This window comes from Rathayibacter sp. AY1A2 (assembly GCF_002930935.1).
Classification (GTDB): Bacteria; Actinomycetota; Actinomycetes; order Actinomycetales; family Microbacteriaceae; genus Rathayibacter.
This window is the reverse complement of the sequence record NZ_PSTP01000013.1, coordinates 1-54562: the sequence shown is the minus strand read 5'-3', so window position 1 is coordinate 54562 and position 54562 is coordinate 1. Positions and strand designations below refer to the sequence as shown.

Genomic DNA, 54562 nt, shown 5'->3' with positions numbered 1-54562 from the left:
CTCCGGCATCGCCGCGTTCGTCCTCGCGCTCAGCCGGGTGCGGCCGCTCGGGGCGGCGCACGCGTCGGAGTGGCGGGGCCCGCTGGCGCGGCTCCGCGAGCTCGTCAGCCGGGGACGACGGCGAACGGCTCGAGCGCCGTCTGCGCGAGGGTGACCAGCTCGTCGTCGCTGAGGTCCTGCAGCGAGAGGGCCTGATCCGCTCCGACCAGCCCGACGAGCACCGCCTCGCCGGTCGACGGCTGGAGGTTGAGCCACTCGGTGATGCCCGCCTCGGAGCCGACGAGCGACCAGCGCGCGGGGGCGTCGGCCTCCCAGAACGCCTCGTCGAAGCGCAGCCACAGCGTCTCGACGACGCCGGAGCCGAGGGCCGCGACGGCCGCGCGCTGCGCGAACGGGAGCGGCGGGTCGAAGGCGATCGCGTCCGTCTGGAGCACCCCGATCGGCACGGTGACCAGCACCCGGTCGGCTGTGAACGACTCGCCGGTGCCCAGGCGGATGCTGACGCCGGTGTCCGTGTAGCCGATGCCGCTCACCACGGCGCGCAGCGAGACCTCGACGTCGGCGAGCAGCGTGTCGACCAGCGGCGCGAGCCCGTCGGTCAGCAGCGCGTCGCCCGAGTCGTCGCTCAGCTCCTCCGCGGTCGTGGCGGCGGAGGCGTCGCCCAGTCCGTACCAGGAGGAGAGCTCCTCGGGAGCGGCGCCGGTGCGCAGTGCGGTCGTCCCGGCGAGGTGCGCCGCCACGCGGGCGGCGTCGCCGTCGCCGGAGCCCGGCTCGGCCTCGGCGGGGTCGGGCGCTCCGGAGCCGGCGAACGACTCGGCGAGCGCCAGGTCCTCCGGCTGCTCCGCTCCCCACTCGAGAGCACGGGTCAGGGCGTCGGCACCCGTGGTGCCGGTGTCGAGAGCCGCGCCGTCGGCGTCGCTCGAGCGGACGTCGGCGAGGTCGACCGCGGTCGTGACCACGCCCGCGTCCGCGATGCTCTCGCGCAGGGCGGCTCCCGCGCCGGTGAGGGCCCAGGCTCCGGTCTCGACGGCGATCGGCCAGCCGTCCGGAGTCGCGGTGGCGATGCGGCCGCCGGTGCGCTCGCGCGCCTCGACCACGGTGACGTCGAAGCCCGCGTCGGACAGGCGCCGCGCGGCGACCGCTCCGGCGAGACCGGCCCCGACGATCGCGATCCGCTCGCCCTCGTCGGCGACGGCGCTGATCTCGGCGGCCGCGCGGACCCCGGAGCTCCAGGCGCCCTGGAGCGTGCCGGGCGCCTCCGTGTCGGTGGCCTCGCCCGCGAGGAAGACGCGGTCGAGGACCGCGGTGCCCAGGTCGGTGCGGTGCTGCGGCGTCGCGCCGACGGGCAGGTAGGAGACGGAGCCGAGCGCGTACGGATCCTCGGCCCAGGCGGAGCGCACGAAGGCGGCCGGCGCGGGGACGGCGGTGGTGCTCGGCGTGGGCACGGGGGCCTTCGTGACCGAGCGGGTCGGCGTCGGACGCGACGGCGTGCAGCCCGCGAGGGCCAGGAGCCCGACTCCCGTGGCGGCTCCCGAGAGGAAGAGGCGGCGTCCGATCGTCATCCCGGACATCCTACGTTCTCGGCGTTCGGCCGGGGCGGCGCGGTGCTGACCCCACCCGGGCACGCGGCCCACTTCGAGGTGCTGGGTGACGGCGGGACGGCGAGCGGATAGCGTCGGGGCAGCGCGGACCGGACCGCGGCGACGGGGGACGCGGCATGGACACGACACGGACGCGGACCTCGACGACGACGGCCGGGGCCCCTCCCCGCAGTCACCTCCACGCGGTGCTGCTCGGCGCGCTGGGCATGATCGTGGTCCCGCTGCTCATCGTCCTCGCGACCACGGCCTGGTCCTCCCCCGGTCCCGAGGAGTACGTCCGCATGGCGCTCGGCTCGGTGGTCGCGGCGTGCGTCTCGGTGGTCGGCGCCTGGTGGCTCGCCTTCGAGCGGCGCAGCGCCGGGGCACCCGGTCGCACCTGGTTCTGGGGCGTCGCCTGCCTCGTCACGGTCAACGCGGTCTCGACCGTCGGAGCCGCCGCCGACCGCCTCACCGGCCTGATCATGGGCTGAGCGGGTGGACGTCCAGGCGCGGTCACCGCGCTCGCCTCACTCCTCGGCGACCGCCCCGATGGTCCCGAATCCCTCCTCGAGTGAGCGGCAGCACCATCGGCGCCGGTGATCGCCCCGACGAGACGACCGAGCGGCTCCGGCTGTTCCGTCCCGCCGAGAGCGATCTGGACGAGCTGTGGCGGCTGTACTCCGACGAGCGGATCGCGGCGGGCGACCCCCTCCTCCGGCACGACTCCGTCGAGCAGACCCGGGCGGTGCTCGCCCGCCGGACGGCGCAGTGGGCACGGGACGACCTCAGCAGCTGGGTCGTCCGGCTGCGGAGTCCCGAGGGCGGCGCGGACGGCGCGATCGGGATCGGCGGATGCAGCCTCCTCGCCGACACGGCCTGGAACGTCGCGTTCACCGTCCATCCGGACCACTGGGGCAGGGGGTACGCCCAGGAGGTCGCCTCCGCAGGCATCGCGCGGGCGCGGCGGCTCCGGCCGGAGCTCCCCGTGACCGCGGTCGTCGCGGAACGGAACGAGCGATCGCACCGCACGGTCGCTCGACTCGGTCTCGAACAGAGGTGGGCGGGCCCGGACGCGCACAGACCCGACCCCGCGGCTCGCATCGTGCTCTACTCCGACCGCCTCCTCTCCGAGGACGAGATCGGCCGCCTCACGAGCTGAAGGAGCCGCGTGGGCGCGGATGGCCGCCGGCAGCAGCGGAGCCGAGACGCCTGTGCGAGACCGCGACGTCTCGTTCCGGTGCGCCTCCTGGCCTCATCTTTCTCCCCGGCGGGCGGCGCTGCGCGCGAGTGGGTGGGTGGGCGGCGCGGCACTCGCGCTGACCCCTCTCGCGATCGCGCTCGGCTGGCGAGTCGGGGCAGGAAGGGCGCGGAGGTACTCGCCGGACCGGGCATCCGAAGCCGGTCACCGCGAGGGGCGTTAGCGTCGTCGGATGGCGAGCATCACGTACCCCGCGCCCCTTCGCGTCGGAGGCCGGGTGGAGGTGCCCGCGCCCTCGATGGGAGTCCCCGCGCACCTGCACGACCGGCTGCAGGACGCCGCGCGCCGACTCGGCTCGGCGGGATACGACGTCCGGGTCCGGCCGCACGCCCTCCTCGGCGGACTCGCTCCGGCGTCCGCCGCGGATCGGGCGGCCGACCTGCACGACGCCTTCCGGAGCGGGGACGCGGTCCTTCCTCCATGGGGCGGCGAGCTCGCCGTCGAGCTGCTGGAGAGGCTCGACTGGCACGCCCTCGCGGAGGCCCGGCCCTGGTTCGTCGGCTGGTCGGACGTCTCGACGCTGCTCCTGCCCCTGACGACGACGACCGGGCTCGCGACGATCCACGGCGCCAATCTGATGGACGAGCCGTGGGAGCTGCCGGTCGGGTTCCACCGCTGGACGGAGGTCGCCGGCCTCGAGCCCGGAGCCGCGTTCACGCAGCACGCCGCGCCGCGACGCCGGAGCCGTCCGTGGGGTGCGTGGGCGGACGAGCCGCTCGACCGCGATCGGGCCTACGAGGAGCCGACCCGCTGGCGCTCGCTCGACGGGTCAGCGGACGCGGCGATGTCCGGCCGCTTGATCGGCGGATGCCTCGAGACGGTGTCCCTGCTCGCGGGCACGCCCTACGGCGACGTGCCGGGCTTCGCTCGCCGGCACGCGCCCGAGGGGACTGTCGTCTACCTGGAGGCGGCCGAGTCCGACTCCGTCTCGGTGCTCCGGATGCTCACATCCCTCCGCCTCGCGGGCTGGTTCGAGCAGGCGACCGGCGTCCTGATCGGCCGGACCGAGGGCGCGTCCCTGCCCGAGCTGAGCCAGGAGGACGCGGTGCAGCGCGCTCTCGGCGATCTCGGCGTGCCGGTGATCCTCGACGTCGACATCGGGCACCAGCCGCCGCAGATGCCCCTGGTCAACGGCGCGCTCGCCGAGATCGCGCTGAGCGGGCCGACGGCCTCGATCACGCAGCAGCTCGTGCCCTGACGGCGCGTGCGGAGAGCTCCCGTCGAGCAGTGCCACCTCGCGGCACGGCCGCCGCCGCTCCCGGCCCTCCTCCGCCCGCCGAGCGCAAGGCCGAGCGGCGGGGAGGCGCCGAGTGGTAGACCTGGGGGCATGAGCAACGACATCCGCGCACTCGCCGAGGGCGAGAGCTACCTCGCCTTCTTCCAGGGCGGGCCGTTCGACGGCCAGACCGAGAACCGCGTCAGCACCGAGGGGGGCTACGAGAAGGAGGTCGACGTCTACGCCGCCGTCGACGGCCAGGAGACGCACCTCGTGTACAACGCCGTCTCCGCGAAGGAGGTCGGCGAGGCGGTCCACGTGACCTACTCGATCGACACTCCCGACTCCGACCCGATCGAGGACCCGGAGGACCGTGGCGGCGGATTCCAGTAGTCCGCACCACCCTTCGGATGCCGCTCCGGCGTCGCGCTCAGCGCGGCCGGGGCGGCATCGGCATGTGAGGACGCGCCACTCCGGGACGACGCCTCCCGCCGCTCCTAGGATGATGGTTCCTCACTGTCTCGGCCGATTCAGGTCCGCGTTCCTCGGGAGCCGCCGTGTCCGATCCGCTGATCCGCCCGATGCCCCTCCGCGGCGACTCCGCCCGGTACTGGCTGCGGGCCCGCCACGCCGAGGCCGGGCCCGACCCCGCCTTCGCCGTCACCGGTCAGGAGGCCGCCGCCGAGGGCGTGCTCCTCCGGCGGATCTGGCACACGGCCGGCACGATCGACTTCCGCCCGAGCCCCCGCGCCGACCCGGGGTCGGTGGTGCTCCTGCTCCCGCTCGAGGACGCGTTCACCGTCACCAGTCGGGAGGAGCGCGAGTTCGTCGGCCGCGGCACCCTCGCGGTGCTGCCCGCCCGATCGGGAGCGACGATCAGCACGAGCGCTCCCAGCTCCCGGCTCGTCCTGGTCGTGCGGCCCTCGGGCGACGCGGATCCGCCCGCCGGCCTCACCGTGGTCTCCTCCCCCGCGGCACCGGTGCTGGTCGCCGCCGCGAACGCCGTGCTCGACGCCGGGCTGCCCATGAGCCCCGGGCTGCACACCGCGCTGCGGGGCCTCGCCGCGGCCGTCGTCGCGGAGTGACGGGAGCTGTCAACCCTCCCCGCCCCGGCCATCCGCTCGCAGGGACGTCCTCGAACATCAAGTGACGCCGATCGTCGGCGCCGGAAGGAGCACTCGCCATGGCCGAGATCACCGCCCACCACGGACTCTTCAAGGACACGGACCTGCACGTCGACGACACCGGCGGATCGGGCCGCCCCGTGGTCCTCATCCACGGCTGGCCCCTCTCGGGCGAGTCGTGGAAGGAGCAGGTCCCCGCGTTCGCCGAGGCCGGCTACCGCGTCGTCACCTACGACCGCCGCGGCTTCGGGCGCAGCGACAAGCCGCTCACCGGCTACAGCTACGACACGCTCACCGAGGACCTGCACACCCTCCTCACCGAGCTCGACCTGCAGGACGTCACCCTGGTCGGCTTCTCGATGGGAGGCGGCGAGGTCGCCCGCTACTTCACGAAGTACGGCGCCGATCGCCTGCACAGCGTCGTCTTCGCCTCGGCCGTCCCGCCGTACCTGATGAAGACGGACGACAACCCGGACGGCCCGCTCGAGAAGGCGCAGGCCGCGCAGATGACCGCGGGCCTCACGAAGAGCGAGGACGACTTCTACGACCGGTTCACCACCGACTTCTTCTCGGTCGACGGCGTGCGGAAGGTGACGGAGGAGCAGCGCCAGGAGGCGATCGCTCTGGCGAAGCAGTCGGCCAAGCACGCGGCCCTCGCCTGCATGACGGCGTTCGCGACCACCGACTTCCGCGAGGACCTGCCGAACGTCTCCGTGCCCGCGCTCGTCATCCACGGCGACGGCGACGGCACCGTCCCGTTCGAGGGCTCGGGCGCCCGCACGCACGCGGCGATCCCCGGCTCCGAGCTGCACGTCGTCCACGGCGCCCCGCACGGAGTCACCGTGAGCCACCCGGAGGAGTGGAACCGCGTCGTCCTGGAGTTCCTCGCGAAGTAGCGGCGGCACTCCCGCATGCTGGTCGAGCAGCCCCGCAGGCGCGTATCGAGATCCGCTGCACACAAGCGGATCTCGATACGCGCGCTGCGCGCGCTGCTCGATCAGCGTGAGCGGCCTCTGCCGGTCGAGCAGCCCAAGAGGGCGTCGGGGCGCGGCGAGGTCCGGCGAACGGCCTGCCCAGGTCCGGCGGTAGGAGCGCGTCAGCCGAGGATCGTGTCCATGAGCCGGGTCGTCCGATCGATGAACGCGTCTCGATGCTCTCCTCCGGGGCTCCAGAACGCATCGCCGTGCAGCGTGCGGAAGGAGTTCGCCTCGTAGAGCGCCCGAGCGGCCGATCGCCCCGCCTCGGGGTCGGCGGTCGGGAGCACCTGCGCCACCCGGTCCGCGAAGCGGCGGGACTCCTGGGCGCCCCGCTCGAGCAGTGCGCGATCGCTCGACGAGGCGACCATCACCGCACGGAGGAAGGCCCGGTGCCTGTCGAAGACCGCGGTGACGGCGTCCACGACCGCACGAGCGGATCCGTCGACGGCTCGCAGCCGCTCGTCCTCCGACCGCGCCACGCCCGTCATGCCGTGCTCGTAGACGGCGTGGAACAGGCCGCTCCGTCCGTCGACGCGCGCGTAGAGCGAGGGAGGCGAGATCTGTGCGCGCCGGCACACTGCAGCGACGGTGAGGGCGTCCGCGCCGTCCTCCTCGAGGAGTGCGAGGCCCGCGTCGAGGACTCGGGCCCAGCTCGCGCGGCTGCGGTCCTGCAGCGGCGGCCGGACCGCACTCGGAGTCCCGGTCATGCCCGCGACAGGATGCCGCCGCCCATCTCCTCCAGTTGCGCCATGATCTCGCGCGGATTGCGCTCGCCGACCTGCTTCTGCAGGAACGGCGTGTGGTCCAGCAGGAAGTCGCGGATCGGCCGCAGCGGCGCCGGCGCGTGATGGAAGAGCCTGCCGAGCATGTACGCCGACTGCACCTGCTCCCTCGTGTGCGGGATCCGCTTGCGGTCGTACTCGCTGAGAGCGCCGCCGACCGCCGCGCTGTCGGACAGGTCGACGCCGGCGAGCAGCTGCCCGAGGAAGTACCCGTCGCAGATGGACATGCCCGCGCCGTACGCCGCGTAGGGGGAGGTCGCGTGGGCGGCGTCGCCGGCGAGGGTGATGCGTCCCTTCGACCACTGCGCCGGCGGCTCGATGTCGCGGATCGGCCACCGCTGGAGGTTCTCGCCGGGCGTGGCGGCGACGAGCTGCGCCAGCGGACCGGAGAACCCTGCCGCGAGGGCGGCGGCGTGAGCGCGCAGATCGGCGGGCGCCGCCTGGTCGTCGCCCCAGGCCTCCAGGACCCACCACTGGTATCCCGAGCGACCACGGCTGCGGATCGAGGTGTACGTCCCCTGCACCGTCCGGTTGTGGCTCAGCACCACTTCGTTCGGCTCGGCCTCCACGGAGTCCGCGAAGGTGAACCCTCCGATGATGTGCAGGTCGTGGGGGCGCTTCGGAGTCGCTCCCCACAGCCCGCGCCGGACCATCGAGTCGATGCCGTCCGCGCCGATGAGAAGGGGCGTCTCGACGCGGACTCCGTCCGAGAAGGTGATGGTCACCCCGTCCCCGTGGTCGTCGATCCTGTCGGCCTGACGGTCGAACTCGATGGTGTCCGCCGGCATCGCGGCGAGCATCCGCTCGTAGAGGTCGGGGCGGAGCATCCCGATGAATCCGCCTCCGTACTGGTCCACGACGTGCGCGGGCAGATCGACGTCGGCGCGCACCCGGCCCTTCGCGTTGCGGAAGGTCGTGTGGCACGGTGCGCCGAGATCCACGGTGTCCACGCCCATGTCCTGGAGCGCCTTGATGGGCGGCGGCCAGAGATTGAGGATGTTGCCCGCCGGACGGGCGCGCCGGTAGCGCTCGTAGACGACCACCTCGTGGCCCGCCTTCCTCAGCCCGAGCGCCGCGGCCATGCCGGCGGGGCCCGCGCCGAGGACGGCGATCGGATTCGTGCTCGTGCTGCTCGTCATGCTCTCCTCCTCGAGTGCTGAGGAAACTGTACGGGCATGACAGTTCGCAGCCGATCGCTGTTCGTGATGCCGCGCATCAGCCTCGGCGAGGGCGCTCCGACTGCCCGATCAGGACGCCGGCCCCTGCCGGTCGAGAGCCGAACGCGCGGCTCATCGGGACCCCGCGCCGAGCACCCCGCGTCAGCCCTTCTCCGCGCCCTCGGTCGTGTTCATGATCCGCCGCTGGAAGACGAAGAACAGCACGGCCACCGGGATCGACATCAGCACCGCGGCCGCGAGCTGCAGCGGGTACTGGTTGCCGGTGCCCAGCTGCTGCCCGCTCTGGAGGCGGCGCTGCGCTGGCTCCGCGACGACGGCGACCCGGACGGCGACGGGTTCCTCGAGTACGTCGACACCACGGGGCACGGGCTCGCCAACCAGGGCTGGAAGGACTCGGGCGACTCGATCCAGTGGCGCGACGGCACGCTCGCCGAGGGTCCGATCGCGCTCTGCGAGGTGCAGGCCTACGCCCACGAGGCCATGGCAGGCGGAGCGGCGCTGCTCGAGCACCTCGGCCGCGACGGCTCGGAGTGGCGCGAGGCGGCGTCGACGCTGAAGGCGCGCTTCGCGGAGGCGTTCTGGATCGACGACGCCGACGGCGGCTACCCGGCGATCGCGCTCGACGCGGCCGGGCGCCCGGTCGACACGATCACCAGCAACCTCGGCCACCTCCTCGGCACCGGCATCCTCTCCCCCGAGCACGCCGCCCGGGTCGCCGAGCTGCTGGTCTCCCCCGGGCTCGACTCGGGCTTCGGCCTGCGCACCCTGGACACCGGCTCGGGCGGCTACTGGCCGCTGTCGTACCACGGCGGCTCCGTCTGGGCCCACGACACCGCGATCGCCGTCACCGGGCTCGCCCGGGAGGGCTTCGGGGCGGAGGCGACGACCCTCTCGCGCGGACTGATCGCCGCGGCCGAGAGCTTCGGCTACCGGATGCCCGAGCTGCACTCGGGCGACCCCGCCGCCGAGGTGCACGCGCCGGTGCCGTACCCGGCGGCCTGCCGACCGCAGGCCTGGTCGGCGGCCGCCTCCGTCGCCGTGCTGTCGGTGGCGCTGGGGCTCGCTCCCGGAGGCGACACCCTGGTCGTCGCGCCGCTCTCGCCCGCGCTCGCCGGGCGGATCCGCGTGGACGGGATCCGCTACCGCGGCTCGGTAGTGCCGGTGGACTGGGACGGCAGGATCTGAGGCGCCGCGCCGCTCAGGGCGGACCGGCTCAGATCAGGCCGGCTCAGGGCAGGCGCGCTCAGGGCAGACGCGCCACGACCGCGCGCGCGATGCGCCGGCCCGAGCGGTTCGCCCCGATGGTGGAGGCCGTCGGGCCGTAGCCGGCGAAGAAGACGCGCGGATCCGTCAGCGAGGCGCCGTCGGCGACCGCGATGCCGCCCTCGCGCTCGCGCAGCCCGAGTGGAGCGAGGTGGCGCAGCTCCGGCCGGAAGCCCGTCGCCCAGATGATCGCGTCGGCGCGCGTGAAGGAGCCGTCCGGCCAGCGCACGCCCTCCTCCTCGATCGACGAGAACATCCCCCGCTCGTGCAGGAGCCCGCGCTCGATCCCGGCGACCACCCGGCGGGTGCGCTGCACGCCCGTGCCGCCGACGATGCTCGGGAGGGGCAGCCCGGCGCGGGCGGCGCGGTCCTGCTCGGCCACCGCCTCCACCGCCGACTCCATCGCCAGCTGCTCGCCGTCGTGGTAGACCACCGGTCGCCGCGTCGCCCACGTCAGCGAGCGCGCCACCCGCTCGAGCTCCAGCAGGAAGCCGATCGCCGAGGTGCCGCCGCCGACCACGAGCACCTGCTTCCCGGCGAAGTCCTCGGCGCGGACGTACTCGGTCGGGTCGATCTGCACGCCGCGGAAGCGGTCGCGCCCGGGGTAGTGCGGGACGAAGGGCGATCCCCAGGTGCCGGTCGCGTTGACGAGCAGGCTCGCGCGCTCGACCGCGCGGTCGGACTCGACGACGAGCGGCGACCCCGTGTCGTGCGGCGTCGCACTCGTGACGCGCCGCACCGACTCCGGACGGCGGATCTCGAGACCGAGCTCCTCCTCGTAGCGACCGTAGTACTCGCGGACCACGTCCCGTGCCGGTCGCCGGTGATCGGCCGTGCGGAACGAGAACCCCATCCGCTCCATGCCCGGGAGATCGTGCACGCGGTGCGCGGAGCCGAGCCGCAGGGCCTCCCAGCGGAACTGCCAGGCCCCGCCGGGCTCCGGACCGCGGTCGAGGACGATCAGGTCGCGCCCGGGGACGAGGCCGAGACGGCGCAGGTAGTAGGCCACGGACAGACCCGCCTGGCCCGCGCCGATCACCACGACGGGACGCGGTGGGGCGACGCTGTCCACGGTGCTCCTGACGCGGTCGAGGATGGGCGGCCGTCCGGCAGATCGAGGCCCGGGGTGGCGTGTCCCCCGTCTGCTAAACTACCGCGTAGATTTCAACTTTCCCTGTCTGCTCTTTTCCCCAGCCGGCTCACTGCCCGTCTGGCCTGTCATCGTGAGGGGGTCACCCATGGGGCGCGGCCGTCAGAAGGCGAAGAACACCAAGATCGCCCGTGAGCTGAAGTCGTTCAGCCCGGCGGTCGATTACAGCGCGCTCGAGCGCGAGCTCAGCCACCCGGACGAGCCGGACTACTCGAAGTGGATCGACGCCGAGGACGACGGCGACGACACGGACCTCGTCGAGGAGCCGCACCAGAAGCGTGCGTGACTCCTCCCGTGAATCGGGGCCGCTCCCTCGGGGCGGCCCCGTTTCGCGTGCGGACGGGATCCGGCGGGTGAGGAACCCGACCTGGAGTGCAGGTCGCTCGGCTGAACACGTTCTCCCGCTTTCCGCCACTGAGTGCAGAATGTCGGTGCCCCCTGGGACACTGACCGGATGAGCACTTCCCCGCCCGCACGGCTGCCCGTGTGGCAGTCGGAGCGTCGCGGGAACGACCTCGACGAGGCGCGCGACTTCTACGCCGGCTCGTACAACGGCTCCGGCTTCCGGGCCGAGCGCTCGGTCGTGCCGTTCGCGTTCCGCTACACGACGACCGGGCCCGGGCCCGTGAGCCTCCACTCCGCCTCCTTCCTCGGCCGGGTGCGCGGCACGGTGGCCCCGAGCGACGTCTACGTCGCCCTCTGGCTGACCGCGGGGCGCGCCTCCCTCGACCTGGGGCGCGACGAGCACCGCCTCGTCGTCGGACGCCCGGCCATGTTCCCGAGCGGCCGGCCCTTCGGCTTCGAGGCCCTCGAGTACCGCGACGCGCTCGTGCACTTCGAGGCCGCCCACCTCGAGGCGATCGCCGCCGAGCTGCACGGCACCGAGCCCGGCCCGCTGCGGTTCGCCCCCGTGGCGCGCGACACGACCGCCTGGTGGGCCGCGATCCGGCTCCTGCGCGACACCCTCGCCTCCCCGCACACGCCCACCGTGCTGCAGCGCGACGGCGTCGCCCGCATCGCCGCGCTCGCCGCCCTGCAGACCTTCGCCCACCGCATCGCCCCGCTGCCGGCCGTGCCGCCCTCGGTCAGCGCGCGGCGCCTCCGCCGGGCCGTGGAGTTCGTGCAGGCCAACGCCGACCTGCCCCTCGGAGTGGCCGACATCGCCGACGCGGCCGGGCTCACGGTCCGCGGCGTGCAGCTGGCGTTCCAGCGCGCCTTCGGCGAGACCCCGCGGCACTACCTGCGCGACGTCCGCCTCGAGCGCGCGCACGAGGAGCTCTCGGCCGGATCGATCGGCTCGCTGGTGGTCGGCGACGTCGCCGCACGCTGGGGGTTCATCAGCGGCGGCCGCTTCGCCCAGCACTACGCGACGCGGTTCGGCGAGCTCCCGAGCGAGACCCTCCGGCGCTAGTCCCGCCGATCCCCGACGGCGGTTCCGCCGAGGGGCGTTCGGGCGTACTGTCCGAGGACCGCCCGCTGCCCCGCGGGCCGCGTCGATGGAGCCGCGAATGTTCGAACCCGGAGGATCCGCGCGGCCTGTCGCGCGGGTCGGCTACGTCACCGCCGCCCTGCTGGTCGGCGCGATCCTGGTGGGCGGCGCGGTCGGCGCCGCCGTCGCCCTGGTCCTCTACCTGCCCGGCGTCCTCGCCGCCGACGGACCGCCCGGGCTGGTGAGCTTCGGCCTGCTCATGGGAGCGGCCTCCGGCGCGGGCATCGGAGTCGTCGGAGGCGCGGGAGCGGTCGCCGGCATGGTCGCGGTGCGCGTCGCGAGCCGCCGCGACGGCCCGTTCGTGCTCGGCACCAGCGCGGGCGCCGGCCTCGGCGTGCTGGTCGCCTCCGCGAACCTGCTCGTCAGCCGCGACGCCCCGACCTGGGCGACCGCCCTGCTCGCCACCGCGGCCGCCTGCGCGCTCTGCGCGGCGGGCTCGTGGCTGCTGACCCGGCACGAGCACTCCTGGGAGCGCGCGCACGCCGTACCGCGCTGATCCGCGGCGCCTCCGGGGATCAGCCCGCGTAGGACCCGACCAGGCGGACCGCTCCGCCGTCGACGCCCTTCGCGCCCTGCTCGAAGCCCTCGAACCCGCGCGCGGCCGTCGAGACGCGGCCCGCGACCCACGACGGGACGCCCGAGCGCTCGAGGCGCGCGATCATGCCGTCGGCCGCCTCCGCCGCGACCACGGCGAACATGCCGATGCCGAGGTTCCAGGTGCCCTCGGTGCTCTCGAGCGTCGCGCCGGACATCCCGGCGAGCGCGCGGAACACGTCGGACGGGCTCCAGCTCGCCCGCTCGACCTCGACCCAGGAGCCGCGCGGCAGCACCCGGGCGAGGTTCGCCGCGATCCCGCCGCCGGTGACGTGGCTGATGGAGTGGACGGCCGGGCCGAGCTCGGCGTCGTCGAGCAGGTCGAGGAGGGGCCGGGTGTAGAGGCGGGTCGGCTCCAGCAGCACCTCGCCGACCACGCCGCCCAGCTCCTCGGAGCGGTCGGTGAAGCCGATGCCGCGCTCGGCGAGGATGTGGCGCACGAGCGAGTAGCCGTTCGAGTGCAGTCCGGAGGAGGCCATCGCCACCACGACGTCGCCGTCGCGCACGCGGTCGGCGCCGCGCACCTGGTCCGCCTCGATCGCGCCGACCGCCGCGCCCGCCACGTCGTAGTCGTCGGGTCCGAGCAGGCCCGGGTGCTCGGCCGTCTCGCCGCCGACGAGCGCGGTGCCCGTCTCGGAGCAGGCGCGCGCGATGCCGGCGACGATGTCGGCGATGCGGGCCGGGACCACCTTGCCGCACGCGATGTAGTCGGTCATGAAGAACGGGCGGGCGCCGACCACGACGATGTCGTCGACGACCATGCCGACGAGGTCCTGCCCGATGGTGTCGTGCTTGTCGATCGCCTGGGCGAGCGCGACCTTGGTGCCGACGCCGTCGGTCGAGGTGGCAAGGAGGGGGGCACGGAAGTCGCGGAGGAAGGAGACGTCGTACAGGCCCGCGAAGCCGCCGACCCCGCCGAGGACCCGGCTGTCGTGCGTCGCCGACACCGCCGACTTCATCAGCTCGACGGCGAGGTCCCCCGCCGCCGTGTCGACTCCTGCGCGGGCGTAGCTGCTCGTCTCATCACTCACGCGACGACCCTACCGACTGCCCTCTCCCGCCGCGGCGCGGATCCGGGTCCGCCTCGCCGGCAGCTCCCGCTCCGCGCCCGCGGTCACGCGTCCCAGGCCACGTAGTGCAGCTCGGCGCGGTCGCGGCTGCGGTGGAGGTCGAGGTAGGACCGGGCGATGACCTCGGCCGCCGCGTCCGGGTGGCCGCCGTCGATGAGGGCGGTGATCGCCACGTGGGCGGCGTAGACGCCCCGGGGCTCGAGCGCGGAGTGGAGGTTGAGGACCCAGTTCCGCAGGCCCGCGGCGGCGATGTTGATGTTCGCCAGCGCCGCGTGCGGGGAGACGGAGCCGCCGCCGGTGGTGACGAGGATCGTCCCGCTGCCGGCGGCGATCATGTCCGGAACCACCTCGCCGACGGCGCGGAGCGCGCCGCCGAGGTAGAAGTCGATCTGCGGCTGCAGGTTCTCGGGCGTGACGTCCAGGACGCCGACCGGGGTGAGAGCGGAGTCGGCGGGGGAGAACTCGAGGACGTCGATCGGACCGAGGTCGGCACGGATCGCCCGCAGCGCGGCGGTCAGGGTCTCGGGCTGCGCGATGTCGGCGGCGAACCCCGTCGCCTCGATGCCCTCCTCGGCGAGGCGGGCGGCCAGGCCGTCCAGCTTCTCCTGGTTCCGCGAGACGAGGGCGACGGTGAAGCCGGCCCGGCCGAAGACGCGGGCGATCTCGAGGCCGAGGCCGGGGCCCGCGCCGATGACGGTGAGAAGGGGCATGGGAGGTCCTGTCGTCGTGCGCCCCGGGGCGCGATGAGCGGGGCTGCTAAGTTGAGGTCAGCCTCAAGACTCATTGGACCATAAGTTGAGTGGCACCTCAAGATCATCGGGAGGATCGCGTGGACGAGCAGAAGGTCCTGCGCCGGGACGCGCAGCGGAACGTCGAGAAGCTGCACGCCGCCGCCCTCGAGGTCTTCGGCTCCCGCGGCCTCGCCGCCCCCCTCGAGGACATCGCCCGTCACGCCGGCGTGAGCATCGGCACCCTCTACAACCGCGTCGGCTCCCGTGAGGAGCTCATCGACGCCGTCGTCCCGGCCGTCGCCGGCGAGAAGCTGAAGGGCCTGACCGAGCGCGCTCTCGCCGAGCGGTCCTCCCGCGGACGCCTGGAGCGCTTCGTCTCCGGGATGATCGACCTCCAGCTGGAGGACCCCGCCCTCAACGACGCGATGCTGCGCCGCTTCCCCGACGCAGTCGCCCTCATCGAGGCCTGCGACCGCTCGATCGAGCTCGGCCGGGATCTCGTCGAGGCCGCCCACCGCGACGGATCCCTCTCCCCCGACTTCACCCACGACGACCTGATGGCCCTGCTCTGGATGGCGGGCACGACCAGCCGCGAGTCCGCGGCTCCGCAGGGCTGGCGCCGCGTCCTGGACCGCAGCCTCGCCGGAGCCTGGACGGCTCCGAGCAGCTGAGCGGCCGCGCGGCTCCCCGACCGACCGCCCGGCCGATCCGCCGGTCGACGCCGCCCTGAGCACCCCCACGACCACGGATCCGCCCACGGCGAACCATTAGGGGATGAGTCCCCCGCGTGCCAGGATGGACCGTCAAACCCCCCTGCTATCCCCTTGGGAGCCCCTCCGGCATGTGCGGAATCGTTGGGATCGTGTCCTCCGGACCGGTCAACCAGTCCATCTACGACAGCCTCTCCCTCCTGCAGCACCGCGGCCAGGACTCGACCGGCATCGCGACCGCCGACGGCAGCACCCTGCACATCAAGAAGGCCGCGGGACAGGTCCGCGAGGCGTTCCGCACCCGCGACATGCGCTCGCTGCTCGGATCCATGGGCCTCGGCCACGTGCGCTACGCGACGAAGGGCAACGCCGAGCGCGAGGAGGAGGCCCAGCCGTTCTACGTGAACGCGCCGTACGGCATCATCCTCGTTCACAACGGCAACCTCACGAACACGCGCGAGCTCACCGAGGAGCTCTTCCGCATCGACCGCCGCCACCTCAACACCACCTCCGACACGGAGCTGCTGGTCAACGTGCTGGCGAACGAGCTGCAGGCCTCGATGTCGGGCCGCGACCTCGACGCCGACGAGGTGTTCGACGCCGTCGCCCGCGTGCACGAGCGCGTCGAGGGCTCCTACGCCACCATCGCGCTGATCGCCGGCGTCGGGCTGCTGGCCTTCCGCGACCCCTTCGGCATCCGCCCGCTCATCGTCGGCCGCCGCAGCAACACCGGCGCGCCGGACGACTGGGTCGTCGCCTCCGAGTCGCTCGTGCTCGAGGCGCAGGGCTTCGAGATCGTCCGCGACGTCGCTCCCGGCGAGGCGGTCTTCATCACCCCCGACGGCCGGATGGCCAGCCGCCAGTGCGCGAAGGATCCGCGACTCATCCCGTGCTCGTTCGAGTACGTCTACCTCGCCCGCCCCGACTCCGTGATGTCCGGCATCTCGGTCTACGAGGCGCGCCTGCGCCTGGGCGACCGGCTCGCCGACACGATCGCGCAGTACACCCCGGGCGGAGCTATCGACGTCGTCATGCCGATCCCCGACTCCTCCCGCCCCGCCGCGATGCAGGTCGCGCAGAAGCTCGGGATCGAGTACCGCGAGGGCTTCTACAAGAACCGCTACGTCGGCCGGACGTTCATCATGCCCGGGCAGGCGGTCCGCAAGAAGTCGGTGCGTCAGAAGCTCAACGCGATGTCGAGCGAGTTCACGGGCAAGAACGTCCTGATCGTCGACGACTCGATCGTCCGCGGCACCACCTCCAAGGAGATCGTCGACATGGCCCGCGCGGCCGGCGCGAACACGGTCACCTTCGCGTCCGCCGCGCCTCCCGTGCGCTACCCGCACGTGTACGGGATCAACATGCCCTCGCGCCAGGAGCTCGTGGCCCACAACCGCCGCATCCCCGAGATCTCGGAGGCGATCGGCGCCGACCAGCTGATCTACCAGGAGGTCGCCGACATGAAGGCGGCGATCCTCGAGGGCTCGGACGTCACCGACCTCGAGACCAGCTGCTTCACCGGCGAGTACGTCACGGGCACCGTCACCCCGGAGTACCTCGACTGGGTGGAGCGCACGCAGCTGAGCTGAGCTCTGCACAGCGCCGGGCGCGGCGCAACGGGTGCCGCGGATCCGTGCGCCGCTCCATGATCGGAGGGTGCGCGGCCCCGCGCGCATGCACCCGAGGAGTCCCCCGTGATCTACCGAATCCTTCCGTTCCTGCTCACCTTCGTGGCCAAGAAGATCTCGAAGTCGCAGAAGGCCAAGCGCGCCGCCGCCAAGCGCCCGACGTCCAGCGCGAGCAGCAGCCGCCGCTCCTCGTCGCGCCGGGGACGCTGACGCCGCGGTCCCGTCCGCGAGCGCGAGCCGCGGGCGGGACCCTCAGCGCAGGGCGGAGTGCAGCGGCCGCAGGGCGGCCCGCCTCCGCCGGCTAGACCCGGTCGGACCCCGTCTGCGGGTGGTCCTCGTCGGACGTCGTCCGCGCGTCGGGCAGGGCCTCCTCGGCCACGGGCTCCTCGGCCGCGTCCTCGCGCTCGACGATCCGCTCGGCGGTGGTCCGGACGACCTTCCGGCCGACGACCCGGTCGAGCAGCACCACGACGAGCCCCGCGAGAGCGCCGAACAGCGTCACGAAGAGCAGCAGGCTGAAGCCGAAGACCTGCCCGCGGGAGAAGCCCTGCGTCTCGGGCAGCGCGAAGGTCAGCACGAAGGCCGCGATCGCTCCGAGCCCGACGCCGAGGGTCAGGATGCGCCAGACGCGCGGGGAGCGGCGGACGTCGACCTCTTCGCGGGTGACCTCGGGGCGGGCGGGATCGCTCATGCCTCCATTCTCCCCCGTGCGGGCGAGGGCACGGCACCGTGATCGCTCAGAGCGCGTGCACCAGCCGGCCCGCCTGCGCGCGCAGCTCGCGGACGACGGTGCGGACCGAGAGCCGCTCCGCCCGGTCCGGCCGCATCAGCGCGACGATGTGCCGCACGGAGCTCACCCCGCGGAGCGGCTTCACCACCACTCCCGCGCCGCCCGCCGTGTAACGCGGGAGCACCGCGATGCCCAGGCCCGCCGCGACGAACGCCTCCGTCACGCGGGTCGACGCGAAGCGCTGCTCCACCCGCACCGCCTCGCCGGACGCGGTCTCGATGTCCTGCATCACGCGCTCGAACGGGAACCCGTCCGGGACGCCGATCCAGGTCTCGCCGACCAGATCCGCCGCCGAGACCGTCGCCCGGTCCGCGAGGCGGTGCCCGGCCGGCAGGCCGATGTCGAGAGGCTCGATCATCAGCTCCGCCATCGCGAGGCCGCGGCCGGCCCAGGCGCTTCTGCCGGTGGGCGAGTGGGCGAGCACGATGTCGAAGTCGGCGGTCAGGTCGGCGAACTCGTCGGTGCCGGGGTCCGCGTCCTCGCACTGCACGACGAGTCCTTCGACGCTGCGGAGCGCGACCAGCGCGTTCGGGAGGAGCATCTGGCCCGCAGTGGGGAAGGTCGCGATGGTGACCTCGCCGATCGGGTTGTTCTTGAACGTCTGCCAGACGGCGTCGGCCCGCTCGAGCGCGATCGCGATCTCGGTGGCGCTCCGGGCGAGCTCGCGTCCCGCCGCCGTGAGCACCACGCCGCGGCCGGAGCGCTCGATCAGCGGCACGCCGGCCTCGCGCTCGAGCACCTTGAGCTGCTGCGAGACCGCGGAGGGCGTGCGGTGCGTCGCCTCCGCCACGGCCGTGATCGAGCGGCGCATCGAGAGCTCGCGGAGCAGTTCCAGCCGTCGCACGTCCATGTAGAGAAACTACACGTCAGGGCAAGAACAGTTCGATTGTCCTACGGAACACGGGGCCGGACACTGGACGTTGTACACAGCATCCCGGCGGATGGATCAGAAGCCGCCGCAACGAAAGGCAGAACACTCATGAGCATCGCAATCCTCGTCGTCCTCAGTGGCCTCGCCGCGTGGGGCACGGTGTCGACGGTGCTCGTCGCCAGCCGCGACGGCTACCGTCAGGTCCCCGCGCAGCACTGAGCCCCGCCGCTCCGCGACAGCACCTCATCGCGTTCCGACGCCGTCTCCCGACCGGGAGGCGGCGTTCTCGCGTCTCCGGGGGCTGCTGCCGCTCCTCGGGGAGCGCCCCCCCGCCACGGCTCCCGGGGGTCGACCATCGGCTCGCCCGCACACGACGACGGGCCCCCGACCGGAGTCGAGGGCCCGTCGTGCGCGCGGTGCGGCTACTTCGCGGCGGTGCGGCGGCGCAGGCGCGCGACCGTCATGCCCAGACCGAGCAGCAGAGCGGCGATCCCGGCGGCGAACGCGGGGGTCGCGTCCACTCCGGTCTCGGCGAGGTGGTGCGAGCCGGCGACCGGAGCAGTGGTCGGCGTCGGCGCGGGGCCCGTGGTGGGCGGCGTGGTCGGCTCCGTGGTCGGTCCGGGAGTCGGGGTGCCCGCTCCGGCGCCGGCCGCGACGGCGAAGCCGACGCTGATCTCGGTGCCGGTGGTGTCGAGCACGAACGTCGCGGTGTGCGCGCCGCCCGCCAGACTCTCGTCGATCGGGACCGAGAACGAGGCGCGACCGGTCGAGTCGTCGGTGACGGCCCGGGTCGGGTCGATCGTCGCGGTGCCGACGACGGTGCCGTCGACGCTCGCGGTCACGGTGGTGTCGGCCGCGGCTCCGGTGCTGAACAGGAGCGAGGAGAGGTCGACGGTCATCGTGTCGCCGACCGCGTACTCGCCCGAGTCCGGGACGTTGTCGGTCAGGCCGATCGTGCGCTGCACGGGGTCGGGGCTGACGGTGCCGAGGTCCTGGATGTAGCCGACGAAGGCGTCCAGGTCGATGCGGCCGGAGTCGGCCGTGCCGGTGCCCTCGGTGAAGGTGCTGAAGCCGTCGCCGCCGCTCGCGAGGAAGCTGCTGGTCACGACGGTGAAGGTCGCGGCCGGGTCGATCGGCTCGTTCTGGAAGAACACCTGCGAGATGCGCGAGCCCTCGGGCGCCGTGGCGTCGAAGACGTAGGTGAGGTCCTTCGAGGTGGAGAGGTTCAGCTGCGGGTGGCTGGAGCTGCCCACCCACTGCTCCTCGAGCAGGTCGGAGATCTGCTCGCCGGTCAGCTGCAGGGTAACCAGGGTGTTCGCGAAGGGCTGGGCGTCGGAGGCCTCGGCGTAGGTGACCACGCCGTCCGCGTCGCCGGGCTGGTCCGGAGTCGCGGTGTAGGAGAGGTCGTCGCGCAGGCCGCCCGCGTTCGAGAAGGCGATCTGCGTGCCGAGCTCACGGGTGGCCCACAGCTGGGCGTCCGAGACGAGGTTGCCGAGGGTCGACTCCGAGCCGCGGTTGGTCGTGGTGCCGTCCGGGCGGTAGGCGCGCGAGATGTCCTCGGTGATGGTGCCGACCTTCACGCTGCCCTCGCGGACGGCGACGGCCTGGGCGTCGGCGACGATGGTCTCGACCTCGGGGTCGGGCTCGAAGGCGCCGACGACGATCGTCTTGGCCGGGTCGTCGGAGGTCGGGTCGTCGACGACCTTCGTCAGCGGCACGACCTCGCTGGTGAGCGACGTGAGCTGCTTGGTCGCCGGGTCGACGGTCAGGGACATGCGGCCGATGTTCTCGGCGTAGCTGCCGGTCTGCGACACGACGGTCGGGAAGGCCCGGCCCGCGTCGATGCCCGCGTCGTACTCCTGGTGGCTGTGGCCCGAGACGATCGCGTCGACGTTCGGGGCGACCGCGTCGACGATCGCGCCGAACTTGGGGTCCGCCTCCGGAGTGTTCAGCTCGGCCGCGTCGGCGTCGGCTCCCTCGTGCAGGAGCAGGACGACCACGTCGGCCTCGTCGTTGGCGGCGTCGCCGTCCTGGAGCTGCGCGGCGACCTCGTTGACGTTCTCGGCGATCGGCTCGACGGAGAGCGTCGAGATCGTGGCGGGGCTGACGAGCTTGCCGAGGTCCTCGGTGATCGCGCCGATGAAGGCGACGGAGACGCCGTCCTGCTCGGTGATCACGTACGGGGAGTAGGCGCGCTCGCCGGTCGCGGTGTCGTAGAGGTTCGCGTTCACGTAGGGGAACGCCGAGGCGTCCACGACGCGGCCGTCGACATCGGCGCGGCCCTGGTCGAACTCGTGGTTGCCCAGCGTGCTGACGTCGAGGCCCATCGCGTTGAGCGAGTCGAGCGTGGGGATGTCGCCCTGCACCTTCGACACGAAGGTCGAGGCGCCGATGTTGTCGCCGGCCGAGACGAACAGCGTGTTCGGGTTGGCGGCGCGGTAGGAGTCGACGGCACCGGCGAGCACTGCGGCTCCGGCGACGGCGCGGTCGGCGGCGAGCCGCCCGTGGAAGTCGTTGATCGAGAGGATGTCGATGGCGACATCGCCCTCGGCCGCCGCGGCGGGCGTGGCGCCGAGGAGGGCCGCTCCGGCGACGGCGCCGACGGCGGTCGCGGAGAGGAGTCGGGTGAGGCCGCGTCGGCCCGGGGAAGTACTGCGCATCGTGAAGGGGACTCCAAGCATCGAGCGGTGGATCCGGAGAGGATTCATGCCGCGTGAGGGGGTTATTCCCAGACAACCCGACGGCGGAGCCCAGGTCAAACGTTCTGACGACGGCTCGCCGCCGCGTTTACGAGAAGTTAACTCGCCGACGCTCAGCCGACGCGCAGGATGGGGAGGAACGGCGTGAGGTCCGCGCGCACTCCGGAGGCGTGGATCCGCCCGCTCGCGAGGCCCTCGCTCCACGGCAGGGAGCCGGTCGCGAGCGGCAGCCAGGTCGCCGCGTCCATCTCGATCACGTTCGGCGGAGTCCCGCGGGTGTGGCCCGGGCCCTCGACGCACTGGGCCGCGCCGAACGGCGGAACGCGCACCTCGACGCTGCGTCCGGGGACGTTCGTCTCGATGATCTGCAGGAGGAACCGCACCGCCGTCGCCGTCGTGTTCCGGTCCGCTCCTCCGGCGAGCGCCGCCCGCACCGCGGACTGCCCGCTCGCCTCGTCGATCCTGCCCTTGGCCATCCACCCATCCTGCCGCCGCCGCTCGCTCCCGGAGGCCTCCGCGGGGCTCCGCCCGGCGTGTCGGCGTCCGCAGCGCCGCCCTGCGGAGGAGGACGTCACAGGGACCAGCCCCGGCGCGGGGCGCCCTATCCTGTCAGGGTGAAGATCCTCGTCCTCGGTTCGGGTGCCCGTGAGCACGCCATCATCACGGCTCTCCTCGCGGAGGAGGAGCACCACGAGATCATCGCGGCGCCCGGCAACGCCGGCATCGCGCGCGACGTCGAGGTCATCCACTTCGACACGAACAGCCCCCGGCTGGTCAGCGACTTCGCGGTGGAGCAGGGCATCGAGCTCGTCGTCATCGGCCCCGAGGCGCCCCTGGTCGCCGGAGTCGCCGACGCGCTGCGCAAGCGCCGCATCCCCACCTTCGGCCCCGACCGGGCCGCCGCCGCACTCGAGGGCTCGAAGACCTTCGCGAAGCGCGTGATGGACATGGCCCGCGTGCCCACCGGCCGCGCGACCCGCGTCTCCACCCTGGTCGACGCCACCCGCGCCATCGACGAGTACGGACTCCCCTCGGTCGTCAAGGCCGACGGCCTCGCCGCGGGCAAGGGCGTCCTGGTGACGGAGTCGCGCAGCGCCGCGATCGCGCACGCCGAGTTCTGGCTGCAGTCCGGCGACGTCCTCATCGAGGAGTTCCTCGCCGGCCAGGAGGTCTCCCTCTTCCTCCTCTCCGACGGCCACGACGTCGTCCCCCTCTCCCCCGCGCAGGACTTCAAGCGCCTGAGCGACGGCGACGAGGGGCCGAACACCGGCGGCATGGGCGCCTACTCCCCGCTCCCCTGGCTCGCCGACCGCTGGGAGAGCGAGCGCGCCTTCGTCGACGAGGTGATCGACACGGTCGCCATCCCGACCATCCGCCAGCTCGAGCGCGAGCGCACCCCCTTCGTCGGACTCCTCTACTGCGGCCTCATCGTGACCGACGCGGGCCTGCGCGTGATCGAGTTCAACGCCCGCTTCGGAGACCCCGAGACCCAGGTCGTCCTCCCCCGCCTCGCCTCCCCGCTGTCCGCGCTGCTGCACGCGGCGGCCACCGGCGCGCTCGCCTCCGTCCCGTGGCCCGCGTTCACGGACGAGGTCGCCGTCACCGTCGTCCTCGCGAGCGAGGGCTACCCCGAGAACGCCGTCACCGGACGGACCATCACCGGACTCGACGCGGCAGCGGACGTCCCCGGCGTCACCATCGCCCACGCGGCGACCCAGCTGGTCGACGGGAGCTTCGTCGCCACCGGCGGCCGCGTGCTCAACGTCGTCGCGCGCGGCGCCGACTTCGCCGAGGCGCGGGAGCGGGCGTACCGCGCGCTCGACCTGATCCACCTCGACGGCGGGCTGTATCGGAGCGACATCGCGGCGAAGGTCGCGCAGTAGCGCGACCTCAGCGTGATGTCGGCCACGCCGCTCCCCGCGCGGCGTGGCGCAGTCGGCTGGGAGAGTGGCCGGGTCTCGGGGAGCGATCGGCGCGTCCGACACGCTCGGCACGCGTTCCGGTCGACGCCTCGAGGGTGGCCGGGGGTGGAGTGGACCCGCGCTCGGACTCGGACCTCCGCGACACGGGCTCGCGGCGGAGGTCGGTCGCCTCGCGGGGGGCGGGTCAGGCCAGGGTGCGGAGGGCCTCGGCGAGGTGGGGGTGCGCGAAGGTGAAGCCGGCGTCCTCGAGGCGGGCGGGCACGACCCAGCGGGACTTGAGCAGGAGCTCGGATTCGGTGCGGAGCAGGAGCGTCGCGGGCTCGAGGACGAAGCGCGGAGCCGGCACGCCGATCCGGCGGCCGACGGCGGCACGGAGCAGCCGGGAGAGCTCGGTGTTGTCGCTCGGATTCGGCGACGCGAGGTTCACCGGCCCGTCGAGGGTCGACTCCTCGAGGAAGCGGATCGACCGGTGGACGTCCTCCACGTGGATCCAGCTGAAGTGCTGACGGCCGCGGGTGCGCCGGTGCTCGTGGTGCACACCGGCCTCGCGGCGCGCGCGCGTCGAGGGCCACGGCCCGTCGAACTGCGGACCGCCGAGGCCGAGCCGCGCCAGCCGCAGCAGGATCGCCGTCGCCGGACCGTCTCCGAGCACGATGGACATCCGCAGCGCCACGCGCCGCACGCCGGGCGTCTCCCCGGCGATGAACTCCGACTCCCACGCCCGCGCCACGTCGACCGAGAAGCCCTCGCCGAGCACGCCCTCGTCCTCGGTGTTCGCCCGCTCCTCCTCGTGCCGGTAGATCGTGGCCGTGCTCGCGTTCATCCAGACCGGCGGAGGAGTCGCGGCCGCCTCGACCGCGCGGTGCAGCTCCGCGGTGGTCGCCACGCGCGAGCGGAGGATCTCGGCGCGGTTCGCCGCGGTGTACCGGCAGTCGACGCTCTTGCCGGCCAGGTTCACCAGGAGGCGCGCACCGTCGAGGACCCGGGTGATGCCGGCGGTGTCGCCCCAGCGCGCGTCCGGCCCGGAGCGGCCGATCCTCCGCACCGTCCAGCCGTCGGCCGTGAAGCGGCGGGTGAGGTCCGTCCCGAGGAATCCGCTCGCACCGGCGAGGACGACGACGGGGTCAGCGGTGCTGCTCATCGCCCCATCGTGCCGCACGGCGCCGGAGTCACGGGGAGGACTCGTCGCAGGCGCGCTGCCGGTATGCGAGGTGGGTGGAGGCGGGTCTCGATCAGCCGCCGAGCGACCCCGCACCACGGAGCAGCCGCGCCGCGGCGAGCGCCCCGGCCAGCCGCTCGGCGAACCCCGGCGGCACCTCGGCGGGCAGCGCGTCGACCTGCCACCAGGCCACGTCGTCGCTCTCGTCGCTGACGCTCACCGGAGCGTCCGGATCGGCGATCGCACCGTAGCCCACGTCCCAGTGGCGGGAGCAGCGGCCGAAGCCGTCGCCGAGCGCGTGCCGGTCGAGGTCGAGGGGCAGGACGCCGAGCGGCTGCAGCCGTGCCGCTCCGCTCTCCTCCCGCGCCTCGCGAAGGGCCGCGTCGGCCGTGGAGTCGTCGCCGGGCTCGACATGACCGCCGAGCTGCACCCAGAACCGGCCCTTGCGGTGGAAGCAGAGCAGCACCTGCGCCAGATTCGGCGAGAGCACGAAGCAGCTCGCCGTGACGTGCTCGAGGCCGCCGTCGCGCTCGAGCGCCGACTCGCCGCGCTGCTCGAGGAACGCCAGGTACTCGTCCCGCAGGTCCGCGAGCGCGCCCGCGTCCCACTCCCGCAGCTCGCCCGCCAGCCGCGTCCCTCGCTCCCTAGTCACGCGAAGGACCCTACCTCCCCTCCGCGAGCTGCCCCTCCGGTGCCGGCACGGCGTGCGTGGCGTACCGGAGCGGCGTCTCGCGGAGGGAGGAGGGACGGGAGCGTCAGACGGAGAGGCCGGAGAGGCCCTCGCGGTCGACGCGGCGGTGGAAGCGCATGCCGGCGAGACCGCCGAGCACGGCGCCGACCAGCGCGACGACCAGGGCGGCGAGCGCCGTCACGACCGCCGCGGCCGTGGCGTCGCCGGCGTCCAGGGGGATCGTCGGGAAGCCGCTCACCGCGGAGAGCGCCTGGCTGCCGCCGGTGATCGCCGAGACGATGCCCACGACGATCGCGACGACGACCGCCCAGGCCCACACTCCGACGCCCTGCTTCGCTCCGCTGAAGCGGGCCATGCGGCCTGCCACGTAGCCGCCGCAGTAGTAGGCGACGAGGAGGATGACCAGCAGGGCGATCGCGCCCGCCCAGCCGAACGCGGCGGGGTCGGCCGCGAGGTCGCCGGTGACGTCCTGGGTGCCGATGACGGCGGCCCCGATCGCGGTGACGAGGGCGGTCAGGAGGACGGCGAGTCCGGTGGCGGCGAGCCAGCCGAAGAAGGCGCAGCCGATCTTGAAGCCGCCGAAGCGGTCGCGCTCGCGCTGGTGGATGTCCTTGCGCGCGGCCGCACGGGCCTGCTTCGCCTCGGCGGAGTCGGGGTCGACGGGCGCGCGGTGCTCGGGGGCCGAGTGCGCCGAGTCGGAGCGGTCCGTCGAGGCGGAGTGGTCCGGAGTCGCGGAGCGGTCCGTCGCCGCAGCCGCTCCCGTGTCCCCCGCCGAGTCGATGCGCGCCGTGCCGCCCGCCGCCGAGCCCTCTGCGCGTCGCGGCAGTCCGCCGTCAGCCGGATCCCTGTCTGTCGTGCTCATGTCGAACCTCCTGGCCGAGCGCCCCGAAGAAGGGCGACACGCTCAGTCAAGACCCAGGGAGCCCTCGGTGTCGCGGGCTTGACGACAGGACGGAGCGGTCCGGGCGTCAACCCCCTGCGCCCCCTCCCTCCCACCCGCTTGCATGGAGGGACCGACCGACGACACGAGAGGGAGAGTCATGACTCCGGAATCCCCCGAGCAGACACCGCCCGGCACCGAGGCCGAGCTGACGCCGAAGGCCGACCACGGCGAGACCACCTACCGCGGCACCGGCCGCCTCAGCGGCAAGGTCGCCCTCATCACGGGCGGCGACAGCGGCATCGGCAAGGCCGTCGCGATCGCGTTCGCGCGCGAGGGCGCCGACGTCGCGATCTCGTACCTCGACGAGCACGACGACGCCGAGGACACCGCGACGTGGGTCCGGGAGGCCGGCCGCGAGACGCTGCTCCTCCCCGGCGACCTGCAGGACCCGGCGCACTGCCGCGCCGTCGTCACCGAGACCGTCGAGCGCTTCGGCCACCTCGAGGTGCTCGTCAGCAACGCCGCCTTCCAGATGAGCCGCGAGAGCGTCACCGACATCCCGGACGAGGAGTGGGACCGCACGATCGCGACGAACATCAGCGCCTACTTCCACCTCGTGAAGTCGGCGCTGCCCCACCTGAAGGAGGGCGCGTCGATCATCGCGACGAGCTCGGTGCAGTCCGACCAGCCGTCGTACCAGCTGCTCCCCTACGCCGCCACGAAGTCGGCGATCCTCAGCCTCACCGCCTCGTTCGCGCAGGCGCTCGGCGAGAAGGGCATCCGCGCCAACTCGGTCGCGCCCGGCCCGATCTGGACGCCGCTGATCCCCTCGACCATGCCGGAGGAGGCCGTCGCCGAGTTCGGCGAGCAGGTCCCGCTGGGCCGCCCCGGGCAGCCGGCCGAGGTGGCCCCCGCCTACGTCCTCCTCGCCTCCGACGAGGCGAGCTACATCAGCGGGTCGACGATCGCCGTCACCGGCGGGAAGCCGATCCTCTGATCACGCTCCAAGGCACCGCTCACCCGCAGGATTCCGCGATAGGTTCCTGCGGGTGAGTGTCCACATCCGCAGCATCGAGACGGCGGTGCCGACCACGGTCCTGCGCCAGTGCGAGGTGCGCGACCTCTTCGCGTCCCAGCCCGCGATGACCCGGCTCGGGTCCCGCCTGATCGGCGCGGCCTTCGACGCGTCCGGGATCGACACCCGCAGCACGGTGGTCGACGAGCTCGACCGGGTCGAGCGGGAGGGTGCGAGCGTCTTCTACGACGCGGGGAGCGGCCTGGTGCTCGACCCGGGGACGGCCGCGCGCAACGCCGTCTACACCGAGCGCGCTCCCGAGCTCTTCACGGAGGCGGCCCGCCGCGCCCTCGCGTCCGCGTCGATGACCGCCGAGGACGTCACCCACGTGGTGACCGTCTCCTGCACCGGCTTCTACGCCCCGGGGCCCGACTACCAGCTGGTCCGCCGCCTCGGCCTCGCGCCCTCGACGCAGCGCTTCCACCTCGGCTTCATGGGTTGCTACGGCGCCTTCCCCGGCCTGCGCGCCGCCCGCCAGTTCTGCGAGGCCGACCCGGAGGCGGTCGTCCTCGTCGTCGCGGTCGAGCTGTGCACCATCCACCTCACGAGCTCCAACGACCCGGAGCAGATCGTCGCGACCTCCGTCTTCGCCGACGGCGGTGCGGCGGCCGTCGTCACCGCCCGCGAGGCCGCGCCCGGCATCCCGGTGCTCGAGCTCGACGCGCTCGCCACGACGCTCACCGACGAGGGCGAGACCGAGATGGCGTGGACGATCGGCGACCACGGCTTCTCGATGCGGCTGAGCACCTACGTGCCCTCGATCATCGGAGCGAACATCGAGGCGGCCGTCGCCCCGCTGCTGGCCGGCGCCGAGGTCGAGCGGAGCGACGTGCAGCGCTGGGCGATCCACCCCGGCGGCCGCAGCATCCTCGACAAGGTGCAGGCCTCGCTCGCCCTCAGCGACGAGCAGCTGGCCCCGTCGCGCGAGGTGCTGCGGACCAACGGCAACATGTCGAGCGCGACCGTCCTCTTCATCCTGCGGCGCCTGTTGCACGGCGAGGCGGCCGACGGCGAGCGGATCGGCGCGATGGCGTTCGGCCCCGGCCTCACCGTCGAGCTCGCGCTGCTCACCAAGCGGGGCGGGGAGTGACTCCGCGAGCCCCTCTCGCGCCAGATCTGCGCCACCGCGAGGTCTCCGAGCAGGAGCTGATGGACGACCCGGACTGCGACCGCACCCTGCTCGACGCCACCTACGCCCGCTTCGGCACCGTGAACCGGCTGGTCTCGGGGTGGCGTGGCCTCTACCGCTCGCGCCTGCGTCCGCTGCTGCGGCCCGACGAGCCGTTCCGCCTGCTCGACATCGGATCGGGAGGCGGCGACGTCGTCCGCTCCCTCGCCGGCTGGGCCCGCGAGGACGGCCTCCGCCTGGCGATCACCGCCGTCGATCCGGACGAGCGCGCCTCCGCCTTCGCCACGTCGACGCCCGCGCCGCCCGGAGTCGAGTTCCGCCGCGCGAGCAGCGCCGACCTGGTCGCCGAGGGCGAGCACTTCGACCTGGTGACCTCCAACCACGTGCTGCACCACCTGTCGCCGGAATCACTCGCCGACCTGCTCGCCGACAGCGAGCGCCTGGCCCCGCGCGCCCTCCACAACGACATCGAGCGCTCGCGGCTGGCCTACACGGCCTACCTGCTGGCCACACGACCGATCGCGGCCGGCTCGTTCCTCCACTACGACGGGTCGCTGTCGGTGCGGCGCAGCTTCACCGCCGCCGAGCTGCGCGCGGTGGCGCCCGAGGGGTGGCGGGTCGAGCGCGCGGCGCCCTACCGGCTGCTGCTCGCGCGGGGCGAGGTGTGAGGACGCGGCGGAGGGTGAGCGCTTCCGGTCCGCTCTGGCTGCGCGCCACCGCTGTCAGCTACTCCGCCAACTGCGCCCTCGGCACCGCCGTCGCCACCGGCGCTCTCCGCACGGGCCGCTGGCACTGGATCCATCACGCGCTCTACATCTGCACGTCGACGCTCACCGCTCTGGCCTGGGCGACGCTGCGACGGTCGGACACCCGCGCCGCGTCCGCGCTGGCTCCCGCCGCCGTCCCGCTGGCGGTGATCCCCTTCGCGGGGACGCACGGACGTCGGCACCCGGCGATCGCGCTGGCGGCGGCTCCGTTCGTGCTCGCCGCTCTCGGGCGGACGCGGCGGCCGGCGCGGCGCCGAGGAGTGCTCCAGCGTCTCAGGGCCGGGTCAGCCCTGCGCTGACGCGCCCCGGCTTCTAGCGCGGGGGCTCGACGTCGCGGTCGGGGTCGGAGCGGTAGGAGCGCAGCGCCTGCCAGCCGGCGATCGCGAGGATCAGCGCGCCGCAGAGCATCGTCAGCAGGTTCGGCACCGAGAAGCCGCTGCCCACGACCGAGTTGATGCCCGCGCCGAGCACGAACACACCTCCGAGAAGGTAGAAGATGACCCTCGTCTTCACCGTTCCACCGCTTCCCTCGAGCCTGCACAGGACCCTCGATGCTACCGCGCGCGCCCCGGGCCGCCGCCGCTCCCCCCTCTGCGCGATCGATCGGGGCAGGATCGAGGCATGGAGTTCCTCGATGTCGTCCGGCGCCGGAAGACCACCAACGGCGCGTTCCTGCCCGACCCCGTCTCCGAGGAGCACCAGCGGCTCCTGATGGAGGTGGCCGGCCGGGCGCCCTCGCAGCTCAACAGCCAGCCGTGGCGGTTCGTGCTCGTCGAGGAGCGCGAGACGATCGACCGGATCGCCGCGATCAGCGGCGAGAGCATGACCACCGCGATGTCGAACGGCACGTTCTTCGAGCGCTACAAGCCCTACTTCCGCTTCAGCAGCGAGGAGATGGAGCGGCGGCGCGACGGGATGCTGTTCGACAAGCTGCCGGCTCCGCTCCGCCCCTTCACGAAGCAGGTCTTCACGAAGCGCGGGCAGTTCCTGATGAACTCCCTCCGCGTCCCGCAGACGCTCGGCGAGGAGAACCGCCGGCTCGTCGCGGGATCGCCGCTGCTGCTCGGGGTGATGCTCGACCGCTCCGAGTACCGGCCGGGCGAGCTCTCCTCCTTCTACTCGGTGTTCAGCATGGGCGCCGCGATGGAGAACGTCTGGCTGAGCACGGTCGAGCTGGGGATGGGCATCCAGTTCGTGTCGTTCCCGATGGAGGTGCCGGGAGCGTGGGCGCGGATCGAGTCGCTGCTCGCCGTGCCCGACGAGCTCGAGCTGATGGCGGTGTACCGGCTCGGCTACCTGCCTCCGGAGCAGCGGCGGCCGGCGATCGACTGGTCCTCGCACCAGCGGAAGCTGCCGTCGCAGTACGTCTTCCGCGGCACCTGCGCGACCCCGCAGGAGGGGTGGGACGCGCCGGCCGGGCCGTGACGGGATCCTGAGCGGCGCGGCCGGCAGCCGGAGGTGCCCGCGCTCGCTCCCGGGCCGGCCCCGGCCGACGGGAGATCCGCGACGGAGCATCGACTCTCGCTACATGCGTCGGCTAACGCGGCGCCCAGCACGCCCGGCAGTGCTACGTCCCGTCCGCGGGACTGTCAATGGGGGTCCGGCGTGTCTCCCGCCCGATTCCCCGCACCGGGGTCCGAGCGGATACCGTCCCCCGAGGAGCCGTCCGCCAGGGCCGGCCCGATGAACGAAGGGGGCCCGTGGCCACGCTCATCTACGGACCGCAGAACCTCGAGATCGAATTCGAGGAGCGCGTCCTCGCGCACCTGAAGGTCGCCGTCCTCTCGAAGCTGCGCCGCAACGAAGCCTTCTCGCTCTCGTGGATGGAGGACGCCTCCACCGGACACGGCCGGAGCTCCGTCTGGCTGCACCCGTCGGTGCCGCTGCACTTCCGCTTCACCGAGGCGCACCAGCCCAAGCTCAACCGCGCGTGGATCGAGCAGATGCTCAGCGTCGCCAGCATGCACGGCGAGCTCTCGGTCCTGCCGGAGCCCGAGGAGCAGCGCCAGGGCTCCTGAGCTCCGCCGCTCCTGGGCCCCGCTGCCCCCTGATCGCGCGGCCGTCAACCCCGTCCCCTCTGCGGGGGACGCGAAGTACCGTCGAGAAGACGTCCCCGGGACCATCGGCGGACGTCGACGGACGGAGACGACCATGACGGACACCGCGCGAGCGACCGGCCTGCCCACCCTCACCCCGGTGCGGACGCTCCGCAAGGAGCAGCCGATCGAGCCGCGCCGCGTGCCGGACTCCGTCTCCGTCGGCTCCCAGCCGGTCATCGGCTGCCGGATCGACGTGAGCGGCCGCTCCTTCGTCGTCGAGCTCGACATGGCCGGCATCTTCCTGCGCCAGGTGCGCCGGAGCCTGCGCGAGGGCGAGGGCGGCCTCGTGCTGCTGCGCCACGTCGACGGGATCGAGATGATCCCGTTCTCGCGCGCGACGCCGTTCGACGTCTCGGACATCGTCTGCCCCGAGGGCGTCGAGCCCGCGGACGCCCGCTCGGCCCTGGGGCTCCGCGACCGCTGAGCCGCGACGGGTGGCGTGCTCCGCCCCGCGCCCGCCGCTGAGCGGGATCAGGCGGGGAGCGACGCCTCGATCAGGTCGACGATCCGCGGGTCGTCGGGCTCGACCGTCGGGCGGAACCGGTGGACCGTGCCGTCGGCCGTGATCAGGAACTTCTCGAAGTTCCACTTCACCCGGCCGGCCTTGCCGTTCTCGTCCTCCGCCTTGGTGAGCTCCGCGTAGAGCGGGTGCGCCGAGCGGCCGTTGACGCGGACCTTCTCGAACATCGGGAAGGTGACCCCCCAGGTCGTCGAGCAGTACGCCTTGATCTTGTCCTCGTCGCTCAGCTCCTGGAGGAACTGGTTGCTCGGGAAGCCGAGGACCGTGAATCCGCGCTCCCCGTAGCTCTTCTGCAAGGCCTCGAGCTTCTCGTACTGCGGGGCGAGGCCGCAGCGGGAGGCGACGTTGACGATCAGCCGCACGGGCGGGTAGTCGGCGAGGGTCGACGTGGTGCCGTCGATCGTGGTGAGGGGGATGTCGGCGATCGTGTCGGGCACGGAGGGCTCCTTCGGACGTGGTGCGTCGACGCTACTCCCCGCCGCCGAGGGAACCCCGAGTCGTGGAGGCGGCTCGCTGCGGGTTCCCGCGACGGTCCGGGGTTCCCTCGGCGCGCACCTGCCTCCACCATGGGGGGATGGCCGCCTCGCAGCAGATCGTCTCGGTCGGCGGGCGGAGGCTGCGGCTGACGAACCTCGACAAGGTCGTCTACCCGGAGACGGGCTTCACCAAAGCCGATGTGCTCTCCTACTACGCCTCCGTCGCCTCCGCGATGCTGCCCCATCTCGCGCGCCGCCCGGTCACCCGGAAGCGCTGGGTCGACGGAGTGGGCACCGCCGAGCATCCGGGCGAGGTCTTCTTCGAGAAGAACCTCCCCTCCTCCGCCCCCTACTGGCTGAGCCGGACCCGGCTCGCGCACTCGTCGCGCGACGTCGAGTACCCGCTGGTCGACGACGTCGCCGGGCTCACCTGGCTGGCGCAGCAGGCGGCGCTCGAGCTGCACGTCCCCCAGTGGCGGGTGGGCTCCGACAGCGAGCGCCGTCCGCCCGACCGTCTCGTGCTCGACCTCGACCCGGGCGAGGGGGCGGGCCTCGCAGAGTGCGCCGAGGTCGCGTTCCTCGCCCGCGACCTGCTGGAGGGGATGGGGCTGGCTCCGCTGCCGGTGACCAGCGGGAGCAAGGGGATCCACCTCTACTGCCCGCTGGACGCCTCCGCCTCCAGCGACCAGATCTCGGCGGTCGCGCACGAGCTGGCGCGCGCGCTCGAGTCGGACCACCGCGACCTCGTCGTCTCGGACATGAAGAAGACCCTGCGCGAGGGCAAGGTCCTCGTCGACTGGAGCCAGAACAGCGCGGCGAAGACGACCATCGCCCCCTACTCCCTCCGGGGGCGCCTCCGGCCGGCCGCCGCCGCGCCCCGCACGTGGGAGGAGCTGGGTGCCGACAACCTGCGCCACCTGTCGCCCGACGAGGTGATGGAGCGGCTGCGGAGCGACGGCGACCTCCTCCGCCCGCTGCTCGCCGCCCGGGGTGCCGGGCTCGAGCCGACCCCGGAGCGGATGGCGGGCTTCGCCGCGACGGACGCCTCCTCCGACCGCCTGGCGACCTACCGCAGCATGCGCGACGCGTCGAAGACGCCGGAGCCGGTGCCTGAGGCGGCGTCCGCGGGCACCTCCTCGGGCGACTCCTTCGTCATCCAGGAGCACCACGCGCGGCGCCTGCACTACGACTTCCGGCTCGAGCACGACGGCGTCCTGGTCAGCTGGGCGGTGCCGAAGGGCCCGCCGCTGGAGGGCGACCCGAACCGGCTCGCGGTGCAGACCGAGGACCACCCCCTCGAGTACGCGACCTTCGAGGGCACGATCCCGGTCGGCGAGTACGGCGGCGGCGAGGTGCGCATCTGGGACGAGGGCACCTACGCGCTCGAGAAGTGGCGCGAGGGGAAGGAGGTGATCGCGGTGCTGACCGGCCGCCCCGACGGCGGGCTCGGCGGCGAGCCCCGTCGCTACGCCCTGCTGCACACGGGCTCGAGGGAGGGCGCCGAGAAGAACTGGCTCCTGCACCTGATGGCGCCGGGTCCCGCTCACGGGCACGGAACGCAGCGACGGGGCCGGGCGGCCGCGTCCGCCGCGTCGCCCGCTCCCCGCCCCGCACCCTCCGCCGACCGCCCGGCCGAGGACTCCGCTCCGCGCCGCCACCGCCCCATGCTCGCCACGGCCGGACGCCGCGGCGACGTGGACCCCGGGGCTGCGATCGAGATGAAGTGGGACGGCTACCGCGCTCTCGTGCGGGTGCAGGGCGGCACCGCGACCCTCACGAGCCGCAACGGCAACGACCTGACCGCGGCGTTCCCCGACCTGCTCGCCCCGCTCGCCGAGGCCGCCGCCGACGCCGTGCTCGACGGCGAGATCGTCGCCCTCGACGCTCGCGGGCGCCCCGACTTCGGCGCCCTGCAGACCCGCGGCGGGCTGACGAAGCCGCGCGAGATCGAGGCGGCCGCCCGGTCCACTCCGGTGCACCTGATGGTCTTCGACCTGCTCGAGCGCGCAGGAGAGGACCTGACCGGGAGCGACTACGACACCCGTCGCTCGGCACTGGTCGAGCTGGTCGCCGAGAACGAGCGCGTGCACGTCCCGTCCGTGTTCGACGGCGACCTGGAGGAGGCGATGGCCACCAGCCGCACCCTCGGCCTCGAGGGCGTGGTCGCCAAGCGCCGCGACTCGCGCTACCAGGAGGGCAGCCGCTCGCGCGACTGGATCAAGCTCACCCACCACCGGCTGCAGGAGGTCGTGATCGTGGGCTGGCGCGAGGGCGAGGGCGGCCTCCAGGGGTCGGTCGGGGCGCTGCTGACCGCGATCCCCGGCGAGGACGGGCTCGCGTACTCCGGCCGTGTGGGCACCGGCTTCAGCGACCGCGAGCGCCGCGGCCTGGTCGACCGCCTGGCCGAGCACGCCACCGAGGAGCCCGCCGTCTCCGTCCCTCCGCTCGAGTCGCGCGGCGTGCACTGGGTGTCGCCCGTCCTGGTCGGCGAGGTCCGCTACCGCGAGCGCACCGCCTCCGGCACCCTCCGCCAGCCGGTCTGGCGCGGCTGGCGCGCCGACAAGGCCGCCGAGGACGTCCGCGTGGAGGAGCCGGGCAGCTGACCCTCCGGTCTTCCGACGGAGAGGCCCGGGAACGCGGCTCGCGCCGCCGATCCGCTGCGCCCCCGGGCACCTCAGTCCAGGCGCACCCCGCGCAGCAGGAGGAGGGTCGCGCCGACCGCGGCACCGGTGCCGATGAGGACACCGCCCGCTCCGGCCGCCGCCGCGAGGACGCCGAGCAGGCTGGGCAGTGCGATCAGCCCGAGGCGGTTCCCGGCCAGGCGCAGCGCGAGGGCGCGGCCGTGGCGGTCGGCGGGGGTGCGCTCGATCAGCCAGGACATCGTGATGGGCTGGCCGATCCCGAGGCCCAGGCCGAGGGCGGCGACCGCGACGAAGAGGAGCACGGTCGGCGCGGGCAGGGCGACCAGCACCAGGCAGAGCGCCGAGATCAGGATGCCGCCCACCATCACCCGGGTGCGCCCGAGCCGGGCGGTGGCCGCGCCGAGGAGGAGCCGCGAGGCCATCGACGCGAGCGCGCGCACGGTGAGCAGGGCTCCGACGACGCCGGCCGGGAGCCCGCGCTCGGCGCCGAGGGCGGGGAGGTAGACGACGGTCAGGTCGACGGCGGCGACGACGGTCGCGCTGGTCAGCAGGGCGCGCGCGAGGCCCGGCACCCGGAGGAGACCGAGCGTCGAGCCCGGAGCCGCCGCCCCTTCCGCCGCGGGTCCGCGCGGGGACGGGCTGCGGATCCCCGCCGTCGAGACGAGCAGCAGCACCGCGAGGATCCCGCCCACGAGGAACAGCGGCGCCGGGTTGGGCCGCACCGAGCCGCCCGCGAGCACCGGGATGAATGCGGGCCCGATCGCCTGCCCGAGCGACGCGGCGAACGTGTAGTAGCCGAAGCGGCTGTCGAGCCGCGTCCCTCCGGTGCCGCCCGCGACGACGGTCTGCTGCCCGACCACGCAGCCCAGGTGCCCCGCGCCGAGCAGGGCGATGCCGAGGAGCAGCCCCGCGACGCTCCCGCCCGCCAGGAGCAGCACCGCGGCCGCTCCCACCGCGACGAGCGAGCCGACGACCATCACGGCCCGGGCGCCGACCCGGTCGACCAGCCCGCCCACCGGCAGCGCGATCAGCAGCGGCACCAGCGCGAACGAGGCGCCGAGCGCCCCGAGCGCCCAGGCCGGCACATCGAGCCGGATCGCCTGGTAGACGGCGGCCGGCCGGAGCAGGAACGCGACGGCCTGGATGAGCACGGCGTGCGCGAGCAGGGACGGAGTCGCCAGGCGGTTCCGCACGCGCGCTCCTTCCCGCGGCGCTCGGCCGAGCACCCGCTCCCCCATCCTCCTCCCGGTGCCGCCGCCGAGTCGCCCGGAAGGGATCGTCCTGCCCCCTCGAGAACGGGCCTTCTCGTGCGACTCAGCCCTGCGGCGGCGGCGAGGGGAGCGCGTGCGCGGGCAGGGTGCCGAGGCGGTGCCGGCCGCGGAGGAGGAACCAGGCCAGGCCGATCCCGACGACCGCGGCGATCACGACGACCGCGCTCCAGCGCAGCTCCTCCCCGTAGACCTCGACGCGCGGCCACGCGAGGTCGACCGTCATCGCCGCGCCCCAGAGCACCGCGACGACGTTCACCGGCAGGCCCGCGCGGCCGAGCGAGAAGCGCCCGGGCGCGGCTGCGGGCCACCGGCCGCGGAGCCGGGCGATCAGCAGCGGCACCGTCACCAGCAGGTAGGCGAGGTAGATCAGGATGACCGCCACGCTCGTCACGGCCGTGAAGATCGCCGGCGTCCCGATGTTCACGACCAGGATCAGCACCGCGAGCACCCCCACGACCAGCGCCGGCGCCACCGGTGTCCCGCGCCGCGGGTCGACGCGGGCGAGCACGCGGCTGCCGGGCAGGGCGTTGTCGCGGGCCATCGCGAAGATCAGTCGGATGGCCGCCGTGTGCACCGCCAGCGCGCACACCGTGATCGCGACGACCACGCAGAGCAGGAGGACCGATCCGAGGGGGCCGCCGAGCACCTGCAGCACGATCCGCTGCAGCCCGCCCGACGCCTGCCCGAGCGCCGGGTCGGCGAGGTCGGGCGCCGAGAGGATCCCCAGCAGCAGGATGAGGCCGCCGAGGACGAAGGAGGCGGTCACCGCCCGCAGGATCGCCGTCGGCGCGGTCCGGCGCGGATCGACCGTCTCCTCGCCGAGCGAGCCCGCGGTGTCGAACCCGTACATCACGTACGCCGACGCGATCGCGGCGATGAGGAACGCGCCGGCGTACCCGCCCGGCTTGCTCCCGCCGTAGCCGCTGGTGTCGAGCAGCACGGTCGGCGGATGCACCACGTTCACCGCGAGCACCGCCACCAGCAGCACCGCCGCGACGAGCTCGATCAGCACGCCGACGCTGTTGATCCGGGCCATCAGCTGCACGCCGCGCGCGTTGACCGCGGTGGTGAACGCGATCAGCAGTCCTCCCCAGACCACCGCGCTCACCCCCGCGGAGCCGCCGAGCTGGAACCCGCTCCAGATCTGCGGGAGCGTCGCCTGGTACGCCAGCACGACGGCCGCGAGCGTGACCACGGACGCGGTGGCCATCAGCCAGCCCGCCATCCAGCTCACCGTCGGCCCGGCGAGGCGCTTGCTCCAGTTGTAGACGGAGCCGGCGACCGGGTAGCGGGCGGCGAGCTCGGCGAAGCACAGCGCGACCATGAGCTGCCCGGTGAACACGATCGGCCAGGACCACCAGTAGGCGGGACCGCCGAGCGCGAAGCCGAAGGAGAAGAGCTGGAACGTGCCGGTCAGGATCGAGATGTAGCTCACGCCCGCGGCGAAGCTGCCGAAGCGACCGATCCCGCGGGTGAGGGAGGGGCGGTACCCGAACTCGGCGGTCCCGTCGTCGACGTCCTCGGTGGTGCTCATCGGGCTCCCCCTCGCGGGCGCGCTCGTCACACCGAGGTCAGGATGCCAGCCGCCGCCCGGCCGCACGACTCCCCCGTCCCGGGCGTCCGCCGGCGGGTGCTCAGCGCTCGCCCCGCTCCCGGTGCACAGGACTCGGGCGGCCCCCGCGGACGGGAGTGGCGTCAGCCGTGCGCCGCGAGCCGGGTGCGCTGGGGCACCAGGAGCTCGAGCAGCTCCTCGACCCCGTCGACCCGCTGCGGCTCGACCGGGTGCCCCGGTCCGCACGGCTTGTAGGCGGGCGGGTCCACGTTCAGGACGTGCCCGACGGGCCGCCCCTTCTCCCAGACCGTGAGGAGGAAGGCCCCGTCCCGCTCGTCGGGGGCGCCGATCTCGAAGACCCGGCCGCGCACGATGGCGCACTGCGGCTCCTTGCGCGCGAGGCGCACCCAGAAGGGATGGTCTCCGGTCATGGTGTCCGTCCTCCCCGGCCGACCCGCGGCCGTGCCCGTAGCGGTCGACCGGTGATCGTGTCGTCGGCGACCCGCAGGGCCACGGTACGTCCGCCTCCCCTCAGCCGATCAGGGGGTTCACTGCGGAGCCTCGCAGTGGTAGCGGACGCCGGACGCATCCGGGTCCGCACCACGGGGAACCACTCACTGCCCGTAGGAGTCCTCGTAGCCGGCACCACTGGTCAGCTCGCCGTCGCCGGGTTGCACGGCATGCTCGCCGGTGAGCGCGTCGATCCGCGCGCGCAGCCGTGCCACCTCCGCCGCGTTGTCCGGTTCGGGCAGGTCGCTCGGCGTGGTCTCGACGATGAGGGCGGCCGCGGCGTTCACGAGGAAGGTGGCATCGACCGTCCCGCCGTCGGCGCCGATCCCCGTGTACTCGACGGTGTCGGCCGCGCCTTTCGCGGCGAGGGCGACGGCGTACTCGACGAGCGCGTCGGCCGCCTCGTCCCCCACGAGGATCGTCTTGTCGGCGAAGAGGATGTGCTTCATGCCGTCCATGCTCGGCAGCGCCGGCCGCGTGGAGGGAGGCGGTTGGCAGAGGACCGCCGCTGACGGAAGACCTGGACAGATCGAGCAGAGAATGGCAGGCCGGGTTGTCGGATCCCTCCGGTCTGCGGAAGGGTGATGGCAACGGCGGGCGCCTGCCGGCCGGAGATCAGGGGCTGGAGACGCCGATGGGGAAGTTGCACTACGACGGGACCGTCGAGATCGACTTCGAGGACCGCGTGCTCGCGCACCTGCAGATCGTCATCACCGCGAAGCTGCGCCGCAACGAGTCGTTCCTGCTCAGCTGGCGCGACGACCACAGCATGGGCGACGGCCGCAGCGCGATCTGGATCCACCCCTCCCACGCGCTCCGCTACAAGTACTTCGGCGGCCGGATGCCCCGCATCAACCCCGCCTGGATCTCCGCGCTCACCGACCTCGCGAACTCCGCGGGCGGGCTGTACGTGATCTCGGAACCCGCCGAACCGGTGCGTCCCCCGGCGAAGGGCGACCAGCTGTGAAGCGCATCGACCTGATCTACAACGGCACCGCCTACACCGTCAACAACAGGAGCCTCGACGAGTTCCGCGCCGAGGTCGAGGCCGCCCTGGCCTCCCCGACCCCGCAGTGGCTGACCGTCAACTACGGCGAGGGTCGCGCGAACCCGGCGCTCCTCCTCATCACGCCGTACACCCCGCTGTCGATCATCACGAACGACTTCGACGAGCTCAACGCAGAGTACGAGTAGCGGCGGACCTCCGAGAGGTCAACCACGTCGTCCGGTCGATCCGCGCGCCGTACCGTCGGGCAGGACCTCGTCGACGTCGTGCGCGGACCCCGCACGGCGACACCCGATCGACACCTCCCGCGCCTCGGCGCACGACAACGGCCGCGGACACCCGGCCAGGAGCCGTGATGACAGATCCCGCCTTCGCCGTCCTCGACGACCTCATCGCCGCCCTCGAGCGTCCCGGCTCGATCGACCCCGGCCTGAGCCGCTCCGTCGCCGTGCAGGCCGCCGTCCTCCGGCTCCCGTCGCCCCGCACCATGCACCGTCCGCGCCCGACGAGCCGCTTCACGGGCCGTCGCCTCGTGCGCCCGGGCAGCGCAGCCAGGCGGGCTCCCGCGCGTCACCGCGTCGTGGTCCCCGCCGGTCCGGCGGAGCGTCGCTCCGAGCGGAGCCGACGGCTGAAATGGGCGCGGTGACCGACTCCGACGCTCTCTGCGACCCGTATCTGCGCGGGTATCCGATCGACGGCGTCGCGATCTCCACGCTCGGCAGCCCCTTCGGCGGCGAGACCGTCGCCGCGAGCGACAGCACCGCGAGCCGGCTGGACGAGATCCAGATCGACCTCGGCGAGGGCCCGTGCTGGGAGGCGATCCGCGCTGCCGGCCCCGTCTCGGTGCCGGACACCGGCGCGGAGGAGCGCTGGCCGCTCTTCACCGAGGCGATCGGCCCCACGGCGGTGCGCGCGGTCTTCGCCTTCCCGCTCTCGATCGCGGGGCTCTCGATCGGCGCGGTCGACCTCTACTCCCGCCGCCCCACGTCGCTCAGCGACTCCCTCCTCGGCCGGATCAGCGCCTCGACCACCGCGACGGCGCTGCTGGTGCTTGCCGCGGTGCTGCGCGACAACGAGGTCGAGGAGAGCACGAATCCGCGCTCGCGACGCGTGGTGCACCAGGCGACCGGCATGATCATCGCGCGCTACGGCAGCACGGCCGAGGAGGCGCAGCTGCTGCTGCGCGCCCACGCCTTCGCCCAGCAGCGCTCCGTCGTCGATGTCGCCTCCGGCATCGTGGCCCGGCACGACGGGTTCCCCGACCGCCCTCTCACCGCCCAGGACGACACATGGTGACGAACTCCCGCGAGCGCAGCGTCATCCAGACGTTCGTCGCCCTCTCCGACACACTGGTCGACGACTACGACGTCGTCGACTTCACCCAGACCCTCGTGGAGAGCAGCGCGACCCTCTTCGACGCCGTCTCGGCGGGGCTCGTCCTCGCCGACTCCACCGGCTCCCTCGAGGTGCTCGCCTCCACGGACGAGGACACCCGGCTGATCGAGCTGCTCCAGCTCGACAGCGGGTCGGGCCCGTGCATCCAGTGCTTCGAGACCGGGCGGCCGGTGATCGTCGAGGACGCCCGCGCCGTGGGCGAGGAGTGGGCGGAGTTCCGGACGCTGGCGGTCGAGCTCGACGTGCTCTCGGCGCACTGCGTGCCGATGCGCTCGGCGGGGACGACGATCGGCTCCCTCAACCTCTTCCAGGCCCGGCCGGGGCGGCTCGATCCTGACGACATCGCGGTCGTGCAGGCGTTCGCCGACGTCGCGACGATCGGGATCCTGCACCAGCGCGCGCTCCAGCAGAGCACGGTCACCCAGGAGCAGCTGCAGCACGCCCTCGACAGCCGGGTGCTGATCGAGCAGGCGAAGGGGATCCTCGCCTACGCCCACCGCACCACGGTCGAGCAGGCCTTCGAGGTGCTGCGGGTCCGCGCGCGAGCGACGTCGACCCCGATCACGACGCTCGCCCAGGAGATCATCCGCGACTACCGGCGCTGACGCTCCGCGCCCGCGGAGCAGGAGCGGGGCGCATCCGCGCCGGCGGCGCCGCGGCTCGGAGCTCAGTACTCGTTCTCGAGCTCCCACGTCGCGCGGGGGTCGACGTCCGAGGCGGGCACCGGACCGCCCGCGCCGTCGAGCGCGTCGAGGCGCTCGAGGATCTCGGCGCTCGACTCCGCCGCTGCGCTACCGGTCCCTGCGACCACCAGGGGGACGCCGAGCCCGATGGTGAGCGTCACGACGGAGGAGGGGGCCGAGTCGTCGGCGACGCTGACCGTGCTCATCCGGTGCTGCTGCGCGAGCGCGAGCGAGTAGCGGACGACGGCGTCGGCGGTCGCGTCGTCGAGGGAGAGGGAGCCACCGGTGTGGAAGAGCGTCGTCATGGTCAAGTCCTCGCAGGGCAGGCGGATGGGCATGGTTCCGTCACCGGGGGCCAGGATGCGGTGCGTTCACGCTACGCCCCGGGCGCTCGCGGGTGCAGGTCTTGCGCCGAGGCGTGCCCCTGGCGCATGGTTCGCTCCCGACGCCCGAGCAATTCCCCCATGGCTCTGAGGCGGCCCACATGTTAACGTGAACAGACGCGTCGGTCCCCTCGGCTCGACGCATCCCTCCCCTGAAGGAAAGGTCTCGACGATGAGACGACGCTCCCCGGAGCCCCCTGCCGCCGCGCCTCGGCGCCGCGTGCGATCCCTCTTCCTCTCCGCTCTCGCCTGCACGAGCGTCGCCCTCACCGGCGCTCTCGTCCCCGTCTCGGCGCAGGCCGTCGACGTCCCGGCGCCCACCGCGCACTACGACATGTCGCACGCCGGCTCGGCCCTGCTCGACATCTCGGGCAACGGACGCAACGCCACCCTGACCGGCCTCACCGACGCGTCCTTCGCGAACGCCGGCGGCGACCAGGTCGCCCGGTTCAAGAACGACGGCTACGCGAGCCTCCCCCAGGGCCTGGTCACCGGAGCCGACAACGCCTTCGCCGTCGAGTACACGGTGAAGACGCAGACCACCGCCAACCAGTTCGGCTGGGTCATCGGCGACGGCGTCGGCCCGTGGAACACCACACAGCTCGGCAACCACGTCTTCGTGAACCCGCGCAACCCCGACGGCTCGCCCAGCGGACAGGTCCTCGCGGGCATCCGCGTCAAGGAGCCCACCAGCAACGGCGAGACCCGCATGCCGTTCGGCGGCACGCTCAACCCCGGATTCACGACGCTCACGCTCGTCGGCACCGGCACCGGCTCGAACACCGTCCTCACGCTCTACCGCGACGGCACGCAGATCTCGACGGCGAACACGGCGAAGTCGATGGCGAGCATCGTCCCGACCGGATCCACGCTCGGCTACCTCGGGCGCTCGCTCTACACCGGAGACGCCCTGGTGACCGCCGACGTCACCGACGTGAAGTTCTGGGACACCTCCCTCACCGCCGAGCAGGTCGCCTCGAGCATGCCGACCGCCGACGCGAAGGCGTCCGCGACCTCCGCCCTGCTGCGCTCGGACATCCAGCCCGTCCTGCTGGCCGGCAACCCGTCGCTGACCCAGGTCTCCTCGAACCTGACGCTGCCCGCCTCCAGCAGCGGCGTCCCGCTCACCTGGACCTCCTCGAACAGCGCGGTCGTCTCGACCACCGGCGTCGTCTCGCGCACGATCGCGCAGAACACCCCGGTGACTCTGACGGCGACCACCGCTCAGGGCGCGACGATCGCCTTCGACGTCGTCGTGCTCGCCCCGAGCATCAACGACGACCTCGACGCGCTGAAGCTCGCCACGCGCACGACCGAGAACCTCCCCCTCGCGGTGAAGGGCGCCAAGAACGGCACCGACATCACCTGGACCTCGTCCGACCCGGCGCTCGTCACCCCGACGAACACGTCCTACGCCGCTCCGGCGGTCGGCGCGGCCGACCCGTACCGCGGCGGCGGCGTCGTCACCCGGCCGGCCTACGGCTCCGGCGACAGGACCGTCACCCTCACCGCGAAGGCGACGCTCAACGGAGTCACCGAGACGCGCGCCTTCACCCTGACCGTCGCCGAGCTCGGCCGCACCGCTCCCGACGCGGGCTACGCCTCAGCGTACTTCAAGTCGGACGGCGACGAGAAGATCTACCAGGCCGCGACCTCGGGCAACGACTTCTTCACCTTCTCGCCGGTCAACGGCGGCAAGGCGGTCATCACCTCGACGACCGACACGAAGGGCCTGCGCGACCCGTTCATCCTCCGCTCGCACAACGGCGACAAGTACTACATGGTCGCCACCGATCTCTGCATCTCCTGCGGCACGAACTGGGGCGACGCCCAGTCCACGGGCAGCCTGAAGATCGAGGTCTGGGAGTCGACCGACCTGGTGCAGTGGACCCGCACCAACGGCGCCGACACCGGCATCACGGTCAACCAGCCGGCCGCCGGCATGACCTGGGCGCCCGAGGCGTACTGGGACGACGCGCTGCAGTCCTACGTCGTGTTCTTCTCCTCGCGCCTGTACTCCGACGCGACGAAGACCAACAACGACAAGCTCTACTCCCGTGTCTTCTCGGTGATCACCCGCGACTTCCGCACCTTCACCGCTCCCCCCGCCACCTGGCAGGACACGGGCTACGCGCGGATCGACTCCACGATCACGAAGATCGGCGACTACTACTACCGCTTCACCAAGAACGAGGAGGGCGGCGCCGCCGGCATCCTGGAGGCCGGGAAGGACATCTTCCTCGAGAAGTCGAAGGTCCTGACCGCCGGGACGACCTCCTCCAACTGGAGCGCCGACCCGAACACCACGTGGCAGCTCACCGACACCCGGATGACCTCGCTCGAGACCGGCCAGGCCGGCGAGGGACCCGAGATCATCAAGCTGAACGCGGGCGACCCGAACGACACCACCGGCACGGGCGACGGCTACGCCTTCCTCGTCGACAACTACGGCGACGGCGGCTACAAGGCCTTCCTCACCTCCGGAGCGGCGATTGCCGGCAGCTCGCAGACGAACCGCCTCTCGCAGTCGGCCGACTGGAACGTCTCGCCCAAGAGCCGCGCCGGCCTCCCGACCAGCCCGCGGCACGGCGCGTTCGTGAGCGTCCCGCAGACGGTCCTCACCGCCATGAAGAACTGGACCGGCGTCACTGCCGTCGACTCCACCACGACCCTCACCGCCGACGGCCGCACGGTCACGGCGACGGTCGCGGCGGCCGACAGGGGCGACGTCGTCGGCTCGGTCACCTTCACCGGCGGCTCGTGGACCTCGACCGTCCCGCTCTCCGGCGGCTCCGCGAGCGTCTCGGTCCCGGCGGGCGTGACCGGCGTCACGGCCTCCTACACCGGGTACGCGGACAAGCTGGTGCGCACGTCGGTCTCGGCCGCCGTCCCGCTGGACACCCTCGAGCTCGTCCCCGCCGTCGCCACGCGCTGCGTCGCCGGCAAGATCGTGCTCACCGCGACCGTGAAGAACACCGACACCGCTGCCGCGGACGTCACGATCGCCTCGGCCTACGGCTCGAAGTCGTTCACCGCGGTCGCACCCGGATCGTCCGCCTCCGCCGCCTTCACCACCCGCCTGGCCTCGACGCCGGCCGGCACGGTGACGGTGACCGGATCGGCGACCGGCCAGCCCGCGTTCACCGCGACGGTCCCCGTGGCCGCCGCGCGCTGCTGACGCACTGACGACGAAGGGCCCCCTCCTGCGCTCGCGCGGGAGGGGGCCCTTCGTCGTTCCCGGGTCAGACGGTGGGAGCGAGCAGGTCCGCGTGGTGGACGGCCGCCACGTTCGGGTGGGCCCGGAGGCGGTAGCGCAGCGCGTTCTCGCCGTAGGTCTCGAGGATCGGCGCGTTCGTCGGGTCGACCGAGAGGCCGGACTTGAGCTCCTCGGGCAGCGGGAGCGAGGGCATGGTGGCCGAGAGCGCGGGATTGAAGAAGAACGGGATCGAGATCCGGTCCGTCCCGATCAGCGGCGAGATCACGCGGTGCAGCGTGGCCTTGAGGTAGCCGCCCGTGGCGAGCTCCAGCATCTCGCCGATGTTGACGACGAACGCGCCCTCCATCGCGGGTGCCTCGATCCACGAGCCGTCGTGCTCGACCTGCAGGCCGCCCTTGCCGGGCTCGACCAGCAGCAGCGTCAGCACGCCGCCGTCGCGGTGCGCGCCCACGCCCTGCTTGGGCTCCGGGTCGGAGGTGCCCGGGTAGCGGACGACCTTCACCAGCGAGAACGGCCGCTCGGCGAACGCCTCGTCGAACACGTCCTCCGGGGCGTCGAGCGCGACGGCCCAGGTGCGCAGCAGCCGGATCGCGACCGCGGCGAGCTCCGCGTGCCAGCGCTCGAAGACCTCGCGGAACTCCGGCAGCGCCTCGGGCCAGAGGTTCGGCCCCTCGAGGCGCTCGTAATCGGCGACGCCGGGCCCGGCGGGAACGGCGGGTCGGTCGATGCCGATGTCGACCTGCTCGCGGTAGTCGACGTCGCCGTTGGTGAGCTCGGCGCCGAAGCGGGTGTAGCCGCGGAACTGCCGGCTGAGGGTGTTCTCGATCGCGAGCTTCTCCTCCTCCGGCAGGTCGAAGAAGCGGCGGGAGACGGCGACGACGTCGTCGAGGAGGTCCTGGGGCACGCCGTGGCCGATGAGGTAGAAGAAGCCCACGTCGTGCGTGGCCTCCCGGAGGTCGCGGCGGAAGGCGGCGGCCTCCGCCTCCCCCCGGTCGAGGCGGGACAGGTCGAGGATCGGCAGGGAATCGGTCATGCACCGACTCTCGCGCACGAACCTGCACAGCAGTCGATTGTTACGACAACCAAAACGGCGGGCCCCGCCACGGCGCGGAAGAGGTTCCTCCGCTCCGCGACCGGGCCCGCCGTGAGCGCCGAGTGTTACGGCGTGGGCATGCCGCCGTTGACGTGCAGCGTCTCGCCGACGACGTAGCTCGACTCCGGGGAGGCGAGGAACACGTAGGCGGGAGCGAGCTCGGCCGGCTGGCCCCAGCGTCCGAGCGGCGTCTGCGAGCCGACCTCGGGCAGCTTGTCGGACGGCTGGCCGCCCGCGGTCTGCAGCGGCGTCCAGATCGGGCCCGGGGCGACGACGTTCACGCGGATCCCCTTGGGCGCGAGCTGCTGCGCGAGCGCCTTCGAGAACGTGTTGATCGTGGCCTTCGTGCTGGCGTAGTCGACCAGCATCGGCGACGGCTGGTAGGCCTGGATCGACGAGGTGCTGATGATCGCGGAGCCCGGGGCGAGGTGCGGCACGGCCGCCTTCGTCATCCAGAACATCGCGTAGACGTTGGTCTTGAAGGTCTCGTCGAACTGCTCGTCCGAGAGCTCGAGGAAGTCCTCGACGTGCTGCTGCTTGCCCGCGTTGTTGACGAGGATGTCGAGTCCGCCCAGGCCCTCGACGGCCTTCGCGACGGCGCCCACCGCGAAGTCGTGGTCGGTGATGTCGCCGGGGATGGCGACGGCGATGCGGCCGGCCTCCTCGATCAGCGCGACGACCTTCTTCGCGTCGGACTCCTCCTCGGGGAGGTAGACGATCGCGACGTCGGCGCCCTCGCGGGCGTAGGCGATGGCGACGGCCGCGCCGATGCCCGAGTCGCCTCCGGTGACGAGCGCCTTGCGCCCGGTCAGACGGCCGGAGCCGCGGTAGGTCGACTCGCCGCGGTCGGCGGGGTCGTCCATCTTCGAGTCGAGGCCGGAGCCCTCCTGGTACTGGGCCTCCGTGTCGATGTCGGCGAACATCGCGGTCGGGTCTTGGAACGTGTACTGGTCGTTCTGCGGAGTCTGGTCGTTCTGCGAGGTCATGTCTCGACGCTAGGCGCGCGGGATCGGCGACCGCGCGTGCTTGACAGCCCCGATCCGCCAGGACACAGGAGGTCTTCAGGAGCCGCGGAGCCCCCCGGATCGGGGAGAATGGTGCGGTGACCCGCGACGACTCCCTGTCCTTCGACACCACGGCGCCGCTGCCCGGCTGGCAGCACGCCTACTCCGGCAAGGTGCGCGACCTCTACACCCCCGACGACGCCGACCCCGTGCTCGGCGCCGACCGCATGCTCGTCGTCGCCAGCGACCGGGTCAGCGCGTACGACGCGGTCCTCGAGCCCGGGATTCCCGGCAAGGGCGAGCTGCTGACCACGCTCTCCCTCTGGTGGTTCGCGCAGCTCTCCGACGTCCCCAACCACCTGATCCCCGGCGACATCCCCGAGGCGGTCCGCGGCCGGTCGATGCTGGTGAAGACGCTCGACATGTTCCCGATCGAGTGCGTCGTGCGCGGCTACCTCTCCGGCAGCGGCTGGAAGGAGTACCGGGAGACGGGCTCCGTCTGCGGCGTCCCGCTCCCCGAGGGCCTCCACGACGGCGACGCGCTCCCCGAACCGATCTACACCCCCGCGTGGAAGGCCCCGCAGGGCGAGCACGACGAGAACATTACCTTCGAGCGCACGGTCGAGATCGTCGGGGAGGAGGCCGCGGAGGCTCTGCGCACCCTCTCGCTCGCCGTCTTCCGCGAGGCGTCCACCATCGCCCTGGCCCGCGGCGTGCTGCTGGCCGACACGAAGTTCGAGTTCGGGGTCGACCGCGGGACCGGAGTCGTCACCCTCGGCGACGAGGTCCTCACGAGCGACTCCTCCCGCTACTGGGACGCCGACGACTACGACGCCGGCATCCGCGGCCGCTCGTTCGACAAGCAGATCGTGCGCGACTGGCTCTCCGACAACTGGGACGGCCAGGGCCTCCCGCCGACCCTCCCGTCCGAGATCGTCGAGCGCACGGCCGCGCGCTACCGCGAGCTCATCGAGCGCCTCACGCGCTGAGGCACCGGAACGACCTGTGGACGATCACCACCCTCGCGTCCGGCTGGAGGCCCGCGGCGCGGATCCGGACGAGGCGCGGCACAGCCTCGCGCGGCTCTACAACGGCGACGAGTGGCGCGCCGCCACCACCGCTGCAGACTTCAGCTACCGCTACGCCGCCATCGGCGACGGCGGGATGACCCTCCGCACCTCGCGGATGTCCGGGCGCCTCGCGGGCGGCGTGGGCGACTCGGACGACGTCGTCGTGCAGTGGATCGTGGGCGGCTCCGGCCGGATCGACGTCGGCCGCGCCTCGATCGCGATGGAGGAGAACCGTCCCGTCCTCTTCCCCGTCGGCCGGCCGTTCGCCTTCGACTACGTCGACTTCGACCAGCGCCTGGTGCACCTCGACCGGGGAGTGGTCGACCGGGTCGCCGCCGAGCGCGGCCTCGTCGGCTCCCTCGTCTTCGACTCCGAGCACCGCCCCGACGCCGCGGCGATCCGCCGCTGGCGCACGGCCGTCGCCGACTCCGCCCGCGCGCTGCGCAGCGAGCGCGTCGAGCCGCTGCTCTGGGACGAGCTCACCCGTGCCACGGCCTCCGCGCTGCTCGACCTCTACCCTCCGGAGTCCGCTCCGGTCCCGCCCGAGCTCCTCGCCCCCAGGAACGCACGGATCCGCACGGCCGTCGAGTACGTGCACGCCCACTGCAGCGAGCCGATCGGCCCCGCCGAGATGGCGGCGGCGTCGGGCCTGACCGTCCGGGGCCTGCAGTCCGCGTTCCAGCGGGTGCTCGGGATTCGCCCGATCGCCTACCTGCGCCTGGTGCGGCTCGACCGCGCCCGGGAGGAGCTCGCCGTGAGTCCGCCCCTCGGGACGACGGTCGCCGCCGTCGCCCGGCACTGGGGCTTCGGGAACGCGGGCCGCTTCAGCGCGGCCTACGCGGAGCGATTCGGCGAGTCGCCGAGCGCCACGCTGCAGCGCTGATCAGTCGACGAGCTCGGGCGGCGGCTGCCCCTCGAGGATGCGGCTGAGGCCGTCGAGCAGCACCGCGACGGTCGCGGCCTCCGATTCGGGCACCTTCGCGACCATCGCGCGGATCTGCTCGTAGGTCGGGTCGTCGGTGCCGACGATGGCCTTCTGCGCGCGCTCCGTCAGGCAGAGGATGCGGCCGCGGCCGTCGGACGGGTCGGGAGTGCGGTCCACGTAGCCGGCGCGGGCGAGGCGGTCGACGAGGAGAGAGACGGCCGCCGTCGTGATCGACAGGGCCGCGGACAGGTCGACGGCGCGGACGATCTCGTCGCGCCGCTCCCCGACTCCGATCAGCCGCAGGGCCGCGAGATCCGTGGCGCCGATGCCCAGGCGCCGCTCCACACGGCCGTCGTAGTCGCGCTCCGCCGTGCGCAATCGCGCGAGCAGAGCGAACAGGTCTGGCCGAGCGTCCATCGAGGTGCACCTTCCGAGCGGCAGGCGCCCCGGACGGGAACTCGCTGCCCCCATCGAACCACTTCTCCGGCGATCGGACGGCGTGTGTCCCGAAAGCGCAGTCGGCGCCGAGACTGTTAGTCAACCGACTTAGCAATACCTAGTGTCGACGGTGCGGCACGCCTTCCGTGCGCCGCCGACGGTGAGGAGGTGCGCGCGATGGGACGACTGCTCTACGGCGCACCCGCCAGCTCGCACTCCTTCGAGGACCGCGCCCTGGCCCACCTCCAGACCGTGATCACCTCGCGGTTCCGCCGCGGCGAGGGCTTCCTCCTGACGATCGAGGACGCCGAGGGCCGCCGGTCCGAACTGTGGCTCCACCCCGGCATCCCCACCCGCTACGAGTACGACGGCACCGCCGCGATCGAGCTGAACCCGCACTGGCTGCGCGAGCTCTCGAACGCCTCGAACGGCCGCCTCGGCCTCCACCTCCTCCCCGAAACCTCGTCGCCCGACGACCTCTCCGTGAAGAAGATCCCCGCATGAGCGACCACAACGGCACACTGTTCCGGCGCGGAGGCACCGTCCGCTTCGTCCGCTGGATCTCCTCCCGCGACGGCGGCTGGGCCCCCGAGATCGTGCAGGGGCGCTACCTCGAGCGCGACGACCGCGGCTGGCTGGTCGAGATCGAGGGCACCCCGACGGTGCTCGCGAAGGACGACTGGGCCGTCTACCGCTGACCGGCTCTGCGCTCGGCGTACTGTTAAGCAGGTGCGTTCTCGTGATCGCCGCGGCATCACCTCGGCTCCCCTCCTCCTGACGACCATCGGAACGACGAGCCTCGTCTTCCTCTGCGCCTTCGAGTCGCTCGCCGTGACGACGATCATGCCGATCGTCAGCGCCGACCTCGACGGCCGCGCCCTCTACCCCCTGGCCTTCGCGGCGACGCTCGCCGCCGCCGTGGTCGGGATGGTCGCGGCCGGATCCTCCGCCGACCGCCGCGGCCCGACGCCGTCGCTCGTGGTCGCGATCCTGCTCTTCACCCTGGGCCTCGTCGCCGCGGGTGCCGCGCAGTCGATGCCGGTCTTCGTGGCGGCCCGCCTGCTGCAGGGGCTGGGCAGCGGAGGGATCACCGTCACCCTCTACGTGCTCGTCGCGCGGGTCTACCCGAGCGAGCTGCATCCGAGGATCTTCGGCGCCTTCGCCGCGGCCTGGGTCGTGCCGTCGCTGGTGGGGCCGCTGGTGGCCGGAGTCGTCGCCGAGCTCGCGAGCTGGCACTGGGTCTTCTTCGGAGTAGTCGCCCTGGTGGCCCTCGCGAGCGCCGCGATCGCGCCGACGCTCCGCTCGCTCGAGCCGCGCGAGCGCCTCCCCTTCGATCGCCGGGCAGTGGGCCGCATCGCCCGCGCCGTGGTCGTCTCGGCCGGAGTCGTCGTGCTGAGCACGAGCGCCGAGCTCGCGCCCGACCTCGCCGGGCTCCTGGCCGCGGCCGCCGTGGTGGTCGTGGTCGTGGCGGTTCGCGCGCTCCTGCCCGACGGCACGCTGCGCGCTCGGGGCGTCCTGCCGTCGGTGATCCTCCTCCGCGCCCTCGTCGCCGCAGCGTTCTTCGGCACCGAGGTCTACCTGCCGCTGCTGCTCTCGGAGCAGTACGGCCTGCCGCCCTGGCTCTCGGGCGCCATGCTCACCGCGGGCGCCGTCTCCTGGGCTCTCGGCTCGAACATCCAGGGACGCCCGGGTACCCGCCTCAGCCACGGCGGAGCGATGCGGCTCGGCTCATCGCTCGTGCTCGCCGGCATCGGAGTCGTGCTGCTCGTCACGGTGCTCGCCCTCAGCCCGATCGTCGCGGGCGTGGGCTGGTTCCTGGCCGGCGGCGGCATGGGCACGATGTTCCCGCGGATGGGGACGATGACGCTCGCGCTCTCCGCTCCGGGCCGGGAGGGCTTCAACAGCTCGGCCCTGCAGATCGCCGACTCGACCGGCGCCTCGGTCTCCCTCGCGCTGACGGGCCTCCTCGCGGCGGCGGTCACCGGGCTGATCGGGGCCGGGACCGGGGTCTTCGCCGCGACCTTCTCGTACGCCGCGCTGATCGCGATCGTCGCGGTCGGTCTGGCCGGCCGGCTCGACGGGCTCCTGCGCCGCGAGGGACGCCGGGAGCCCGCCGAGCAGGCTCAGCTGTAGAGCGACTCCGGCACGTCGAGGCCGTAGATCGCGCGGCCGGACGACCAGATCACCGAGCAGGCGGCCCGGAGCAGATCGGTCGCGTCGTCGCCGGCGTCCACGATCACTACGGAGTCGCCGTCGAGGCGGACCTTGGCGCCGCGGACGGCGTGCGTGCCGTTCCGCGAGACCGTCGTCGCCGGGTAGGGCAGGTGCAGCTCGCGCAGGTCGCCGAGGATGTACGTCGGCCGGAGCTTGGGCTCCGCGGCGAGGAGCTGCTTGGCCCGGTCGATCCCGGTGAGCACGTGGGCGCTCTCCATGTCGGCGCCGTTCGCGCCGGCGATGTCGGTGTCGAGCCGGTCGCCGAGGAACAGCGGGTTCGTCGAGCCGAAGCGCGCGGTCGCCGCGTCGAAGATGGCCCGCTCGGGCTTGCCCGCGACGACCGGGAGCCGGCCGACCGCGGTGTGCACGGCCGAGACGAGGGTCCCGTTGCCCGGGGCGATGCCGCGCGCGACGGGGATCGTCCAGTCGGTGTTCGTCGCGACCCACGAGATCCCCGTGTGGAGCGCGAACGAGGCCTCGGCCAGCTGCTCCCAGCCGACCGTGGGCGCGAAGCCCTGGATGACCGCCGCCGGCGAGTCCTCCGCGCTGCGCGTCACGGTGAACCCGGCGCGCTCGACCTCGGAGGTGAGGCCCTCCGCCCCGACGACGAGGATCGTCGAGCCGGCCGGCACCAGGTCGGCGAGCAGCACGACCGCCGCCTGGGGGGAGGTGACGACGTCCTCGGGCCGGACGCTCAGCCCCAGCTCGGAGAGGTGCCCGGCGACGGAGGCGTCCGTGCGGGAGGCGTTGTTGGTGATGTAGCCGACCCGCAGCGTCTCGGCCGCGCGGTTGAGGCTCTCCACCGCGAAGGGGATCGCGTCGGCGCCCTTGTAGACGACCCCGTCGAGGTCGGCCAGGACGGAGTCGCGGCCGTCGAGCGGAGTGGGCTCAGTCCTGCTGCTGCGGAACATCGGCGTCCTCCTCGGTGGTGTCGGCGGATTCGACCGACTCGTCGGCGGTCGGCTCCGCCGAGTCGAGAGCCTCATCCGGGTCCGTCTCGGCGAGATCGTCGGACTCGAGGGACTCGTCCGCGAAGGTCGGCTCGTCCGTGTCGACGAGGTCGGCCTCGGCGCCAGCGGTCGCATCGGCGTCGTCCGCGTCCGCGTCGTCACCGTCGGCGATCTCCTCGGAGACGGTCCGCCGGGCGTCGTCCTCGTCCGCGTCGTCGACGGCGCTCGGGTCGTCCTCGTCCTCGTCCTCGTCGTCCAGGTAGTCGTCCGCGTCGTCGACCGCGGTCCCTTCCTCAACGCGATCGGGAGCGGACTCGGCCTCCGCCGACTCGTGCTCCTCCTCGATCACCTCGATCGTCTCGTCGTCACCGCCGCCCTCGGCCGCGAAGACGGCCTGCGCCGCGATGTCAGCGCGACGCTGCCACTCGGCCGCCTCCTCGGAGCGGCCGACCTCCTCGAGGACGAGCGAGTAGGCGGCGAAGAGATCCGGGCTGTACGAGAACGCGCGGTCCGGGTCCAGCTGCGGGATCTCGAGCTCCATGAGAGCGAGCTCCGCCTGGCCGAGGTCGAGGCGGGCGCCGGACATGGCGATGGCCAGCGACACCTGCGCGCCAGGACTCAGCGTGGTGCGGTCGATCGACCGTCCCAGTTCGAGCGCCTTGTCGGGTCGGCCGACGCCGCGCTCGGAGTCGACCATCAGCGGCACCTGCTCGTCCGAGCCGGAGATCCGACGGAAGGTCCGCAGCTCGCGCAGCGCCAGGGCGAAGTCGCCCGTCGCGTACGCCGAGATGGCCAGCGACTCGCGGACCACGGCGATGCGTCCCGCGCGACGGGCCGCCGAGAGCACGTGGCGGTGCGCCAGCTCGGGGTCCTCCTCGAGGAGGCGGCCGGCCATCACCAGGTGACGGGCGACCCATTCGGCGTTGTCCTTCGAGAGCGTGCGCAGCTCGTTGCGGGCGACCTTGTCGAGGTCCTTGGCCTGCACGTCGTCCGGAAGGTCCGGGTCGTCGTGGCGCGGACGCACCGACTGGAGGGAGCGCCGCTCGCGCTCCTCCTCGGTGAGCTCCGGCTCCTCGCGGGGGCCGCCGCGTCCGCCGCCGAAGCCCTCGCGTCCGCGTCCGCCGCCCTGGCGGTCTCCGCCGCCCCGACGATCGTCAGACCACGGCCTGCTTCCCCCATCGCGCGATCCACCGCGGAACGGCGGACGCGAGTCCCCGTCACGCTGCGGACGAGAGTCGCCACCACCACGGTAGGAAGGGCGGGAGTCACCATCACGCTGCGGACGCGAATCTCCACCGCCACGGTAAGGAGGACGGGAGTCCCCGTCACGCTGGGGACGCGACTCGCCACCGCGATAGGGAGGCCGAGAGTCACCGTCCCGCTGCGGACGCGAGTCGCCACCGCGATAGGGAGGACGCGAGTCCCCATCGCGCTGCGGACGGGAATCCCCACCACCACGGTACGGAGGACGGGAGTCCCCATCGCGCTGAGGACGGGAATCCCCACCCCCGCGGTAAGGAGGACGAGAGTCACTGTCACGCTGCGGACGAGAGTCGCCGCCACCGCGGTACGGAGGACGGGAGTCCCCGTCACGCTGCGGACGGGAGTCCACACCACCACGGTACGGAGGACGGGAGTCCCCATCACGCTGCGGACGCGAGTCGCCACCACCACGGTACGGAGGACGAGAGTCCCCATCACGCTGCGGACGAGAGTCCCCACCACCACGGTACGGAGGACGAGAGTCCCCATCACGCTGCGGACGGGAATCGCCACCACCGCGGTACGGAGGACGCGAGTCACCATCACGCTGCGGACGCGAATCCCCACCGCCACGGTAAGGAGGACGGGAGTCGCCATCACGCTGCGGACGAGAGTCCCCACCACCACGGTACGGAGGACGAGAGTCCCCGTCGCGCTGCGGACGGGAATCGCCACCACCGCGGTACGGAGGACGCGAGTCACCATCACGCTGCGGACGGGAGTCCCCACCGCCACGATAGGGAGGACGAGCATCACCGTCGCGGCGGGGGCGGGAATCGCCCGAGCCGCCGCGATCGTTCGAGGAGCGGCCGGGGCCGCCGGCGCGAGGCGGCCGCTCGTCACGACGTCCGGAGTCCCGGTCGTTGCGGTCGGATCCTGAGTCGTCCATGCGTTCCTCGCCTGTCGTGGTGATGCTCTGTGGAGTTGACCCGCCCGAGGGCGGGGAGGACGGCCGTAACCGTCGCACCACCCTAACCCGCACCGCGCTCCAGTGAGCAGCGGGGATCCGAGGTGGTGGTTAAACAGCGATGGCCACCCATTTCTGGGTGGCCATCGTGAATGGTGTCCGGCGGTGTCCTACTCTCCCACAGGGTCCCCCCTGCAGTACCATCGGC

Annotated in this window: 59 protein-coding genes and 1 pseudogene (1 of these 60 cut by a window edge); 34 read left to right on the top strand and 26 right to left on the bottom strand. The window is 73.1% G+C overall.

Annotated features, from left to right (window positions below; genetic code table 11):
* Positions 1 to 154, top strand: partial view of a Pr6Pr family membrane protein gene (locus C5B93_RS11795; protein WP_104226823.1) — the 3' portion only. It extends 566 nt beyond the left edge of the window; only the last 154 of its 720 coding nucleotides appear in the window; the start codon falls outside the window, past its left edge; it ends in the stop codon at positions 152 to 154.
* Here the strand turns inward: C5B93_RS11795 and C5B93_RS11790 are convergent.
* Complete coding sequence (locus C5B93_RS11790) at positions 105 to 1562, bottom strand: NAD(P)/FAD-dependent oxidoreductase (protein ID WP_181068386.1); 1458 nt, start codon at positions 1560 to 1562, stop codon at positions 105 to 107. The genes C5B93_RS11795 and C5B93_RS11790 overlap by 50 nt on opposite strands.
* Positions 1563 to 1717: 155 nt before the next feature.
* Here C5B93_RS11790 and C5B93_RS17290 point away from each other — a divergent pair, with 155 nt between their 5' ends.
* The 6 genes from C5B93_RS17290 to C5B93_RS11765 all read left to right on the top strand — a co-directional run bounded on the left by C5B93_RS17290 (position 1718) and on the right by C5B93_RS11765 (position 6074).
* On the top strand, positions 1718 to 2071 hold the full coding sequence (locus C5B93_RS17290) for a hypothetical protein (protein WP_181068385.1): 354 nt from the start codon (positions 1718 to 1720) through the stop codon (positions 2069 to 2071).
* An 80-nt stretch (positions 2072 to 2151) separates the two neighbouring features.
* Positions 2152 to 2739, top strand: coding sequence for a GNAT family N-acetyltransferase (locus C5B93_RS11785; RefSeq protein WP_181068384.1), 588 nt, complete (start codon positions 2152 to 2154; stop codon positions 2737 to 2739).
* Between the two features lie 271 nt (positions 2740 to 3010).
* Complete coding sequence (locus C5B93_RS11780) at positions 3011 to 4036, top strand: S66 peptidase family protein (protein WP_104292531.1); 1026 nt, start codon at positions 3011 to 3013, stop codon at positions 4034 to 4036.
* A 129-nt stretch (positions 4037 to 4165) separates the two neighbouring features.
* On the top strand, positions 4166 to 4447 hold the full coding sequence (locus C5B93_RS11775) for an oligoribonuclease (RefSeq protein WP_104223758.1): 282 nt from the start codon (positions 4166 to 4168) through the stop codon (positions 4445 to 4447).
* A gap of 164 nt (positions 4448 to 4611) precedes the next feature.
* The gene (locus C5B93_RS11770; RefSeq protein ID WP_104292530.1) at positions 4612 to 5139 is read left to right on the top strand and encodes a hypothetical protein; all 528 of its coding nucleotides are present in this window, start codon (positions 4612 to 4614) and stop codon (positions 5137 to 5139) included.
* 98 nt (positions 5140 to 5237) lie between these two features.
* Positions 5238 to 6074, top strand: a complete 837-nt coding sequence (locus C5B93_RS11765; RefSeq protein WP_104292529.1) for an alpha/beta fold hydrolase — start codon at positions 5238 to 5240, stop codon at positions 6072 to 6074.
* Between the two features lie 200 nt (positions 6075 to 6274).
* Here the strand turns inward: C5B93_RS11765 and C5B93_RS11760 are convergent, their stop codons facing one another.
* From C5B93_RS11760 to C5B93_RS17680, 3 genes and pseudogenes are all read right to left on the bottom strand, one after another.
* Positions 6275 to 6862 (bottom strand): TetR/AcrR family transcriptional regulator, encoded by a 588-nt coding sequence (locus C5B93_RS11760; RefSeq protein WP_104292528.1) that lies wholly within the window; start codon positions 6860 to 6862, stop codon positions 6275 to 6277.
* The gene (locus C5B93_RS11755) at positions 6859 to 8076 is read right to left on the bottom strand and encodes an NAD(P)/FAD-dependent oxidoreductase (RefSeq protein ID WP_104292527.1); all 1218 of its coding nucleotides are present in this window, start codon (positions 8074 to 8076) and stop codon (positions 6859 to 6861) included. The genes C5B93_RS11760 and C5B93_RS11755 overlap by 4 nt, the downstream gene beginning before the upstream one ends.
* Before the next feature lie 180 nt (positions 8077 to 8256).
* Positions 8257 to 8403 (bottom strand): annotated as a pseudogene (locus tag C5B93_RS17680) (carbohydrate ABC transporter permease); the annotation flags it as partial.
* On the opposite strand from C5B93_RS17680, the gene C5B93_RS11745 reads away from it, so the two are divergent.
* Positions 8356 to 9300 (top strand): amylo-alpha-1,6-glucosidase, encoded by a 945-nt coding sequence (locus C5B93_RS11745; protein WP_374953145.1) that lies wholly within the window; start codon positions 8356 to 8358, stop codon positions 9298 to 9300. The pseudogene C5B93_RS17680 and the gene C5B93_RS11745 overlap by 48 nt on opposite strands.
* Before the next feature lie 58 nt (positions 9301 to 9358).
* Here C5B93_RS11745 and C5B93_RS11740 read toward each other — a convergent pair whose 3' ends face one another.
* Positions 9359 to 10450, bottom strand: coding sequence for an FAD-dependent oxidoreductase (locus C5B93_RS11740; protein WP_104233838.1), 1092 nt, complete (start codon positions 10448 to 10450; stop codon positions 9359 to 9361).
* Positions 10451 to 10616: 166 nt separating this feature from the next.
* Here C5B93_RS11740 and C5B93_RS11735 point away from each other — a divergent pair, with 166 nt between their 5' ends.
* The 3 genes from C5B93_RS11735 (at position 10617) to C5B93_RS11725 (ending at position 12513) form a co-directional block, all read left to right on the top strand.
* Complete coding sequence (locus C5B93_RS11735) at positions 10617 to 10814, top strand: DUF3073 domain-containing protein (protein ID WP_097167615.1); 198 nt, start codon at positions 10617 to 10619, stop codon at positions 10812 to 10814.
* Between the two features lie 168 nt (positions 10815 to 10982).
* Positions 10983 to 11939 carry an AraC family transcriptional regulator gene (locus C5B93_RS11730; RefSeq protein ID WP_104328995.1) on the top strand — a complete coding sequence of 319 codons (957 nt, stop codon included), beginning with the start codon at positions 10983 to 10985 and terminating at the stop codon, positions 11937 to 11939.
* A gap of 97 nt (positions 11940 to 12036) precedes the next feature.
* Positions 12037 to 12513 (top strand): hypothetical protein, encoded by a 477-nt coding sequence (locus C5B93_RS11725; protein WP_104257887.1) that lies wholly within the window; start codon positions 12037 to 12039, stop codon positions 12511 to 12513.
* 19 nt (positions 12514 to 12532) lie between these two features.
* Here C5B93_RS11725 and purM read toward each other — a convergent pair whose 3' ends face one another.
* Positions 12533 to 13642: a phosphoribosylformylglycinamidine cyclo-ligase gene (purM, locus tag C5B93_RS11720; RefSeq protein ID WP_104292525.1), complete on the bottom strand. Its 1110-nt coding sequence runs from the start codon at positions 13640 to 13642 to the stop codon at positions 12533 to 12535.
* Positions 13643 to 13725: 83 nt separating this feature from the next.
* Entirely contained in the window at positions 13726 to 14391 is a 666-nt protein-coding gene (locus C5B93_RS11715; RefSeq protein WP_104256047.1) for an SDR family NAD(P)-dependent oxidoreductase, read from the bottom strand.
* A 119-nt stretch (positions 14392 to 14510) separates the two neighbouring features.
* Between C5B93_RS11715 and C5B93_RS11710 the strand changes: the two genes are divergently transcribed.
* The 3 genes from C5B93_RS11710 (at position 14511) to C5B93_RS17285 (ending at position 16960) form a co-directional block, all read left to right on the top strand.
* Complete coding sequence (locus C5B93_RS11710) at positions 14511 to 15083, top strand: TetR/AcrR family transcriptional regulator (RefSeq protein WP_104233833.1); 573 nt, start codon at positions 14511 to 14513, stop codon at positions 15081 to 15083.
* Positions 15084 to 15253: 170 nt separating this feature from the next.
* Complete coding sequence (purF, locus tag C5B93_RS11705; protein ID WP_104292524.1) at positions 15254 to 16711, top strand: amidophosphoribosyltransferase; 1458 nt, start codon at positions 15254 to 15256, stop codon at positions 16709 to 16711.
* A 105-nt stretch (positions 16712 to 16816) separates the two neighbouring features.
* On the top strand, positions 16817 to 16960 hold the full coding sequence (locus C5B93_RS17285; protein WP_181028791.1) for a hypothetical protein: 144 nt from the start codon (positions 16817 to 16819) through the stop codon (positions 16958 to 16960).
* Positions 16961 to 17051: 91 nt separating this feature from the next.
* Here the strand turns inward: C5B93_RS17285 and C5B93_RS11700 are convergent, their stop codons facing one another.
* The 4 genes from C5B93_RS11700 to C5B93_RS11685 form a co-directional block, all read right to left on the bottom strand.
* On the bottom strand, positions 17052 to 17441 hold the full coding sequence (locus C5B93_RS11700) for a hypothetical protein (protein ID WP_104267871.1): 390 nt from the start codon (positions 17439 to 17441) through the stop codon (positions 17052 to 17054).
* A 46-nt stretch (positions 17442 to 17487) separates the two neighbouring features.
* Positions 17488 to 18390 carry a LysR family transcriptional regulator gene (locus C5B93_RS11695; protein WP_104292523.1) on the bottom strand — a complete coding sequence of 301 codons (903 nt, stop codon included), beginning with the start codon at positions 18388 to 18390 and terminating at the stop codon, positions 17488 to 17490.
* 443 nt (positions 18391 to 18833) lie between these two features.
* Positions 18834 to 21071, bottom strand: a complete 2238-nt coding sequence (locus C5B93_RS11690; RefSeq protein ID WP_181068383.1) for a bifunctional UDP-sugar hydrolase/5'-nucleotidase — start codon at positions 21069 to 21071, stop codon at positions 18834 to 18836.
* 152 nt (positions 21072 to 21223) lie between these two features.
* A complete protein-coding gene (locus tag C5B93_RS11685) occupies positions 21224 to 21586 on the bottom strand; it encodes a sterol carrier family protein (protein ID WP_104223770.1) in 363 nt (120 codons plus the stop codon).
* A 138-nt stretch (positions 21587 to 21724) separates the two neighbouring features.
* Between C5B93_RS11685 and purD the strand changes: the two genes are divergently transcribed.
* Entirely contained in the window at positions 21725 to 22993 is a 1269-nt protein-coding gene (gene purD, locus C5B93_RS11680) for a phosphoribosylamine--glycine ligase (protein ID WP_104223771.1), read from the top strand.
* A 223-nt stretch (positions 22994 to 23216) separates the two neighbouring features.
* Here the strand turns inward: purD and C5B93_RS11675 are convergent, their stop codons facing one another.
* From C5B93_RS11675 to C5B93_RS11665, 3 genes are all read right to left on the bottom strand, one after another.
* The gene (locus tag C5B93_RS11675; RefSeq protein ID WP_104292521.1) at positions 23217 to 24173 is read right to left on the bottom strand and encodes an epimerase; all 957 of its coding nucleotides are present in this window, start codon (positions 24171 to 24173) and stop codon (positions 23217 to 23219) included.
* 91 nt (positions 24174 to 24264) lie between these two features.
* Positions 24265 to 24843 (bottom strand): NUDIX hydrolase, encoded by a 579-nt coding sequence (locus C5B93_RS11670; RefSeq protein ID WP_258068210.1) that lies wholly within the window; start codon positions 24841 to 24843, stop codon positions 24265 to 24267.
* Between the two features lie 103 nt (positions 24844 to 24946).
* Positions 24947 to 25744 (bottom strand): hypothetical protein, encoded by a 798-nt coding sequence (locus tag C5B93_RS11665; protein WP_104292520.1) that lies wholly within the window; start codon positions 25742 to 25744, stop codon positions 24947 to 24949.
* Between the two features lie 178 nt (positions 25745 to 25922).
* Here C5B93_RS11665 and C5B93_RS11660 point away from each other — a divergent pair, with 178 nt between their 5' ends.
* Genes C5B93_RS11660 through C5B93_RS11645 form a run of 4 tightly spaced genes read left to right on the top strand, consistent with a single transcriptional unit; the run spans position 25923 to position 29035 of the window.
* Positions 25923 to 26762 (top strand): SDR family oxidoreductase, encoded by an 840-nt coding sequence (locus C5B93_RS11660; RefSeq protein ID WP_104292519.1) that lies wholly within the window; start codon positions 25923 to 25925, stop codon positions 26760 to 26762.
* Between the two features lie 52 nt (positions 26763 to 26814).
* Entirely contained in the window at positions 26815 to 27930 is a 1116-nt protein-coding gene (locus tag C5B93_RS11655) for a type III polyketide synthase (RefSeq protein WP_104292518.1), read from the top strand.
* On the top strand, positions 27927 to 28637 hold the full coding sequence (locus tag C5B93_RS11650) for a class I SAM-dependent methyltransferase (protein WP_258068209.1): 711 nt from the start codon (positions 27927 to 27929) through the stop codon (positions 28635 to 28637). Before C5B93_RS11655 ends, C5B93_RS11650 begins: the two co-directional genes overlap by 4 nt.
* A gap of 14 nt (positions 28638 to 28651) precedes the next feature.
* Positions 28652 to 29035 (top strand): hypothetical protein, encoded by a 384-nt coding sequence (locus C5B93_RS11645; RefSeq protein WP_104292516.1) that lies wholly within the window; start codon positions 28652 to 28654, stop codon positions 29033 to 29035.
* Positions 29036 to 29048: 13 nt separating this feature from the next.
* Here C5B93_RS11645 and C5B93_RS11640 read toward each other — a convergent pair whose 3' ends face one another.
* Positions 29049 to 29249, bottom strand: a complete 201-nt coding sequence (locus C5B93_RS11640) for a hypothetical protein (RefSeq protein ID WP_104223776.1) — start codon at positions 29247 to 29249, stop codon at positions 29049 to 29051.
* Positions 29250 to 29357: 108 nt separating this feature from the next.
* Here C5B93_RS11640 and C5B93_RS11635 point away from each other — a divergent pair, with 108 nt between their 5' ends.
* From C5B93_RS11635 to C5B93_RS11625, 3 genes are all read left to right on the top strand, one after another.
* Positions 29358 to 30161 (top strand): nitroreductase family protein, encoded by an 804-nt coding sequence (locus C5B93_RS11635; protein WP_104233823.1) that lies wholly within the window; start codon positions 29358 to 29360, stop codon positions 30159 to 30161.
* 275 nt (positions 30162 to 30436) lie between these two features.
* Positions 30437 to 30754 carry a hypothetical protein gene (locus tag C5B93_RS11630; RefSeq protein ID WP_244229547.1) on the top strand — a complete coding sequence of 106 codons (318 nt, stop codon included), beginning with the start codon at positions 30437 to 30439 and terminating at the stop codon, positions 30752 to 30754.
* 133 nt (positions 30755 to 30887) lie between these two features.
* Positions 30888 to 31259 (top strand): hypothetical protein, encoded by a 372-nt coding sequence (locus C5B93_RS11625; RefSeq protein WP_104223778.1) that lies wholly within the window; start codon positions 30888 to 30890, stop codon positions 31257 to 31259.
* 47 nt (positions 31260 to 31306) lie between these two features.
* On the opposite strand, the gene C5B93_RS11620 is transcribed toward C5B93_RS11625, so the two are convergent.
* A complete protein-coding gene (locus C5B93_RS11620; RefSeq protein WP_244229546.1) occupies positions 31307 to 31792 on the bottom strand; it encodes a glutathione peroxidase in 486 nt (161 codons plus the stop codon).
* Positions 31793 to 31929: 137 nt separating this feature from the next.
* Between C5B93_RS11620 and C5B93_RS11615 the strand changes: the two genes are divergently transcribed.
* Positions 31930 to 34434, top strand: a complete 2505-nt coding sequence (locus C5B93_RS11615) for an ATP-dependent DNA ligase (protein WP_104292515.1) — start codon at positions 31930 to 31932, stop codon at positions 34432 to 34434.
* 71 nt (positions 34435 to 34505) lie between these two features.
* On the opposite strand, the gene C5B93_RS11610 is transcribed toward C5B93_RS11615, so the two are convergent.
* The 4 genes from C5B93_RS11610 to C5B93_RS11595 form a co-directional block, all read right to left on the bottom strand.
* Positions 34506 to 35666 carry an MFS transporter gene (locus C5B93_RS11610; RefSeq protein WP_258068208.1) on the bottom strand — a complete coding sequence of 387 codons (1161 nt, stop codon included), beginning with the start codon at positions 35664 to 35666 and terminating at the stop codon, positions 34506 to 34508.
* A gap of 121 nt (positions 35667 to 35787) precedes the next feature.
* Entirely contained in the window at positions 35788 to 37278 is a 1491-nt protein-coding gene (locus tag C5B93_RS11605) for an APC family permease (protein ID WP_104292513.1), read from the bottom strand.
* A gap of 161 nt (positions 37279 to 37439) precedes the next feature.
* Positions 37440 to 37727, bottom strand: a complete 288-nt coding sequence (locus tag C5B93_RS11600; protein ID WP_104223782.1) for a hypothetical protein — start codon at positions 37725 to 37727, stop codon at positions 37440 to 37442.
* A gap of 183 nt (positions 37728 to 37910) precedes the next feature.
* Positions 37911 to 38255, bottom strand: a complete 345-nt coding sequence (locus C5B93_RS11595) for a hypothetical protein (protein WP_146078484.1) — start codon at positions 38253 to 38255, stop codon at positions 37911 to 37913.
* Positions 38256 to 38440: 185 nt separating this feature from the next.
* Here C5B93_RS11595 and C5B93_RS11590 point away from each other — a divergent pair, with 185 nt between their 5' ends.
* From C5B93_RS11590 to C5B93_RS11570, 5 genes are all read left to right on the top strand, one after another.
* The gene (locus C5B93_RS11590) at positions 38441 to 38773 is read left to right on the top strand and encodes an ATP-dependent DNA ligase (RefSeq protein ID WP_104223784.1); all 333 of its coding nucleotides are present in this window, start codon (positions 38441 to 38443) and stop codon (positions 38771 to 38773) included.
* Complete coding sequence (locus C5B93_RS11585; RefSeq protein WP_104247371.1) at positions 38770 to 39000, top strand: hypothetical protein; 231 nt, start codon at positions 38770 to 38772, stop codon at positions 38998 to 39000. Before C5B93_RS11590 ends, C5B93_RS11585 begins: the two co-directional genes overlap by 4 nt.
* A gap of 167 nt (positions 39001 to 39167) precedes the next feature.
* The gene (locus tag C5B93_RS11580; protein ID WP_104233816.1) at positions 39168 to 39458 is read left to right on the top strand and encodes a hypothetical protein; all 291 of its coding nucleotides are present in this window, start codon (positions 39168 to 39170) and stop codon (positions 39456 to 39458) included.
* Positions 39446 to 40108 carry a GAF and ANTAR domain-containing protein gene (locus C5B93_RS11575; protein WP_104223787.1) on the top strand — a complete coding sequence of 221 codons (663 nt, stop codon included), beginning with the start codon at positions 39446 to 39448 and terminating at the stop codon, positions 40106 to 40108. Before C5B93_RS11580 ends, C5B93_RS11575 begins: the two co-directional genes overlap by 13 nt.
* A complete protein-coding gene (locus C5B93_RS11570; protein ID WP_104239019.1) occupies positions 40102 to 40812 on the top strand; it encodes a GAF and ANTAR domain-containing protein in 711 nt (236 codons plus the stop codon). Before C5B93_RS11575 ends, C5B93_RS11570 begins: the two co-directional genes overlap by 7 nt.
* A 62-nt stretch (positions 40813 to 40874) precedes the next feature.
* On the opposite strand, the gene C5B93_RS11565 is transcribed toward C5B93_RS11570, so the two are convergent.
* Positions 40875 to 41195 (bottom strand): hypothetical protein, encoded by a 321-nt coding sequence (locus tag C5B93_RS11565; RefSeq protein ID WP_104247369.1) that lies wholly within the window; start codon positions 41193 to 41195, stop codon positions 40875 to 40877.
* 298 nt (positions 41196 to 41493) lie between these two features.
* On the opposite strand from C5B93_RS11565, the gene C5B93_RS11560 reads away from it, so the two are divergent.
* Positions 41494 to 44451, top strand: a complete 2958-nt coding sequence (locus C5B93_RS11560) for a glycoside hydrolase family 43 protein (protein WP_258068207.1) — start codon at positions 41494 to 41496, stop codon at positions 44449 to 44451.
* A 64-nt stretch (positions 44452 to 44515) separates the two neighbouring features.
* Here the strand turns inward: C5B93_RS11560 and C5B93_RS11555 are convergent, their stop codons facing one another.
* Both C5B93_RS11555 and C5B93_RS11550 read right to left on the bottom strand, forming a co-directional pair.
* Entirely contained in the window at positions 44516 to 45523 is a 1008-nt protein-coding gene (locus C5B93_RS11555) for an isopenicillin N synthase family oxygenase (protein ID WP_104292512.1), read from the bottom strand.
* Between the two features lie 125 nt (positions 45524 to 45648).
* Positions 45649 to 46569 (bottom strand): glucose 1-dehydrogenase, encoded by a 921-nt coding sequence (locus tag C5B93_RS11550; protein ID WP_104267920.1) that lies wholly within the window; start codon positions 46567 to 46569, stop codon positions 45649 to 45651.
* A 116-nt stretch (positions 46570 to 46685) separates the two neighbouring features.
* Between C5B93_RS11550 and C5B93_RS11545 the strand changes: the two genes are divergently transcribed.
* Together C5B93_RS11545 and C5B93_RS11540 are read left to right on the top strand one after the other, a co-directional pair.
* A complete protein-coding gene (locus C5B93_RS11545) occupies positions 46686 to 47576 on the top strand; it encodes a phosphoribosylaminoimidazolesuccinocarboxamide synthase (RefSeq protein WP_258062286.1) in 891 nt (296 codons plus the stop codon).
* Between the two features lie 16 nt (positions 47577 to 47592).
* On the top strand, positions 47593 to 48540 hold the full coding sequence (locus tag C5B93_RS11540) for a helix-turn-helix domain-containing protein (protein ID WP_104292511.1): 948 nt from the start codon (positions 47593 to 47595) through the stop codon (positions 48538 to 48540).
* On the opposite strand, the gene C5B93_RS11535 is transcribed toward C5B93_RS11540, so the two are convergent.
* Positions 48541 to 48999 carry a MarR family winged helix-turn-helix transcriptional regulator gene (locus C5B93_RS11535; protein ID WP_104326055.1) on the bottom strand — a complete coding sequence of 153 codons (459 nt, stop codon included), beginning with the start codon at positions 48997 to 48999 and terminating at the stop codon, positions 48541 to 48543.
* 198 nt (positions 49000 to 49197) lie between these two features.
* Here C5B93_RS11535 and C5B93_RS11530 point away from each other — a divergent pair, with 198 nt between their 5' ends.
* From C5B93_RS11530 to C5B93_RS11520, 3 genes are read left to right on the top strand one after another with little or no spacing between them, the layout of a single operon-like run.
* The gene (locus C5B93_RS11530) at positions 49198 to 49524 is read left to right on the top strand and encodes a hypothetical protein (RefSeq protein ID WP_104223794.1); all 327 of its coding nucleotides are present in this window, start codon (positions 49198 to 49200) and stop codon (positions 49522 to 49524) included.
* Complete coding sequence (locus C5B93_RS11525) at positions 49521 to 49718, top strand: hypothetical protein (RefSeq protein ID WP_068256013.1); 198 nt, start codon at positions 49521 to 49523, stop codon at positions 49716 to 49718. The genes C5B93_RS11530 and C5B93_RS11525 overlap by 4 nt, the downstream gene beginning before the upstream one ends.
* 31 nt (positions 49719 to 49749) lie before the next feature.
* On the top strand, positions 49750 to 51153 hold the full coding sequence (locus C5B93_RS11520; RefSeq protein WP_104233808.1) for an MFS transporter: 1404 nt from the start codon (positions 49750 to 49752) through the stop codon (positions 51151 to 51153).
* Here C5B93_RS11520 and C5B93_RS11515 read toward each other — a convergent pair.
* Positions 51144 to 52145 (bottom strand): HAD-IIA family hydrolase, encoded by a 1002-nt coding sequence (locus C5B93_RS11515; protein WP_104292510.1) that lies wholly within the window; start codon positions 52143 to 52145, stop codon positions 51144 to 51146. The two genes, C5B93_RS11520 and C5B93_RS11515, sit on opposite strands and share 10 nt — an antisense overlap.
* The gene (locus C5B93_RS11510; protein WP_258068206.1) at positions 52123 to 53208 is read right to left on the bottom strand and encodes a hypothetical protein; all 1086 of its coding nucleotides are present in this window, start codon (positions 53206 to 53208) and stop codon (positions 52123 to 52125) included. Before C5B93_RS11510 ends, C5B93_RS11515 begins: the two co-directional genes overlap by 23 nt.
* Positions 53209 to 54562 lie beyond the last annotated feature (1354 nt).

What these genes read in the sequence shown, in the direction of transcription:
- purF (WP_104292524.1), top strand. Translation starts at nt 15,254, where the DNA reads ATGTGCGGAATCGTTGGGATCGTGTCCTCCGGACCGGTCAACCAGTCC.
- C5B93_RS11535 (WP_104326055.1), bottom strand. Translation starts at nt 48,999, where the DNA reads ATGGACGCTCGGCCAGACCTGTTCGCTCTGCTCGCGCGATTGCGCACG.
- C5B93_RS11730 (WP_104328995.1), top strand. Translation starts at nt 10,983, where the DNA reads ATGAGCACTTCCCCGCCCGCACGGCTGCCCGTGTGGCAGTCGGAGCGT.
- C5B93_RS11735 (WP_097167615.1), top strand. Translation starts at nt 10,617, where the DNA reads ATGGGGCGCGGCCGTCAGAAGGCGAAGAACACCAAGATCGCCCGTGAG.
- C5B93_RS11760 (WP_104292528.1), bottom strand. Translation starts at nt 6,862, where the DNA reads ATGACCGGGACTCCGAGTGCGGTCCGGCCGCCGCTGCAGGACCGCAGC.
- C5B93_RS11625 (WP_104223778.1), top strand. Translation starts at nt 30,888, where the DNA reads ATGACGGACACCGCGCGAGCGACCGGCCTGCCCACCCTCACCCCGGTG.
- C5B93_RS11615 (WP_104292515.1), top strand. Translation starts at nt 31,930, where the DNA reads ATGGCCGCCTCGCAGCAGATCGTCTCGGTCGGCGGGCGGAGGCTGCGG.
- C5B93_RS11685 (WP_104223770.1), bottom strand. Translation starts at nt 21,586, where the DNA reads ATGGCCAAGGGCAGGATCGACGAGGCGAGCGGGCAGTCCGCGGTGCGG.
- C5B93_RS11775 (WP_104223758.1), top strand. Translation starts at nt 4,166, where the DNA reads ATGAGCAACGACATCCGCGCACTCGCCGAGGGCGAGAGCTACCTCGCC.
- C5B93_RS11675 (WP_104292521.1), bottom strand. Translation starts at nt 24,173, where the DNA reads ATGAGCAGCACCGCTGACCCCGTCGTCGTCCTCGCCGGTGCGAGCGGA.
- C5B93_RS11660 (WP_104292519.1), top strand. Translation starts at nt 25,923, where the DNA reads ATGACTCCGGAATCCCCCGAGCAGACACCGCCCGGCACCGAGGCCGAG.
- C5B93_RS11565 (WP_104247369.1), bottom strand. Translation starts at nt 41,195, where the DNA reads ATGACGACGCTCTTCCACACCGGTGGCTCCCTCTCCCTCGACGACGCG.
- C5B93_RS11765 (WP_104292529.1), top strand. Translation starts at nt 5,238, where the DNA reads ATGGCCGAGATCACCGCCCACCACGGACTCTTCAAGGACACGGACCTG.
- C5B93_RS11790 (WP_181068386.1), bottom strand. Translation starts at nt 1,562, where the DNA reads ATGACGATCGGACGCCGCCTCTTCCTCTCGGGAGCCGCCACGGGAGTC.
- C5B93_RS11525 (WP_068256013.1), top strand. Translation starts at nt 49,521, where the DNA reads ATGAGCGACCACAACGGCACACTGTTCCGGCGCGGAGGCACCGTCCGC.
- C5B93_RS11515 (WP_104292510.1), bottom strand. Translation starts at nt 52,145, where the DNA reads ATGTTCCGCAGCAGCAGGACTGAGCCCACTCCGCTCGACGGCCGCGAC.
- C5B93_RS11550 (WP_104267920.1), bottom strand. Translation starts at nt 46,569, where the DNA reads ATGACCTCGCAGAACGACCAGACTCCGCAGAACGACCAGTACACGTTC.
- C5B93_RS11780 (WP_104292531.1), top strand. Translation starts at nt 3,011, where the DNA reads ATGGCGAGCATCACGTACCCCGCGCCCCTTCGCGTCGGAGGCCGGGTG.
- C5B93_RS11590 (WP_104223784.1), top strand. Translation starts at nt 38,441, where the DNA reads ATGGGGAAGTTGCACTACGACGGGACCGTCGAGATCGACTTCGAGGAC.
- C5B93_RS11635 (WP_104233823.1), top strand. Translation starts at nt 29,358, where the DNA reads ATGGAGTTCCTCGATGTCGTCCGGCGCCGGAAGACCACCAACGGCGCG.
- C5B93_RS11605 (WP_104292513.1), bottom strand. Translation starts at nt 37,278, where the DNA reads ATGAGCACCACCGAGGACGTCGACGACGGGACCGCCGAGTTCGGGTAC.
- C5B93_RS11725 (WP_104257887.1), top strand. Translation starts at nt 12,037, where the DNA reads ATGTTCGAACCCGGAGGATCCGCGCGGCCTGTCGCGCGGGTCGGCTAC.
- C5B93_RS11700 (WP_104267871.1), bottom strand. Translation starts at nt 17,441, where the DNA reads ATGAGCGATCCCGCCCGCCCCGAGGTCACCCGCGAAGAGGTCGACGTC.
- C5B93_RS11580 (WP_104233816.1), top strand. Translation starts at nt 39,168, where the DNA reads ATGACAGATCCCGCCTTCGCCGTCCTCGACGACCTCATCGCCGCCCTC.
- C5B93_RS11715 (WP_104256047.1), bottom strand. Translation starts at nt 14,391, where the DNA reads ATGCCCCTTCTCACCGTCATCGGCGCGGGCCCCGGCCTCGGCCTCGAG.
- C5B93_RS11530 (WP_104223794.1), top strand. Translation starts at nt 49,198, where the DNA reads ATGGGACGACTGCTCTACGGCGCACCCGCCAGCTCGCACTCCTTCGAG.
- C5B93_RS11755 (WP_104292527.1), bottom strand. Translation starts at nt 8,076, where the DNA reads ATGACGAGCAGCACGAGCACGAATCCGATCGCCGTCCTCGGCGCGGGC.
- C5B93_RS17290 (WP_181068385.1), top strand. Translation starts at nt 1,718, where the DNA reads ATGGACACGACACGGACGCGGACCTCGACGACGACGGCCGGGGCCCCT.
- C5B93_RS11665 (WP_104292520.1), bottom strand. Translation starts at nt 25,744, where the DNA reads ATGAGCACGACAGACAGGGATCCGGCTGACGGCGGACTGCCGCGACGC.
- C5B93_RS11695 (WP_104292523.1), bottom strand. Translation starts at nt 18,390, where the DNA reads ATGGACGTGCGACGGCTGGAACTGCTCCGCGAGCTCTCGATGCGCCGC.
- C5B93_RS11570 (WP_104239019.1), top strand. Translation starts at nt 40,102, where the DNA reads ATGGTGACGAACTCCCGCGAGCGCAGCGTCATCCAGACGTTCGTCGCC.
- C5B93_RS11555 (WP_104292512.1), bottom strand. Translation starts at nt 45,523, where the DNA reads ATGACCGATTCCCTGCCGATCCTCGACCTGTCCCGCCTCGACCGGGGG.
- C5B93_RS11600 (WP_104223782.1), bottom strand. Translation starts at nt 37,727, where the DNA reads ATGACCGGAGACCATCCCTTCTGGGTGCGCCTCGCGCGCAAGGAGCCG.
- C5B93_RS11595 (WP_146078484.1), bottom strand. Translation starts at nt 38,255, where the DNA reads ATGAAGCACATCCTCTTCGCCGACAAGACGATCCTCGTGGGGGACGAG.
- C5B93_RS11575 (WP_104223787.1), top strand. Translation starts at nt 39,446, where the DNA reads ATGGGCGCGGTGACCGACTCCGACGCTCTCTGCGACCCGTATCTGCGC.
- C5B93_RS11690 (WP_181068383.1), bottom strand. Translation starts at nt 21,071, where the DNA reads ATGCGCAGTACTTCCCCGGGCCGACGCGGCCTCACCCGACTCCTCTCC.